This is a genomic window from Pseudoduganella guangdongensis (assembly GCF_009857475.1).
GTDB classification, from domain to species: domain Bacteria; phylum Pseudomonadota; class Gammaproteobacteria; order Burkholderiales; family Burkholderiaceae_D; genus Rugamonas; species Rugamonas guangdongensis.
The window spans coordinates 1-54,417 of sequence record NZ_WWCJ01000028.1; the positions used below are offsets into that span (position 1 = coordinate 1).

General features: G+C 60.6%; 59 protein-coding genes and 1 other RNA gene (1 of these 60 only partly in view). 25 read left to right on the forward strand and 35 right to left on the reverse strand.

Annotated elements, in window-relative coordinates; genetic code table 11:
* The 4 genes from GTP41_RS24780 to GTP41_RS24795 all read left to right on the forward strand — a co-directional run.
* A partial coding sequence (locus GTP41_RS24780) for a peptidoglycan-binding protein (RefSeq protein WP_202419875.1) occupies positions 1-701 on the forward strand: 701 nt, incomplete at its 5' end.
* 1 nt (position 702) lies between these two features.
* Positions 703-1,449 carry a general secretion pathway protein GspB gene (locus tag GTP41_RS24785; protein ID WP_161028273.1) on the forward strand — a complete coding sequence of 249 codons (747 nt, stop codon included), beginning with the start codon at positions 703-705 and terminating at the stop codon, positions 1,447-1,449.
* On the forward strand, positions 1,446-1,967 hold the full coding sequence (gene mobB, locus GTP41_RS24790) for a molybdopterin-guanine dinucleotide biosynthesis protein B (protein ID WP_161028274.1): 522 nt from the start codon (positions 1,446-1,448) through the stop codon (positions 1,965-1,967). Before GTP41_RS24785 ends, mobB begins: the two co-directional genes overlap by 4 nt.
* Positions 1,968-2,020: 53 nt before the next feature.
* Positions 2,021-2,221, forward strand: a complete 201-nt coding sequence (locus GTP41_RS24795; RefSeq protein WP_161028275.1) for a YjfB family protein — start codon at positions 2,021-2,023, stop codon at positions 2,219-2,221.
* A gap of 42 nt (positions 2,222-2,263) precedes the next feature.
* Here GTP41_RS24795 and GTP41_RS24800 read toward each other — a convergent pair whose 3' ends face one another.
* The 3 genes from GTP41_RS24800 to fumC are packed head-to-tail and all read right to left on the reverse strand — an operon-like array spanning position 2,264 to position 4,257.
* Positions 2,264-2,551: a DUF883 family protein gene (locus GTP41_RS24800; RefSeq protein WP_161028276.1), complete on the reverse strand. Its 288-nt coding sequence runs from the start codon at positions 2,549-2,551 to the stop codon at positions 2,264-2,266.
* Positions 2,552-2,576: 25 nt separating this feature from the next.
* On the reverse strand, positions 2,577-2,807 hold the full coding sequence (locus GTP41_RS24805) for an RNA-binding S4 domain-containing protein (RefSeq protein WP_161028277.1): 231 nt from the start codon (positions 2,805-2,807) through the stop codon (positions 2,577-2,579).
* A 52-nt stretch (positions 2,808-2,859) separates the two neighbouring features.
* On the reverse strand, positions 2,860-4,257 hold the full coding sequence (fumC, locus tag GTP41_RS24810; protein WP_161028278.1) for a class II fumarate hydratase: 1,398 nt from the start codon (positions 4,255-4,257) through the stop codon (positions 2,860-2,862).
* Between the two features lie 126 nt (positions 4,258-4,383).
* Here fumC and GTP41_RS24815 point away from each other — a divergent pair, with 126 nt between their 5' ends.
* Complete coding sequence (locus tag GTP41_RS24815) at positions 4,384-5,598, forward strand: type IV pilus assembly protein FimV (RefSeq protein WP_161028279.1); 1,215 nt, start codon at positions 4,384-4,386, stop codon at positions 5,596-5,598.
* Between the two features lie 408 nt (positions 5,599-6,006).
* Here GTP41_RS24815 and GTP41_RS24820 read toward each other — a convergent pair whose 3' ends face one another.
* Positions 6,007-6,273, reverse strand: a complete 267-nt coding sequence (locus GTP41_RS24820) for a flagellar protein FliT (RefSeq protein ID WP_161028280.1) — start codon at positions 6,271-6,273, stop codon at positions 6,007-6,009.
* Positions 6,274-6,436: 163 nt separating this feature from the next.
* Positions 6,437-7,252 carry an HDOD domain-containing protein gene (locus GTP41_RS24825; protein WP_161028281.1) on the reverse strand — a complete coding sequence of 272 codons (816 nt, stop codon included), beginning with the start codon at positions 7,250-7,252 and terminating at the stop codon, positions 6,437-6,439.
* Between the two features lie 234 nt (positions 7,253-7,486).
* On the opposite strand from GTP41_RS24825, the gene GTP41_RS24830 reads away from it, so the two are divergent.
* The 4 genes from GTP41_RS24830 to GTP41_RS24845 all read left to right on the forward strand — a co-directional run bounded on the left by GTP41_RS24830 (position 7,487) and on the right by GTP41_RS24845 (position 11,640).
* Positions 7,487-9,538 carry a M13 family metallopeptidase gene (locus tag GTP41_RS24830; protein ID WP_161028282.1) on the forward strand — a complete coding sequence of 684 codons (2,052 nt, stop codon included), beginning with the start codon at positions 7,487-7,489 and terminating at the stop codon, positions 9,536-9,538.
* 9 nt (positions 9,539-9,547) lie between these two features.
* Positions 9,548-10,162, forward strand: a complete 615-nt coding sequence (locus GTP41_RS24835) for a class I SAM-dependent methyltransferase (protein ID WP_161028283.1) — start codon at positions 9,548-9,550, stop codon at positions 10,160-10,162.
* A 69-nt stretch (positions 10,163-10,231) separates the two neighbouring features.
* Positions 10,232-10,438 (forward strand): CsbD family protein, encoded by a 207-nt coding sequence (locus GTP41_RS24840; protein ID WP_161028284.1) that lies wholly within the window; start codon positions 10,232-10,234, stop codon positions 10,436-10,438.
* An 80-nt stretch (positions 10,439-10,518) separates the two neighbouring features.
* Positions 10,519-11,640 carry a hypothetical protein gene (locus GTP41_RS24845; protein WP_161028285.1) on the forward strand — a complete coding sequence of 374 codons (1,122 nt, stop codon included), beginning with the start codon at positions 10,519-10,521 and terminating at the stop codon, positions 11,638-11,640.
* 1 nt (position 11,641) lies between these two features.
* Here the strand turns inward: GTP41_RS24845 and GTP41_RS24850 are convergent, their stop codons facing one another.
* The 3 genes from GTP41_RS24850 to GTP41_RS24860 all read right to left on the reverse strand — a co-directional run bounded on the left by GTP41_RS24850 (position 11,642) and on the right by GTP41_RS24860 (position 16,387).
* Entirely contained in the window at positions 11,642-12,304 is a 663-nt protein-coding gene (locus tag GTP41_RS24850) for a glutathione S-transferase family protein (RefSeq protein WP_161028286.1), read from the reverse strand.
* A 418-nt stretch (positions 12,305-12,722) separates the two neighbouring features.
* A complete protein-coding gene (locus GTP41_RS24855; RefSeq protein WP_161028287.1) occupies positions 12,723-14,939 on the reverse strand; it encodes a S9 family peptidase in 2,217 nt (738 codons plus the stop codon).
* 80 nt (positions 14,940-15,019) lie between these two features.
* Positions 15,020-16,387, reverse strand: coding sequence for an MATE family efflux transporter (locus GTP41_RS24860; RefSeq protein ID WP_161028288.1), 1,368 nt, complete (start codon positions 16,385-16,387; stop codon positions 15,020-15,022).
* 97 nt (positions 16,388-16,484) lie between these two features.
* On the opposite strand from GTP41_RS24860, the gene GTP41_RS24865 reads away from it, so the two are divergent.
* From GTP41_RS24865 to GTP41_RS24875, 3 genes are read left to right on the forward strand one after another with little or no spacing between them, the layout of a single operon-like run.
* On the forward strand, positions 16,485-17,159 hold the full coding sequence (locus GTP41_RS24865; RefSeq protein WP_161028289.1) for a beta/gamma crystallin family protein: 675 nt from the start codon (positions 16,485-16,487) through the stop codon (positions 17,157-17,159).
* Between the two features lie 41 nt (positions 17,160-17,200).
* The gene (locus tag GTP41_RS24870) at positions 17,201-18,067 is read left to right on the forward strand and encodes a DnaJ C-terminal domain-containing protein (protein ID WP_161028290.1); all 867 of its coding nucleotides are present in this window, start codon (positions 17,201-17,203) and stop codon (positions 18,065-18,067) included.
* Between the two features lie 3 nt (positions 18,068-18,070).
* The gene (locus GTP41_RS24875; protein ID WP_161028291.1) at positions 18,071-18,376 is read left to right on the forward strand and encodes a chaperone modulator CbpM; all 306 of its coding nucleotides are present in this window, start codon (positions 18,071-18,073) and stop codon (positions 18,374-18,376) included.
* 15 nt (positions 18,377-18,391) lie between these two features.
* Here the strand turns inward: GTP41_RS24875 and GTP41_RS24880 are convergent, their stop codons facing one another.
* On the reverse strand, positions 18,392-18,646 hold the full coding sequence (locus GTP41_RS24880) for a hypothetical protein (protein WP_161028292.1): 255 nt from the start codon (positions 18,644-18,646) through the stop codon (positions 18,392-18,394).
* 94 nt (positions 18,647-18,740) lie between these two features.
* A complete protein-coding gene (locus GTP41_RS24885; RefSeq protein WP_161028293.1) occupies positions 18,741-19,658 on the reverse strand; it encodes a LysR family transcriptional regulator in 918 nt (305 codons plus the stop codon).
* Positions 19,659-19,759: 101 nt separating this feature from the next.
* Here GTP41_RS24885 and GTP41_RS24890 point away from each other — a divergent pair, with 101 nt between their 5' ends.
* From GTP41_RS24890 to GTP41_RS24905, 4 genes are all read left to right on the forward strand, one after another.
* Positions 19,760-20,374 carry an FMN-dependent NADH-azoreductase gene (locus GTP41_RS24890; protein ID WP_161028294.1) on the forward strand — a complete coding sequence of 205 codons (615 nt, stop codon included), beginning with the start codon at positions 19,760-19,762 and terminating at the stop codon, positions 20,372-20,374.
* 42 nt (positions 20,375-20,416) lie between these two features.
* The gene (locus GTP41_RS24895; protein ID WP_161028295.1) at positions 20,417-21,244 is read left to right on the forward strand and encodes a cysteine hydrolase family protein; all 828 of its coding nucleotides are present in this window, start codon (positions 20,417-20,419) and stop codon (positions 21,242-21,244) included.
* A gap of 3 nt (positions 21,245-21,247) precedes the next feature.
* Positions 21,248-22,438, forward strand: a complete 1,191-nt coding sequence (pncB, locus tag GTP41_RS24900; RefSeq protein ID WP_161028296.1) for a nicotinate phosphoribosyltransferase — start codon at positions 21,248-21,250, stop codon at positions 22,436-22,438.
* Between the two features lie 81 nt (positions 22,439-22,519).
* The gene (locus tag GTP41_RS24905) at positions 22,520-22,936 is read left to right on the forward strand and encodes a hypothetical protein (protein ID WP_161028297.1); all 417 of its coding nucleotides are present in this window, start codon (positions 22,520-22,522) and stop codon (positions 22,934-22,936) included.
* A gap of 6 nt (positions 22,937-22,942) precedes the next feature.
* Here GTP41_RS24905 and GTP41_RS24910 read toward each other — a convergent pair whose 3' ends face one another.
* The 8 genes from GTP41_RS24910 to bluB all read right to left on the reverse strand — a co-directional run bounded on the left by GTP41_RS24910 (position 22,943) and on the right by bluB (position 28,512).
* The gene (locus GTP41_RS24910) at positions 22,943-23,242 is read right to left on the reverse strand and encodes a hypothetical protein (RefSeq protein ID WP_161028298.1); all 300 of its coding nucleotides are present in this window, start codon (positions 23,240-23,242) and stop codon (positions 22,943-22,945) included.
* A gap of 55 nt (positions 23,243-23,297) precedes the next feature.
* Positions 23,298-23,729 carry a YybH family protein gene (locus tag GTP41_RS24915; protein ID WP_161028299.1) on the reverse strand — a complete coding sequence of 144 codons (432 nt, stop codon included), beginning with the start codon at positions 23,727-23,729 and terminating at the stop codon, positions 23,298-23,300.
* A 5-nt stretch (positions 23,730-23,734) separates the two neighbouring features.
* Positions 23,735-24,040, reverse strand: coding sequence for an antibiotic biosynthesis monooxygenase family protein (locus tag GTP41_RS24920; RefSeq protein ID WP_161028300.1), 306 nt, complete (start codon positions 24,038-24,040; stop codon positions 23,735-23,737).
* A 48-nt stretch (positions 24,041-24,088) separates the two neighbouring features.
* On the reverse strand, positions 24,089-26,185 hold the full coding sequence (locus GTP41_RS24925) for a TonB-dependent receptor (protein ID WP_161028301.1): 2,097 nt from the start codon (positions 26,183-26,185) through the stop codon (positions 24,089-24,091).
* Positions 26,186-26,303: 118 nt separating this feature from the next.
* Positions 26,304-26,582, reverse strand: coding sequence for a hypothetical protein (locus tag GTP41_RS24930; RefSeq protein WP_161028302.1), 279 nt, complete (start codon positions 26,580-26,582; stop codon positions 26,304-26,306).
* Between the two features lie 58 nt (positions 26,583-26,640).
* A complete protein-coding gene (locus tag GTP41_RS24935; RefSeq protein ID WP_161028303.1) occupies positions 26,641-27,432 on the reverse strand; it encodes a substrate-binding periplasmic protein in 792 nt (263 codons plus the stop codon).
* 66 nt (positions 27,433-27,498) lie between these two features.
* Entirely contained in the window at positions 27,499-27,744 is a 246-nt protein-coding gene (locus GTP41_RS24940) for a hypothetical protein (protein WP_161028304.1), read from the reverse strand.
* Between the two features lie 27 nt (positions 27,745-27,771).
* Positions 27,772-28,512: a 5,6-dimethylbenzimidazole synthase gene (bluB, locus tag GTP41_RS24945; protein ID WP_161028305.1), complete on the reverse strand. Its 741-nt coding sequence runs from the start codon at positions 28,510-28,512 to the stop codon at positions 27,772-27,774.
* Between the two features lie 128 nt (positions 28,513-28,640).
* Between bluB and GTP41_RS24950 the strand changes: the two genes are divergently transcribed.
* Positions 28,641-29,087, forward strand: coding sequence for a hypothetical protein (locus GTP41_RS24950; protein ID WP_161028306.1), 447 nt, complete (start codon positions 28,641-28,643; stop codon positions 29,085-29,087).
* A 98-nt stretch (positions 29,088-29,185) separates the two neighbouring features.
* Here GTP41_RS24950 and GTP41_RS24955 read toward each other — a convergent pair whose 3' ends face one another.
* The gene (locus tag GTP41_RS24955; protein ID WP_202419876.1) at positions 29,186-29,974 is read right to left on the reverse strand and encodes an alpha/beta fold hydrolase; all 789 of its coding nucleotides are present in this window, start codon (positions 29,972-29,974) and stop codon (positions 29,186-29,188) included.
* A gap of 48 nt (positions 29,975-30,022) precedes the next feature.
* Complete coding sequence (locus GTP41_RS24960; RefSeq protein ID WP_161028307.1) at positions 30,023-30,430, reverse strand: cupin domain-containing protein; 408 nt, start codon at positions 30,428-30,430, stop codon at positions 30,023-30,025.
* A 137-nt stretch (positions 30,431-30,567) separates the two neighbouring features.
* Here GTP41_RS24960 and GTP41_RS24965 point away from each other — a divergent pair, with 137 nt between their 5' ends.
* Complete coding sequence (locus tag GTP41_RS24965) at positions 30,568-31,212, forward strand: response regulator (RefSeq protein WP_229503060.1); 645 nt, start codon at positions 30,568-30,570, stop codon at positions 31,210-31,212.
* Here the strand turns inward: GTP41_RS24965 and GTP41_RS24970 are convergent.
* The 10 genes from GTP41_RS24970 to GTP41_RS25015 all read right to left on the reverse strand — a co-directional run bounded on the left by GTP41_RS24970 (position 31,202) and on the right by GTP41_RS25015 (position 41,106).
* Positions 31,202-32,080 (reverse strand): alpha/beta fold hydrolase, encoded by an 879-nt coding sequence (locus GTP41_RS24970; RefSeq protein ID WP_229503061.1) that lies wholly within the window; start codon positions 32,078-32,080, stop codon positions 31,202-31,204. The genes GTP41_RS24965 and GTP41_RS24970 overlap by 11 nt on opposite strands.
* 130 nt (positions 32,081-32,210) lie before the next feature.
* On the reverse strand, positions 32,211-35,195 hold the full coding sequence (locus GTP41_RS24975; RefSeq protein WP_161028309.1) for a sensor histidine kinase: 2,985 nt from the start codon (positions 35,193-35,195) through the stop codon (positions 32,211-32,213).
* A 123-nt stretch (positions 35,196-35,318) separates the two neighbouring features.
* Complete coding sequence (arsH, locus tag GTP41_RS24980) at positions 35,319-36,032, reverse strand: arsenical resistance protein ArsH (RefSeq protein WP_161028310.1); 714 nt, start codon at positions 36,030-36,032, stop codon at positions 35,319-35,321.
* Positions 36,033-36,035: 3 nt separating this feature from the next.
* Positions 36,036-36,758, reverse strand: coding sequence for an MIP/aquaporin family protein (locus tag GTP41_RS24985; RefSeq protein WP_161028311.1), 723 nt, complete (start codon positions 36,756-36,758; stop codon positions 36,036-36,038).
* Complete coding sequence (locus GTP41_RS24990; protein WP_161028312.1) at positions 36,755-37,255, reverse strand: arsenate reductase ArsC; 501 nt, start codon at positions 37,253-37,255, stop codon at positions 36,755-36,757. Before GTP41_RS24990 ends, GTP41_RS24985 begins: the two co-directional genes overlap by 4 nt.
* Positions 37,256-37,266: 11 nt before the next feature.
* Positions 37,267-37,746, reverse strand: coding sequence for an arsenate reductase ArsC (locus GTP41_RS24995; protein ID WP_161028313.1), 480 nt, complete (start codon positions 37,744-37,746; stop codon positions 37,267-37,269).
* Complete coding sequence (locus tag GTP41_RS25000) at positions 37,743-38,069, reverse strand: ArsR/SmtB family transcription factor (RefSeq protein ID WP_161028314.1); 327 nt, start codon at positions 38,067-38,069, stop codon at positions 37,743-37,745. Before GTP41_RS25000 ends, GTP41_RS24995 begins: the two co-directional genes overlap by 4 nt.
* Before the next feature lie 382 nt (positions 38,070-38,451).
* The gene (locus GTP41_RS25005) at positions 38,452-39,453 is read right to left on the reverse strand and encodes a hypothetical protein (RefSeq protein ID WP_161028315.1); all 1,002 of its coding nucleotides are present in this window, start codon (positions 39,451-39,453) and stop codon (positions 38,452-38,454) included.
* A 300-nt stretch (positions 39,454-39,753) separates the two neighbouring features.
* Entirely contained in the window at positions 39,754-39,960 is a 207-nt protein-coding gene (gene xisR, locus GTP41_RS25010) for an excisionase family protein (RefSeq protein ID WP_161028316.1), read from the reverse strand.
* A 711-nt stretch (positions 39,961-40,671) separates the two neighbouring features.
* The gene (locus tag GTP41_RS25015; protein WP_161028317.1) at positions 40,672-41,106 is read right to left on the reverse strand and encodes a hypothetical protein; all 435 of its coding nucleotides are present in this window, start codon (positions 41,104-41,106) and stop codon (positions 40,672-40,674) included.
* A gap of 123 nt (positions 41,107-41,229) precedes the next feature.
* Here GTP41_RS25015 and GTP41_RS25020 point away from each other — a divergent pair, with 123 nt between their 5' ends.
* The 4 genes from GTP41_RS25020 to GTP41_RS25035 are packed head-to-tail and all read left to right on the forward strand — an operon-like array spanning position 41,230 to position 46,082.
* Entirely contained in the window at positions 41,230-41,439 is a 210-nt protein-coding gene (locus GTP41_RS25020; protein ID WP_161028318.1) for a hypothetical protein, read from the forward strand.
* A 10-nt stretch (positions 41,440-41,449) separates the two neighbouring features.
* Complete coding sequence (locus tag GTP41_RS25025; protein ID WP_161028319.1) at positions 41,450-42,781, forward strand: DNA cytosine methyltransferase; 1,332 nt, start codon at positions 41,450-41,452, stop codon at positions 42,779-42,781.
* Between the two features lie 21 nt (positions 42,782-42,802).
* On the forward strand, positions 42,803-44,803 hold the full coding sequence (locus GTP41_RS25030; protein WP_161028320.1) for an McrB family protein: 2,001 nt from the start codon (positions 42,803-42,805) through the stop codon (positions 44,801-44,803).
* Positions 44,781-46,082, forward strand: coding sequence for an McrC family protein (locus tag GTP41_RS25035; RefSeq protein ID WP_161028321.1), 1,302 nt, complete (start codon positions 44,781-44,783; stop codon positions 46,080-46,082). Before GTP41_RS25030 ends, GTP41_RS25035 begins: the two co-directional genes overlap by 23 nt.
* A 591-nt stretch (positions 46,083-46,673) precedes the next feature.
* Here GTP41_RS25035 and ssrA read toward each other — a convergent pair.
* The 5 genes from ssrA to ompA all read right to left on the reverse strand — a co-directional run bounded on the left by ssrA (position 46,674) and on the right by ompA (position 50,465).
* Positions 46,674-47,036, reverse strand: a transfer-messenger RNA (tmRNA) gene (gene ssrA / locus GTP41_RS25040).
* Between the two features lie 41 nt (positions 47,037-47,077).
* Positions 47,078-48,055 carry a hypothetical protein gene (locus tag GTP41_RS25045; RefSeq protein ID WP_161028322.1) on the reverse strand — a complete coding sequence of 326 codons (978 nt, stop codon included), beginning with the start codon at positions 48,053-48,055 and terminating at the stop codon, positions 47,078-47,080.
* Positions 48,056-48,140: 85 nt separating this feature from the next.
* Positions 48,141-48,833, reverse strand: coding sequence for an HAD family hydrolase (locus GTP41_RS25050; RefSeq protein WP_161028323.1), 693 nt, complete (start codon positions 48,831-48,833; stop codon positions 48,141-48,143).
* 45 nt (positions 48,834-48,878) lie between these two features.
* A complete protein-coding gene (gene ubiG / locus GTP41_RS25055) occupies positions 48,879-49,574 on the reverse strand; it encodes a bifunctional 2-polyprenyl-6-hydroxyphenol methylase/3-demethylubiquinol 3-O-methyltransferase UbiG (RefSeq protein WP_161028324.1) in 696 nt (231 codons plus the stop codon).
* Positions 49,575-49,736: 162 nt separating this feature from the next.
* Positions 49,737-50,465, reverse strand: a complete 729-nt coding sequence (gene ompA, locus GTP41_RS25060; protein WP_161028325.1) for an outer membrane protein OmpA — start codon at positions 50,463-50,465, stop codon at positions 49,737-49,739.
* 244 nt (positions 50,466-50,709) lie between these two features.
* Here ompA and gyrA point away from each other — a divergent pair, with 244 nt between their 5' ends.
* The 3 genes from gyrA to GTP41_RS28035 form a co-directional block, all read left to right on the forward strand.
* Positions 50,710-53,343: a DNA gyrase subunit A gene (gene gyrA / locus GTP41_RS25065; RefSeq protein ID WP_161028326.1), complete on the forward strand. Its 2,634-nt coding sequence runs from the start codon at positions 50,710-50,712 to the stop codon at positions 53,341-53,343.
* A gap of 89 nt (positions 53,344-53,432) precedes the next feature.
* Positions 53,433-53,978: a DUF2059 domain-containing protein gene (locus GTP41_RS25070; protein WP_161028327.1), complete on the forward strand. Its 546-nt coding sequence runs from the start codon at positions 53,433-53,435 to the stop codon at positions 53,976-53,978.
* Between the two features lie 10 nt (positions 53,979-53,988).
* Positions 53,989-54,417, forward strand: partial view of a DUF2059 domain-containing protein gene (locus GTP41_RS28035; protein ID WP_161028328.1) — the 5' portion only. Its footprint extends 75 nt past the window's final position; the window shows 429 of its 504 coding nt (coding positions 1-429); the start codon lies at positions 53,989-53,991; its stop codon lies off the right edge, out of view.

Genomic DNA, 54,417 nt, shown 5'->3' on the forward strand with positions numbered 1-54,417 from the left:
ACACCGTGCCGCCACCCGCCGCCGCGCCGTCGCCAGCCACCGGAGCGCCGCCCGCCGCTGTGTCGACGCCCGCCGCTGCGCAGCCATCGGCCGCCGCGACGCCGACGCCGGCCACCGCATCGTTCACAGCGGAAGCCGCCTTGCGCCAGCTGGCAGCAAAGTGGGAAGTACAGCTAGCCCCGGGAGAAGCCTGCCAGGAAGCCGCCAAACGCAATCTCCGCTGCTGGCAAACCAAAGGCGGGCTGGCCGAAATCCGCCGACTCAATCGCCCTGTCATCATCAAGCTGCGCGACGACCCCGCCCAACCGCAGACCGTCCTGCTGACCGCCATCAGCGCCGGCAAGGCGACCCTGGTCACGAGCAGCGGCACCGAGACCGTCGCCTTCGAGGCGCTGGAACAGCGCTTCGACGGCAGCTTCACCACCTTCTGGCGCGCGCCGCGCAGCTGGCGCGAAGAAGTCACGCAAGGCGACAAAGGGCCGGACGTCGACTGGCTCGCCCGCCGCCTGGCACAAATAAACGGGGTCAAGAAACCGCGCGAGAACCAGCCACTAGCCGGCGAAACCCTGCGATACTTGCGCGAATTCCAATCCGCCCAGGGCTTGAAAGCCGACGGCGTTGCCGGGCCGAAGACCTTCATCCGCCTGTCGCAGCCGGGCACACTGACCGAGCCGCGCCTGCTGGCCGCAGCGGGGAAATAATATGTCCTATATTCTCGAAGCACTCAAGAAAGCGCAGGCCGAGCGCCAGATCGGCAGCACGCCGACGATCCATGCCCCCACGCTCGCCAGCGCGCCACAAGGGCAAAGCCGAAGCAGCCACCGGACCCCGGTGATAGTGGCGATGGTGTTGATGGGTGCAGCAATCGCAGGGCTGGCGACGATGCTGGTGCGCCAGCAGCCATCTGTCGCCCAGCCACCCGCCGCAGCGCTGGACGCCAGCGTCGCCGCGCCGCCCGCGCAGGCCGGGTTAACCACCCAGGCAGCTGCGCCCCCGGCCGCGGTAGCGGTGCAAGCCGAGATTCCCGCGCCCGCGGCGGCTGTGGAACCCGAAGCCGTCGCGAAGGCGCCACCTGTCGCCGCCGCGCCATCCAGCGCCAGCGCCAGCGCGCCGGCGGTTCCTGCCAAGGATGCCGCCGCCGCAAGCGCCGCGCGCGCAATTGAAGCGCCGGCCGCAGCGCCCGCACCAGCAGCACCGCCAGCGCCAGCGCCGCTCGAAGAACACATCCAATCCTTGCAAGACCTGCCCGAACCGATCCAGCGCGCCATCCCGCAGATCGCACTGGGCGGCTATATGTATTCCAAAAACCCGGCGGACCGCCTGCTGTTGATCGACAAAGTCCTGCGCAAGGAAGGGGAGGAGGTCGCGCCCGGCCTGCTGCTCGAAAGACTCCAACCCAAGCAAGCGGTCTTCCGTTTCCGTGGTTACCGATATAAAGTTCCGTTATGAGCAATAAGCAGAATGTCCTTGGCGTTGTCGGCCCGTCCGGCAGCGGCAAAACCACCCTGGTGGAATACCTGGTCAACGAACTGGCCGCCAGCGGCTGGAAAGTCAATGTCATCAAGCATAGCCACCACGACTTTGAATTGGAGCCGCCCCGCAAGGACAGTGCCCGCTTCCGCCAGGCCGGCGCCGCCGAAGTCATGATCGCCTCGCCATACCGCTTCGCCATCATCCACGAACTGCGCGGCGCAGACGAACCCGGCTGCGACGAACAGTTGGCCAGGCTGAAACCGGCCGACCTGACCCTGGTCGAAGGATTCCACGCATGGCAAATTGATAAGCTGGAAGTGTACCGTGGCATCGCCGGCCAGCCGCCGCGTTACCTGGACGACCACAGCATCGTCGCTATCGCCTCCGACCAGCCCGCACCGGCGGCCCTGCCACCGCGCCTGCAATGGCTCGACCTGAACCGTCCGGAAACGGTGCTGGCCTGGCTGGTGAAAAAAATCCCGCGCCAAGCCTAAAGTTCCCGCCAACTCGTCCGTAATTCTAGATAAGTACACGTGGGAGGTTTGAAATGGACGCAGCAAGCATTGCCAAAGCAGCAACGACTATCGCCGAGACGAGCAATCGTGTCCAGGTAGGGTACGCCGTGATGAAAAAGGCACAAGATGTCCAAGCTTCCAGCGCCCAGGCCCTGATTGAAGCGATTCCGCCAACGCCATCCGCCAGCAACCTGCCATCGCACCTGGGCAAGAACATCAACACCACGGCCTAAGCCGGTCCCGCCGATAACCAACCGGCGGCGCCGTCGCCGCTGCTAGTCGAAAGCGCGCATCAGTTTGTCCTCCCCGCTCAGGTCGCGGTGCAGGAGGTTCGCACGGTGGGTAGCTTCAATCATGCGCAGCAGTTGCGCATCCTCACAACGCTCAAGCTCTTCATTCGCCGCCAATAGTGCCTGGGCAAGCTTGGCGCGCGCCGATTGGTACAGCACGCTTGTGTAATGGTCGGTATTCTTGAGCAGTTCCTCAGCATTCTCGATGACTTGGCGCAAGTCACCGATCAGCTGTTCCTGGCTCTGCGTTTGTTTCTCGTCGGGGCCATCCATGATGCTACCCTCCGCGCGGGTTCAATCAGGCCGCACTGCCCTCGGCATGGACGTCAATCTGCACGTCACCCAGGCGCACACGCTGGCCCGCCCGGATTTTTGCCGTCTTACGCAACTCCTGCTTGCCGTCGACTTTAACGTCGCCGTTGGCCACAATCTGCTTGCCGGCACCGCCGCTGTCGCACAGGCCAACTACTTTCAGGAGCTGGTTCAGTTCGATGTACTCGCCTGTCAATTCGAAATCTACTTTTTGCATTTTAATCCTCTTTCTGTTGGGCTGGCGCCGAGTGTTGTATTTCTATTCGGCATTAGTCCTTGCCGCCGGGGCGGGTCATTTCCAGCGGAACAATCCACTCACTGAACTGGCTTTCGTTCACAAAACCAAGAGCCAGGGCCGCCTCTTTCAATGTACTACCCTCGTGCTGCGCCTTCTTTGCTATTTGCGCGGCGCGATCATACCCGATATGGGGTGCCAGCGCGGTGACCAGCATCAGCGAGCGCTCCATCAGCTCGGCAATGCGGTCCAGGTTGGGCTCGATGCCGTGGGCGCAATGCTCATCGAAGCTGCGCATGCCATCGGCCAGCAGGCGCGCGCTTTGCAGGAAATTGTGGGCGATCAGCGGCTTGAAGACGTTGAGTTCGAAGTTGCCGGACGAGCCGCCGACGGTAATCGCCACATCATTGCCGAACACCTGGCAGCACAGCATGGTGAGCGCCTCGCTCTGGGTTGGATTCACCTTGCCCGGCATGATGGAGCTGCCCGGCTCATTCTCGGGAATCGTGATTTCGCCCAGGCCGGAGCGCGGACCGGACGCCATCCAGCGCACATCGTTGGCCAGCTTCATCAGCGCCGTCGCCAGCGTTTTCAGGGCGCCGTGGGCGGAGACCAGGGCATCGTGCCCGGCCAAAGCCGCGAACTTGTTGTCGGCGCTGCGGAAGGGGAGTTCAAGGCGCTTGGCCAGCTCGGCGGCGATGCGGCCGGCGTACTCCGGGTGCGCGTTCAGGCCGGTGCCGACTGCGGTGCCGCCGGCGGCCAGGTCCAGCACGGCGGGCAGGGTGGCTTCGATGGCCTTCTCCGCATAGTCAAGCTGCGCCACATAACCGGAAAACTCCTGGCCCAGGGTCAGGGGCGTGGCGTCCTGCAGGTGGGTGCGGCCGATCTTGACGATGCCCGCAAACGCCTGCGCCTTCGCTTGCAGCGTAGCGCGCAGCTGGCGCAGGGCGGGCAGCACATCGTTTGCCACCGCTTGCGCGGCCGCCACATGCATCGCGGTGGGAAAGATGTCGTTGGACGACTGCCCCTTGTTGACATCGTCATTCGGGTGCAGCCTGCGGCCCTCGCCGCGCTCCCCGCCCAACAATTCGGAGGCACGGTTGGCCAGTACCTCATTCATATTCATATTGGACTGCGTGCCCGAGCCGGTCTGCCAAACCGCCAGCGGGAACTCGCCGGCGTGCTGGCCTTGCAAGACCTCGTCCGCCGCCTGCATGATGGCGTGCGCCTTGGTGCTGTCGAGCACGCCAAGATCGAGGTTGACCTGGGCCGCAGCCCGCTTCACACTGGCCAAGGCGGCAATCAGTTCGGGCGCCATGCGCTCGCTGGAAATGCGGAAATGCTCCAGCGAACGCTGGGTCTGGGCTCCCCACAACTGGCTGGCGGGAACTTCAATCGGGCCGAAACTGTCGCGCTCGGTTCTGCTGTTCATATAGGGCTCCAAAGGTGGGAAGAGGTGATGTCATGATTCTAACGCCATTGCCGATTACTCTGCCGGGCTACAAAAACGGGAAATTTGGCCGTTAATGAATACATTACGGAAATAGACCTGTTCTCCATGCTAAGCAAACGACTGCCCCTGGGCGCCCTGGCGCTGCCGCTGCTCGCCGCCACCTGCTGCGGCCCGCTTCGCGCTGCCGAGCTGGGCGAGGTGAAGGTCAACTCCTTCCTGGGCCAGCAACTCTCGGCGGATATAGAACTGGTCGACCTGACCCCGGCCGACCTGGCGGAGATCCAGGCCAAGCTGGCCAATCCCGACGTCTTCAAAGGCGCCGGCCTGAGCCTGTCGCCTGTGCTCAACGGCCTGTATATATCGGTTGCCAAGCGCGACAGTCGTCGCTTCCTGCATTTGACGACGCTCCAGCCGGTGAATGCCGAAGGCCTGCACCTGTTTCTTGAACTAAGCAGCGGCGGACGGCAAATCATCCGCGCCGCCACGCTATGGTTGAGGCCCGAGCCCCCGGTGCAGCGCACCGCGGCAGCGCCTGTGGCAATGCCGGCGGCAGCACCGATGCCGGCGCTGGCCGCCACGCCTGTCGCGGCCCCCAAGGTCGAAGCGCCCGGGCAGGGCGAAGCCGGCTTGAGTGCGGCAGCCGAACGCGCCTTTGCCGCGCGCAAGTCCGCACCTGTGGCTGCGCCAGTGACCGCTGAAGTCGCATCGATCCCAAACAAGACGGTTCCCCAGCGCGCGAGCCCGGCGCCGCGCCCGGCAAAAAGCGAAGTTGCCGCATCCCGCCCAGCGCCAGCACCGATGGTGGCGCCTGCGCAGGCTTGTGCGCCAGCGCCAGCCGAAGAGCAAATCCAGCAATGCCAGGCTATGACAGGCAAGCTGCTCGACCTCGAAGGCAAGGTGCAGCGCCTGCAGCAAGCCCTCGGCGCCCCAAGCGCAGCACCACTTGCGGCAGCCGCTGCCGCCGACCCCGCCCCCGATGCCAGCGCATCGGCCGCCGCCAGCGCAGTGCAGGAAGCGAGTCCCGCCTCAGCGCCTGCCAAGCCCTCGCTCGCATCAGCCAAGCCCGAGCCAGCCCCGAGCAAGCCCGGCGCCAAGCCAAGCAAGCCCGGCGCGTCGCCCGGTCAAGAATCCAAATCCGGCAGCAACTGGGTCGCACTAGCGCTTGGCGGCCTGCTCGGGTTGGCAGCGCTCGGCGGGCTGGTGCTCTTCCTGCGCAAGCGCAAAGGGCAGGGCCCGCTGAAGATATGGCAATCCTTCCGCAAAAAAGAGCAGCCCGCAGCGGCAGAGCCTACGATGGAAGAAGTCACTGCCCAGGAGTAATTGCTGTTGCTTTTGCGCGCTAGACAAATTTTTTTGAACTGCGCTATACTGGGCTCACACAGGCGAGGTTCTGCCGCAGTCACCACCGATAGTGTGACGCGACCCGCAGAGCGACGTTGAAGAAACGACCGCGCCTGGAAGCAGTTCATAGCCGACAAAGGCGATATGAACGCCGGGTGCAACCGGCGCTGAGGCGACGCCAGGAGATACCTGGCGCTCGCCCCTCCGAACACCTTGAAGGCGCCCCAGCGGGCGCCTTTTTCATTTCACTTCCTTTCATTTGTCCACCCCGGGGTCAGGAACAACGAAAGACATTTTTCAAAATGTCTTTCGTTGTTCCTGACCCCGGGGTGGACACAAAAGAAAAAAGCGCCGGGAGGCGCTTTGTTTTCTGGGGAGGGGGCTGGATCAGCCGTTCAGGCGGTTGTGCCAGGGCTCGGTCACTTCGCGGATGGCGCGGTCGTTGGCGAGGATTTGCTTCAGCAGCTCAATCTTGCGTTTGCGGGCGTCGCCTTGCACTGGTGCGGCGCCTCCCATCAGGGCCACCGAGGCGGCGGCGCATTGGTTCTCCATGCGGTCGAGCGAGTCCCAGTCGCTGGATTGCGCGGCCATGACCATTTTATTGGTCAATCCGGCAATAGTTTCGTAGGTGGCGAGGACTTCGGTCGAGGACATTTTGAGCCTTGGGTTCAGTGCGCGGAGTACCGCATGTCTGGATTAACGTCAGGCTCGGCAGGAACTTTAGGGCTTTCTCAAAAATTTTTGAAAAATCATGAAAAAAGCCGTTGCGCCCCCATCCCAAGGGCAACAACGGCCAGGAGCTAAGCGGTTTTCTTGCTTATTTGATCAGTTCTTCCAATCCGGCGCTCAGTTCGTCCAGCGATGGCATCTGGTCAATCAGGGCGTTGTCGTCCAGCCCGAGGTTGTCGGCCACTTCGGTCGGATAGCAGGCGGCAATCTCTTCGGGAGTCAGCTTGTTTTCGTCTACCCGGGCGCGCCAGGCGGCCAGGTGGATGACCGACGCCAGCAAGTCGTCGCCCGGGTTGGGGAAGGCAGCAATGGTTTCGGAGAACGCTGGCGGGAATTTCCAGCGACGGGCCAGCTCGGCGCCGACGTCGGCAAAGTTGTAGCCCAGCGAGGATTGTTCGGCGTCCAGGCGGCGCGAGTCGAGCGGGCCGGCGACCTTGTCCAGCGCCATGGCCTGCTCGGGCATGGCGGCGTGAATCACCAGTTGGCCGATGGCGTGCATCATGCCAATGGTGAAGGCGAGGTCGGTATTTTGCTTGCACGCTTTGGCGATGAACTTGGCGCCCACGGCGGTGCGCAGGCTGTAGCGCCAGAATTGGCGCAGGTCGAGGCCGGGCACGGTCTTGAATCCGCTCACCAGGCCGGAACTGATCACCAGCGTGCGCACGGTGACAAAGCCGAGCATCAGCACGGCGTCTTCCACGGTGCCGATCGAGCGCGATACATGGTAATAGGCGGAATTGGCCAGGCGCAGCAGCTTGGCGCTCAGCACCGGGTCGGCTGACAGCTTTTTGGCGATGTCTTCGGTGGAAACGCTGGCCTTGTCGAAGCTGCTGATCAATTCGTCAACAACCTTCGGCGCAGTTGGCAACGCGGTTGGATTCTGGAACAGGGCTTCGAGCTTCATGGAAAGTCTCCTTATTGATAGGCGTTGCTGTAAGTGAACTATATAGCCATTCCCAAGGGGAGTGCAGCAAGTTTTTAACATTCGTTGGCATTGCTGCACAGCATTCCCCGATTTCTGCATCCAATCCCCGAAATTTGCAGTCTGTCGCATAGGCCCTATGTCACGCCCGCGTTGTCGCTAGAGTGCAGTCTGGCTTAATCCGCCGTCAAAAATTACTAGATATAGGGATACACAATGCAAGCAACCAATCGCATTACGCCTCTCAAGCTGGCTCTTACCCTGGCCTTCTGTGGCGCTACCCTGGGCCTGGCTCCGGCGATTGCCCAACAGGCAGCGCCGACCCAAGCGACGCCAGCGCCAAGCGCGGTGCCGCTGCCAGGCGATGACTTCTTCGGCTACGTCAACGCTAACTGGCTGGCCAAGACCGAGATCCCGGCCGACAAGGGCAGTTGGGGCGCCGGTTCGGCCCTGGGCGATGAAACCAATGGCCGCATCGTCAAGCTGATCGAGGAAACGGCGGCTAAGAATCCGACTGGCGACGCGCGCCGCGTTACGGATTTTTATCGCGCCTTTATGAACGAGGCGGCGATCGAAGCGGCCGGCACGGCCTCGCTGGTGCCGGAGTTGAAAAAGATCGATGCCATCAAGGATAAGGCCGGCCTGGTGCAGGCATTGGGGGCGAGCGTGCGTGCTGACGTGGATCCGCTCAACGCGACCAATTTCTATACCGAGAACCTCTTCGGCATCTGGATCGCGCAGGGCCTGACCGATCCGCACAACTATGTGCCGTATGTGCTGCAGGGCGGCCTGGGCATGCCGGACCGTGCCTTCTACCTGGAGGACAGCCAGCGCATGGGCCAGTTGCGCACCGCCTATCAGGCCCATATCGCCGCCATGCTGAAGCTGGCCGGCTACAGCGAGCCGGAAACCCGCGCCGCCCGCGTCTATGAGCTGGAGAAAAAGATCGCCCAGTCGCACGCGACCCGCGAGGACTCGGCCGATATCCAGAAGGCCAACAACCTGTGGACCTTGAGGGACTTCAGCGCCAAGGCGCCGGGCATGGACTGGAAGGCTTTCTTCCGCGCGGCCGGCCTGGGCAAACAGGGCAAGTTCATGGTCTACCACCCCACCGCGATCACCGGCGCTGCGACGCTGGTGAATGAAATGCCGCTGCAGGCGTGGAAAGACTTCATGGCCTTCCATACGGTGAACCACTTCGGCAGTGCGCTGCCGAAAGCGTTTGTCGACCAGCGCTTCGAGTTCTACGGCCGCACGCTGAACGGTACGCCACAATTGTCGCCACGCTGGAAGCGCGGCCTGGGCGCGGTGAACAGCGCCTTGCCGGATGCGGCGGGCAAAATGTATGTCGAGCGCTACTTCCCGGCGGAAGCCAAAGCGCGCCTGCAAACCATGGTGACCAACATCGTGGCCGCCTTCCACAAGCGCGTCGACAAGCTGGATTGGATGGCGCCTTCCACCAAGAAGGAGGCGCAGGAGAAGCTGCGCACCTTGTACGTTGGCGTGGGCTATCCGGACAAGTGGACTTCTTACGAGGGCCTGGAAATCAAACCGGACGACGCCATGGGCAACCTGCTGCGCGCGGAGAAGTTCCACTACCGCCAGGAGCTGTCGAAGCTGGGCAAGAAGGTGGATGCGACCGAATGGTGCATGCCGCCGCATATCGTGAATGCGGTCAACATGCCGATGCAGAATGCGCTGAATTTCCCGGCCGCGATCCTGCAGCCGCCGTTCTTCGACATGAACGCATCCGATGCGCATAACTACGGCGCCATCGGTTCCGTCATCGGCCACGAAATTAGCCATAGCTTCGACGATATGGGGGCCCAGTTCGATTCCCAAGGCCGCCTGCGCGACTGGTGGACCAAGGAGGACGGTGAGCACTTCAAGAAGGGCGCTGCGGCGCTGGTGGCGCAGTACGACGCTTACCAGGCTTTCCCCGACCTGAAGCTGAACGGCACCCTGACCCTGAGCGAGAACCTGGCCGACCTGGCGGGTCTGGCAGCGGCACTGGATGCGTTCAACGCGGCCTCCGGCGGCAAGGCAACTCCGGAGCAGGAGCGCGCCTTCTTCGCCGGCTTTGCGTCCAGCTGGGCCAACAAGGCGCGCGATGCGGCGCTGCGCAACCAGATCGCGACCGACGGCCACTCGCCGGCCAAGTGGCGCACCTACACCGTGCGCAACCTGGACGACTGGTACAAGGCCTACGACGTGAAGCCGGGCCAAAAGCTGTACCTGGCGCCGGAACAGCGCGTACGCGTCTGGTAAAGTAAGGCAATGAACGATATCGAGCAGATCACCCGCCGCACGCTGGAACACTACGAACGCAACGCGCAAGCCTTCCTGGAAGGCACGCGCGACCATGATGTGAGCCAGAATGTGGCGGCGCTGCTTGATGCCATTGAAGGAACGGCTCCGTTCCGTATCCTCGACCTTGGTTGCGGCCCCGGCCGCGACCTGCGCACATTCAAGTCCCTCGGGCATGAGCCGGTCGGTGTCGACGGCTCGGCCCGCTTTGTGGAGATGGCGCAGCGCTGGAGTGGCTGCCCCGTGTGGCAGCAGGACTTCGTGGCGCTCGACTTGCCGCCGGCCACGTTTGATGGCGTGTTCGCCAACGCTTCCCTGTTCCACGTTCCCAGCGCGGCCTTGCCGGATGTGCTGGCGCGTCTGCATGCGACGCTGAAGCCGGGAGGTGTGCTGTTCAGCTCCAACCCGCGCGGACAGAACGAAGAGGGCTGGAACGGTGCGCGCTATGGTTGCTACTACGATTTTGAAACGTGGTCGGAAGTGGTGACGGCTGCCGGTTTCGCGCCGGTCACGCATTATTATCGCCCGCCCGGTTTGCCGCGCGACCAGCAGCCTTGGCTGGCTTCTGTCTGGCGGAAATGTTAACGAACGTACAGTTCGGGGAGCCGGCAGTCCGTATGATTTGCTCGTCGCAATCTTTTTAAGGAGCGAATCATGAACAAGGACCAAGTGAAGGGCAAGGCCAAGGAAATCGGCGGTAAGATCCAGGAAGAAGCAGGCGAACTGGTTGGCAGTTCGAAGCAGCAGGTGAAGGGTGTCGCCAAGCAGGTGGAAGGCAAGCTGCAGAAACAGCGCGGCGACCTGCGTGAAGCCATCGACGACACCACCGACGAACTGATCGATCGCGGTAACCGCCAGTAAAGTAGTCCTTTGATCCCTTTTGGGATCAGATTCGGCGGCTTGGATGATACCATGTGGCAACTTCATCCCAAGCCGCCCAAATGCACACTCATGCCAACGCACAATCGCTGACATCCACGCCTTACCGGGGCCTCGTTAATCCTTGGGCAGACGTGCTGCTGCTTGGCGCAGGTTCATTGCTGGCGCTGCTGCTGCTCAACCTGTTCGACCTCGGTGCGGAAGGTGTTGCCCAGCTTGCCGTGCTAATGATGGTTCTAGCGAACTTCGTCAACCATCCTCACTTCGCATTTTCCTATCAGCTATTTTATGGTTCATGGCACCAGGTGAAGTCCGGCGCCTTGCCCTCCGATTTACGGCAGCGCTGGTGGCTGGCTGGTGTGTGGGTGCCGCTACTCCTTGCGTTGGTGCTGTTCGCCACGGCATTGCTTTGGCTTCAGGGCAAACCCCTGGCCTTGGGTGTCGTCTTAAGCCTTATGGGCTTGCTGGTCGGCTGGCACTATGTGAAGCAGGGCTTTGGCATGGCGATGATGGATGCCGCCCTGAAAAAGCGGTATTGGCCAGCTGCGGTGCGCAAGGCCCTGCTGTTCAATGCCTATGCCTGCTGGGCTGGCGCCTGGACCGTGGTCAATAGCATTGGCAGCCCGCAGCGATTGTGGGCTGCAGTCGGGATTCCTGTGTCCGTCCCTGGTCCCGTGGTCGTGCTGGCTTGTCTGGTGGCCGCTGCGAGTTCCACTTGGGCTGGGCTGCTGGTCTTCCGCGCCATCCGGCAGTGGAACGCCGAGGGGCTCAGCTGGAAGGAGTGGCCGCTTGCCGGGCTGTTGGCTTACGGCATCACGCTGTATGTCTGGATCGGGTTGATTTCTTTTAGCACGGCATTCCTGCTGGTGGTTCCTTTCTTTCATTCCTTGCAATACCTGACCGTGATCGGTCGATACAAGGTGAACGAAACCAAGAGCAAGCGCTTGACGCCACGCCATCTGCTGCAATTCGTCGCGACAGGGGTGATTTTGGGCGCCATCGGTTTTTGGCTGCTGCCGGGAGCGGTGGATTTCGCCCGCACCGGTGAGCTGCCACACTTCGGCGCCCCAGCGCTGGCGATCGCCTGCTTCTGGATTTTCATCAACGTCCACCACTATTTCATCGACAACGTGCTTTGGCGACAGGGTAACCCGAATGTGAAGAAGCATCTGTTCGACGCTTGAATCACTCCTCGCCGGCCGGCACGCCGAGCGGGAACATGTGGCGGTATGGCTTGGCTTCGGCCCAGCAGCGCGCAAAGGAAGGACGGGCGCGCAGACGGGCCAGGTAGGCCATCACGTGCGCGTGCTGCGCCGGAATCGGGTGCGACCAGTGCGCGTATAGCAGGAACGGCGCGGCCGCGCAGTCGGCCATGCTGAACTCTGCGCCGGCGGCCCAGGTGCGGTGCGCCATCACGCCATCCAGCCAGGCATAGGCGGTCTCCAGCTTTTGGCGCGATTCGGCGACGCCGAACGGGTCGCGTTGGTCGGCGGGGCGCAGCACGTCGGCCACCAGTTTTTGCTGTGGCGTGGCGATGTGGTTGTCGAAGAAGCGGTCCATCATGCGTACTTCCAGCGCGGCCTTGGGGTCGGCAGGCAGCAGCTGCACCTGGCCGGGGTAGTGCAGCGCCAGGTATTCGATAACGATGCTGGCTTCCACCACCATGCGTTCGCCATCGAGCAGGATGGGGAACTTCCTGATCGGCCATATCTCGGCGAACTGTGCAAAATTATCGGCATGGTCGGGCGACAGCATGCGGTACTCGAACGGCGTGCCGTTCTCATACAGCGCAATCAGCGCCTTCATGGAGTAGGACGATAGCGGGTGGTAGAACAGCTGCAGGGACATGGCGCCTCCTCGGGTTGAGGCGTATCGTACCATTGCCATTTCTGGCAAAAATAACGTCTATGCGTAAATTTCTTGGTTTTCTTCTTGTTGGTGCGGGAGTTCTTGCTTCGGTAATTCCATCGCCCGGCATTTTTGCAGGGAAGCGAGGCGATTCAGTTGCGCATGGGATTGCCAGCAGAGAAGGTGCGGTCCTTGCGTGATGGTGCGATGCGAACTACATTGGTGCACTACACGGGACGGTGTCCAGCCGATGAACAGGATGAACTTATGCCACGGCGCACGAGACCCTACCGTGCGGGCGCGCTGGCTGCGGAAGATGAGTATGAGGTTTTCGTGCTGAAAACCACGCGCTCAGAGGATAAAGAAAAAGCCCGCCGGCTTGCGCGGGCGGGCTTGGGGGCAGGGCGCTGGGCCGTGCTTAGTTCGATTCCGGCTTCAGGTTCTTGCGGAAGAAGGCGTCGATGTAGGTTTGCACGTGGCGCTTGGCGGTGCGCGAGGAGACGCCGTGCTTGGCGCCCGGGTAGGTCATCAGCTCGAACTGCACGTTGCGGTTCACCAGCGCGTCGATCATCTTGGTGGTGTTGGTGAACAGCACGTTGTCGTCCGCCATGCCGTGGATCAGCAGCAGCTTCGATTTCAGGCCGTCCACGTGGTAGAACACGTTGGACTGCTTGTAGCCTTCCACGTTGGCTTTCGGATGGTCCATGAACTGCTCGGTGTAGTGGGTGTCGTACAGGCCCCAGTCGGTTACCGGTGCGCCGGACACGCCGGCGGCGATCTTGTCGGAGGCTTGCGACAGCAGGCGCAGGGTCATGAAGCCGCCGTAGCTCCAGCCGTACACGCCGATACGCTTGGCGTCCACATACGGTTGCTGGCCCAGCCACTCAACGCCGGTCAGCTGGTCCTCCACTTCCACCTTGCCCAGGTTGCGGTAGATGGCGTCGGTGAAGGCGCGCTCGCGGCGCGAGGAGCCGCGGTTATCCAGGCGGAAGACAACGTAGCCTTGCTGCGCCATATACTGGTCGAACTGGCCGCCGTCCCAGCGGCGCGTCACGTGCTGCGAGTGCGGGCCGCCGTAGGTGGACAGGTAGACCGGGTACTTCTTGTTGGCGTCGAACTTGTACGGCTTGATGATGGAGTAGTACAGGGTCTGGCCGTCCTTCGCCTTCATGTTGCCGAATTCAACCGGCAGCAGGTCTGGCTTGTACGCGAAGTAGGGGTGCGATTCGTTGACTTCGTTCTTCTCCAGCCAGCTCACCAGCGTGCCGTCCGGGCGGCGGATCGCCACTTGCGGCGGGGTGGCCGGGTCGGACCAGGTGTCGACGAAGATCTCGCCTTGCTTGGAGAAGGAGGCTTCGTGCCAGCCGTCGGCCTGGGTGATGCGCTTAGGCTTGTCGGCGGTGGAGCCGTCCAGCTTCAGTTCATAGACTTGCTTGTCGTAGGCCGCGTCCTTGTTGGAGGAGACGTACAGCTTGCCCGCCTTCTCGTCCACCGCCAGCAGGTTGTCAAAGCCCCATTCGCCTTTGGAGATGGCGTGTTTCAGCTTGCCATCCATGCCGTACAGGTACAGGTGGTTGCGGCCGGTGCGCTCGGACGACCAGATGAAGCCCTTGCCGCTTTCCAGGAAGCGCAGGTCGTCATGGATGGTGGTCCAGGTGCTGGCGGTTTCGGTCAGCACCGGGCGCTGCGCCAGGGTGGCGGCGTCGACGGCGATCAGCTCCAGTTTCTTCTGGTCGCGCGACTGGCGCTGGAAAAACAGCGACTTGGCGTCTTTGCTCCAGTCGGCGCGCACCAGGTAGATGTCCTTGTTGGCGCCCAGGTCCACTTCGCGGATGTCGCCGCTGGTTGGCGAAACGATCTTCAGGCCGACGATGGCGTTCGGGTCGCCGGCGGCAGGGTAGCGCTGCTCGACCACGTCGGTGCGGTCGGCGTAGATTTCGAAGCGGCGCGCCACCGGCACCTGGGCTTCGTCATACCAGCGGAAGGCAATGGCGGAATCGTCCGGCGCCCAGTAGTAGCCGGTGTGCTGGCCCATTTCTTCCTGCGCCACGAATTCGGCGGAGCCGTTATGCACGGTGCCCTTGCCGTCGGTGGTCAGCTGGCGCTCTTTGCCGGTCGCCAGGTCGATCACGTACAGGTTCTGGTTGCGCACGAAGGAGACGTACTTGCCCTTGGGCGAAATCTTCGGATCGATCACGCTGCCGGAGGCGACCAGGCGCGCGCTGTCAGGCTTGGTCAGGTCGACCAGGTACAGGTTGCCGGCCAGCGGCACCAGGATCTGCTTGCCGTCCGGCGACCAGCTGTAGGAGATGATGCCTTTCAGGGCAGCGGTGCGGGCGCGCTCGCGGATCGCCTTTTCAGCGTCCGACAGGTTTTCCACCGGAACCAGCGCTTTGGAGTCGACCAGGCGGCGCGTGGTCTTGTCCTTCATATTGTATTCCCACAGGTCGAGCTGGAACTGGTCGTCCGGGCGCGCGCGCAGGAAGGTGACGCGGGCGCCGTCCGGCGATACTTTGAGGGCGCGCACGCCCGGGCCGGACAGGGATGGATCGGCGTGCAGGCGCTCCAGGGTCAGGCGTTCGGCGGAAGCGGTGCCGGCGGCCAGCAGGGCCGCCAGGGTGAGGATAAGGCGCATTGTTTGTCCCGGAATGGTTTATTTACGAATCGCAAGACAATACCAGAAGCCGCCCCCGCTGATATTCGGAATGCGCCAGCTTATGCCGTTTTTCCTTCGGCTACGCGCGCGTTCGACAGGGTGCGCAGATAAGCTGTGAGCAAAAATGCAGCAATCGTCAAACCGAGCACCAGCCCGATCCAGAAGCCGGCTGCCGCCATCCCTTGCCACAGCCCGAGCAGGCAGCCGACCGGCAGGGCGAAGACCCAGAAGGCGAACAGCTGGATCAGCATCGGCCCGCGCGTGACCTTGTAGCCGCGAATCGCGCAAGCCGCTGCCACCTGGGTGGCGTCGGACAGCTGGAACAGTGCCGCGAACAGCAGCAGGGTGACGCAGGTGGCCTGCACCGCCAGGTCGTTGGTGTAGGCGGCGGCGATCTGGTGCCGGAACAGCGCGATGAAGGCCGCCGACAACACGGCGAACGCCAGCGACATGCCCATGCCGACCCAGGACGCGGCGCGGGCGCGGCGCGCGTCGCCTTCGCCCATGGCCTGGCCGACGCGCGTCACCATGCCAATGCCCAGGCTAAGCGGCACCATGAACACCAGCGAGGCGAAGTTCAGTGCGATCTGGTGCGCCGACTGCTCCACCACGCCAAAGCGCGCCACCAGCAAGGCCACCGCGCCAAAGGCGCTCACCTCGGCGAAGTAGGTCACGCCGATCGGCAGGCCAAGCTGCAGCATGGGGCGGATTTCCGGCCAGTGCGGCCACTCCCAATGCGTGAACGGGTAGGTGCTGCGGTAGGCAGGCGCGATGCGCATCCACAGCAGCATGGCGCCCAGCATCAGCCACATGCTGATGCCGGTGGAGACAGCGCAGCCCACGCCGCCCATTTCCGGGAAACCGAACTTGCCGAAAATGAGCAGCCAGTTGACCAGCACGTTGAAGGCCAGCCCGAGCAGGGCGATCACCATCACCGGCTTGGTCTGGTTGATGCTGGTGCTGTAGCCGTACAGTGCGCGGTAGCAGGCAAACGGCGGCAGGCCAATGCTGATGAAATGCACGAACAGCGAGGCGCGCCGGTTCACTTCCGGCGCCAGCTGCAGGTGGTCGAACAACAGCGTGGCCAGGTTGGCCAGCAGCGCCGCCACCAGGCCCACGCCCAGGCCTTTCCACAAGCCCTGGCGCACCAGGTGCGGAATGCGCTCGGTGCTGCCGGCGCCCACTTCGTGCGCAACCAGGGTGTTCATGGCCATCATGGTGCCGACCACGGTCACCACCACGATGGACCAGATGGCGGCGCCGGTCGATACGGCGGCCAGTTCGGCGGCGTTGGTATGGCCGGTCATGGCCACGTCCGCCACCGCCATGCCGACGGTGGCCAGTTGCCCGATCAGTACCGGCCAGGCCAATTTCCACAATGCTGTTGCTTCAAGGCGTAAATTGGCGGGCGATAGGCTGTTCGGCATGTGTTGTGCAGTAGGAATTTGTTACAAGGTAATGTAGTCTAACGCCCTTTGCGCCGCGTTGAAGACGCAAGGCTTGTTCGATTACGGAGATATATTGATGAAGAATACCCTGACTGCCGCCTTCCTGCTGGCGTCCACCCTGTTGGGCCAGGCTGCCACGGCCGGCGAACTGCACCTGTTCTCGCGCGAAGACTTCCGCGGCCAGCGCGTGGTGATAGCCGATGGCGCGGCCAACAACTTCGTCGACTTTGGCTTCAATGACCGCGCCTCCAGCCTGGTGGTGCGCTCCGGCACCTGGGAACTGTGCGAGCATAAGAACTTCCAGGGCCATTGCGCCGTGTTCGAGCGCGGCGAGTACCCGGATCTGCGCCGCTTCAACAACAACTTCTCGTCCGCGCGCGAGATCGAGCGCCGCCACGAGCGGGGCAACGGCCACGGCTACGGCCGCGACGAGCGCGACGAGCGCTGGCGCGATGAACGACGCGAAGAGCGCCGCGAGGAACGCCGCTACGAGCGCGAACGCGGCGATGCGGTGGAACTGTTCAATGACCACAATATGCGCGGTCGTCGCGTCGGCATCAGCCGCGACATCCGCACCTTGCGCGAAGTCGGCTTCAACGACAACGCCAACTCCATGGTGATCAACTACGGCACCTGGGAAATCTGCGAGCACAATGACTTCGGCGGCCAGTGCCGCGTGTACGGCCCGGGCCGTTACCAGGACCTGCAGGACTTCACCGACCGTATCACCTCGCTGCGTCGCATCCGCTGATTTCTGCTACGCTATGCTCTCCTGTATCGGGAGGGCATAGCGTGGAATACAAGGATTACTACGCAACGCTGGGCGTCGCCAAGAGCGCCAGCGATGAGGAAATCAAAAAGGCTTACCGCAAGCTGGTGCGCAAGTACCATCCAGACGTCAGCAAGGAAGCCGACGCCGATGCGCGCACCAAGGAGCTGAATGAAGCGTACGGTGTGCTGGGCGATGCCGAAAAGCGCGCCGCCTACGATTCGCTGGGCAGCGGCCAGTACCGCGCCGGGCAGGAGTTCCGCCCGCCGCCGGACTGGGGCGGCGGCTTCCAAGGCGGCAGCGCCGACGACTTCTTCGCCGACCTGTTCGCCCATGTGGGCGGCCAGCGCGGGCGCCGCCAGGGTTTCCGCGCGCGCGGCGAAGACATTCACGCCGTGCTCGAAATCAGCCTGCAGGACGCCTACCAGGGCGCGCAGCGCGACATCACGCTGGGGCGCCAGCGCAACCTCAAAGTCAATATTCCGCGCGGCGTGACCGCCGGCCAGCAGCTGCGCCTGAGCGGCCAGGGCCAGCCCGGCATGCAGGGCGGCGAGGCGGGCGACCTGTACCTGGAGATCGCCTTCCAGGCCGATGCGCGTTACCGCGTGGACGGGCGCGACGTGGTGCAGACCGTGCCGATCCCGCCCTGGGTCGCGGCGCTGGGCGGCGATCGCGAAGTGGCCACGCCGTCCGGCCGTGTGACCGTCACGGTGCCGCCCAATTCGCAGGGCGGGCGCAAGCTGCGCCTGAAGGGACGCGGCATCCCCGCCGCCGGTGCCAACAGCGCCGCGGGCGACCTTTACCTGTTACTGGAAATTTTCGCGCCGCCGGCGGATACGCCCGCACGGCGCGCCCTTTATGAGCAGATGCAACGCGAAATGGGAGGGTGAACAATGTCCAATGAAGAAATTGTCGAGGCAGTGCCGCTCGAACACCAGGCGCTGACGCTGGACGAACTGGCGCGGGCCTGCGCCGTCGAGCCGGAATGGGTGATACGGCATGTGGAGAGCGGCATCCTGCTCGGGAGCGGCAGGGTGGAAAGCCTGCAATTCACCAGCGTGGATCTGCGGCGGGCGCGCCGCCTGGTCCAGCTGGAACGCGATTTCGATGCGGATGCCGATTTGGCGGCGCTGGTGGTCGACCTGTGCGATGAAGTGCGTCGCTTGAGGTCGCGCCTGGGCGCCGCCGGGCCAGCCTAGCGGCTGGCCGCCTGCTTAGCGCTGCTGGTCGCGGCCGCCGCGCTCACTGCCGCGGTCGCTACGTTGGCCGCCAACGTCGTCTTCCAGGTCGTCGAGACCACCCTGGCGCTCACCCTTGCCGACGTCGCTCTGCTTATTGCCACGTTCCTGGTCCGATTGCTGGTTACCCTGCTTGTCGCCTTGCTTCTGGTTGCCTTGGCCTGGCTGGCCGGTCTGGCCTGCCTGGTTGCGCCAATCGTCCGACTGTTCCGTATCCTTACGTGGTGCCATGATCGCTCTCCTTATCTGGTTGAAGCGGAGTCCATCCTAGGCCGATGCGATGGCACTGCCTGTAGGCGCACGCCGCGCCCGCCTGTAGGAATTTTTAGAAGGCATCGTGCGGCAGTGTATGGTCGAGCTGGATGAATTGCTGGCGCAGCCATTTGCCGGCTGGCCCCAGCTCATCGTCGCCGCGATGGATGACGAACAGGGGGTACTCCAGCTCATGGCCTTCCTGGGTGCGCAGGCGCAGCAGCCGACCCTCTGCCATATCGCGCCGGATGGTGTGTTCGGGCATATTGCCCCAGCCCAGGCCGCCCACCAGCAGCGCATGCTTGGAACCCAGGTCGCCCAGGCGCCAGTCGCGCAAGCCGGTCACGCCGAAATCGCGCCCCTCGGTCAGTGGGCTGCGGTCGGTCACGACCAGCTGCAGGTGCTCGCGCAGCACGGCAGTCGGAATCGGCGCCGCTTCTTGCGCCAGCGCATGCAGGGGCGAACAGACCGGCATCATCTTCACGAAGCCGGCGGCGTGGCGCTCGATATTGGCCGGCACATTGGCCGCCATGCCGGCCACGCCCAGCTGGCAACGGCGGTCCGCCACCATTTGCGCCACGGCGCCCAGCGCCTCGGTATGCAGGCGCAGCGCCACGGTCGGGAATTCGCGCTGGAACTGCTCCAGGGTGCGCACCAGCAGGCAGGTCGGGAACATCACATCGACCACGATGGACAGCTCCGCCTCCAGCCCCTGGCCCAGGGCCCGGGCGCGCGAGCGCATGCTGTCCACCTTGCTGGCCACGGCGCGCGCATCGGCCAGCAGGGCTTTGCCGGCCTCGGTCAAGCTGGGCTTGCGCGTGCTGCGGTCGAGCAGGGCGATATTCAGCTGCTCCTCCAGGTTGGCAATGGTGTAGCTGATCACCGACTGGGTACGGTGCAGGGCGCGCGCGGCGTGGGCAAAGCCGCCATGGTCGATAACGGCAATGAAAACGCGCAACTGGTCGAGGGTGGGAAGGCCGGGATCTCGCATAATCTATAAAATCGATAATTTCTATTCAGATAAAGCCTATTTCATCGATAATAAACTGGTTCTATGATGGCAGCAATCACCAACTCTTCTGGAGCACCATCATGGCAAACGTTCTCTACATCAACAGCAGTGTGCGCAACGCCGGTTCGCTGTCCCGCCAGTTGTCGGCCGAATTCATCGCCAAGTGGAAAGCCGCCAACCCGGCCGACACCGTGGTCGAACGCGACCTGGCCAGCAATCCCGTGCCGCACCTGACCGAACAGATGATGGGCGCCTTCTTCACCCCGGCCGAGCAGCGCAATGCCGAGCAAGCCCATATCGTGAAAGTGTCGGACACCCTGGTTGACGAGCTGTTTGCCGCCGACGTGATCGTGATCGGCGCGCCGATGTACAACTTCTCCGTGCCATCTTCGCTCAAGGCCTGGATCGACCACGTGGCGCGTGCCGGCCGCACCTTCCAGTATGGCGCCAACGGCCCGGAAGGCCTGCTGAAAGGGAAGAAGGTGTATGTGTTCACCGCCAGCGGTGGCGTCTACAGCGAAGGCGCAGCGGCCGCCTACGACCACCTGACCACCTTCCTGCGCACCGTGCTGGGCTTCCTGGGCCTGACCGACGTGCAGTTCATCCGCGCCGAAGGCGTGGCCATGGGCGAGCAGGCGGTGGCCGACACCGTGGCCAAGGGCCGCAAGTCGATCGACGAGCTGATCGCCGCTTGACCTGTAACTGAACAGTTGAGCAGGGGCTGGTATGATGGTGCGATGAAACGTCGCTACCACCTGCTCATCATCGATCCGCAGAATGATTTCTGCGACCTGCCACCGCCGGCCGCGCCGGCCCTGCCTGTACCGGGCGCCCACCAGGACATGCTGCGCCTGGCGCGCCTGGTCGACCAGGGCGGCGCCGGCCTGACGGATATCACTGTCACGCTGGACTCGCACCACCGTTACGACGTGGCGCACCCGACCTTCTGGCGCACTGCCGACGGTGCCGCGCCCGGCCCCTTCACCCAGATTGCCGCCGCCGATGTGCGGGCAGGGCGCTACCTGCCGCGCGACGCGAGCGCCTTGCCGCGCGTGCTGTCCTACCTCGACACGCTGGAGGCGGCCGGCCGTTACCAGCTGATGGTATGGCCGGTGCACTGCGAGATCGGCAGCTGGGGCCACAATGTGCACGACGCCGTGCGCGCCGCCTACAACGCCTGGGAAGAGCAGCGCCACGCCGTGGTGGCCAAGGTCGGCAAAGGCGCCAACCCGTGGACCGAGCATTATTCCGCCGTGATGGCCGAAGTGCCCGACCCGGCCGACCCGGCCTCGCAGCTGAACCGCGAACTGATCGCCAGCCTGGCGCAAGCCGATACCATCTACATCACCGGCGAAGCGGGCAGCCACTGCGTCAAGGCCACCACCGAGCATATCGCCGACCAGATCGACCCGCGCAAGCTGGTGCTGGTCACCGACTGCATGAGCCCTGTCACCGGTTTCGAAGCGCAATACCTGGCGTTCGCGCAAGCGATGCAGCGGCGCGGCGCGCGCCTGGCGACATCGGCTGACGTACTGCAGGAACTGCTGGCCAACGCGGAGCACTGAACCATGATCCCAGTCGTCCGCAGCCTGCTTGAAACCGACCTGTACAAGTTCACCATGTGGCAGGCGCTGTTGCACGCCAACCCGAGCGCCCATGCCGAATACGAATTCGTCTGCCGCAACCAGACCGCCTTCCCGCTGGCGGAGCTAAAGGAAGAAGTCGAGGCCCAGCTGGACCACCTGTGCAGCATGTCCTTCAGCGAGGACGAGCTGGACTACCTGCGTTCACTGCGCTACATCAAGAGCGACTTTGTCGACTTCCTCGCCTTGTTCCGCTTCCAGCGCAAGTTCATTGACGTGCGCGCGGAGGGTGAAACCCTGCAGATCCACGCCGCCGGCCCGCAAGTACACGTGATGGCGTTCGAGATTTTCGTACTCTACATCGTCAACGAATTGTATTTCCGCCGCGTCGGATCGGCCGAGGCATTGGAAGAAGGGCGCCGTCGCCTGGGCCACAAGATCGCGCAACTCAAGGAATTCGGTGCTACGCCCGCGCTGCGCCATCCCTTCGATTTCTCCGACTTCGGCCTGCGCCGCCGCTACTCGGCCGCCTGGCATGATGAAGTGGTGGAGCGCCTGGCGCGCGAGGTGCCGCAATTCTTCAAGGGCACCTCCAACGTCTATATCGCCAAGAAGTACGGCCTGATCCCGATCGGCACCATGGCGCATGAGTACATGCAGTCGTTCCAGGCCTTCGGCGTGCGGCTGCGCGACTTCCAGAAAGCCTCGCTGGAGGCGTGGGTGCAGGAGTATCGCGGCGACCTGGGTATCGCCCTGACCGACGTGGTGGGCATGGATGCCTTCCTCAACGATTTCGACCTGTATTTCGCCAAGCTGTTCGACGGCCTGCGCCACGATTCCGGCGACCCGTTCGTGTGGGGCGACAAGGCCATTGCGCATTACGCGGCGCTGCGCATTGACGCCAACACCAAGCGCCTGGTGTTTTCCGACGGGCTCGATTTCGACAAGGCCTTCGCCCTGTACCGCCACTTCGGCGGCCGCATCATGGTCGGCTTCGGCATCGGCACCTGGCTCACCAATGATGTCGGCATCAAGCCGTTGAATATCGTGATGAAACTGATCCGCTGCAACGGCCAGTCGGTGGCCAAGCTGTCGGATTCGCCCGGCAAGACCCTGTGCAAGGACGAGACTTTCCTGGCCTACCTGCGCCAGGTGTTCAACCACCAGCTATCCTGAGCAAAAACCAACACTCTCCCGGCATGTAACCAAGTTGTCATGCGACGCTGATAATTTGGTGGACCCTGTCAGGAGAGTCCCATGCGGCGCTTCGTTCCAAGGCTCCATATTGCAATCATCAGCACCTGCGAGAAGACGGCGTTCGCCCTGGCCGAGCGCATTTACGAGCACGGGCAGCTGGCGCACATATTCGCCAACGCCAAAGACCTGTGCGAACGGGCCGAATTGCAGGCACTCGACATTGTCTTCTTTGATCGCCGCAGTTCTGGCTTTGCAATGAGCCTGAGCGCCGTGCGTACGCTGATCCGGGACGCTTCCGGCTATGCCATGTTGTGCGGCTTTGGCGTCGGGTGCGGAATCACGCCGATCGGACTGGACTACTCCTACGACTCGGCCATTTCCGATGGCGATCTCAGCAGTCTGCTGGCCGATGCGATGGCCGGGCTGGAGGACGATGTTTTCAGCCCGCTGCCGGGCTATGCCAGTTATGCCTGCTGACGTAGCTTATGCTTCCTGCGCGCCGAAACGGGCCATGATGCGGTCGGCCTGCTCGCGCTGGATGTCGTCGTAGACGTCCACCGACAGCAGGGCGGCCGGGCGGTCCGGCTTATCGGTGTGATCGACATCGTCCGGCGTCAGCGAATCCATGATGTTCTGCACGGCGGAGGCGGTGGTGCTGATGGCGCGCGCCTGGTGCAGGTTCAGTTGCACGGCCGAGTTGCTGAAGCCTTCGGCCAGCAGGGCGCTGCGCGCGCCCTCGGCGTCCGCCACCTGGCGGAAATTGCGGTAAATAGTATTTGCCATAATGGTTCTCCTCTTGGAATGATTGTCGCGTAAGGCGCGGGCAGGCGGCGCGCGCTTACTTCGCTTTGACCTTGCGCGACGACCAGTGCAGGTGCACGATCAGCCAGCCGTCGCCGTGCTTTTCCAGCACGGCGGTTTCCAGCCCGATCGCATGCACGGGCGCATCCTGGTAACTACCCGTGGTTTCCGTTTCGCGCATGACGATGGCGGTGCTGCCTTCGCGTTGTTCGGCATGGCGCAGCAGGCGCGCTTGCGTCTTGCGCAGGAAGTCGATATCGCCGTCCAGGTGGTGCGCGGCGTATTCGTCGCGGCTGCGCTCAACATAGCCGGATTCAAAAATCTGGACCTTGGGGCTGAGCAGGGCCAGCGCCTGTTCGCGCTTGCCCTCGGCCAGCGCGCGCTGGAAGGCATCCATGGTTTCGGTCGGGGTGGCGGCCAAGGCGGGCAGGCCGGCAACGGCCAGCAGCAGGCAGGCGAGGGCGCGCATGGCCATCAGTTGCCGAAACCGGCGACGACGTTGTCGGTATGCTCGACCTTGGGCGTGCCGGCGAAATACTGGCCAACCAGGCTGCGCCAGGTCTGGAAGTCTTCGCTGCCACGGAAATCGACGGTATGGTTTTCCAGCGTTTCCCAGGCCACCACCAGGTGGTAAGTATTGGCGCGCTCAATGACGCGCTCCAGGCGCATGGATTTGCAGCCTTTGGCGCGCTGGAACAGCGGCACCGCTTGCTGCACCGCCGCTTCGAACGCGGCTCCTTGGCCGTCCTTGATTTCAAACTCCGCCAGCTCATGAATCATCGGGACATTCCTTTCGCAAAGTAATGCCCCGATTGTGCCTGATATGGATCAGAAGCGGTAGCGGGCGGTGACGCGCACATTGCGCGGTGCGCCCGGCATGTTCAGCAGTTTGCTCGAGCCGTGGCCGGAGACGATGTACTCGCGGTCGAACAGGTTGTTCACGTTCAGCTGTACGTCGTAAGCGGCGGTGCGGTAGGCCAGCATGGCATCGACCAGGGTGTAGCCGGCCAGGGTGGTGGTGTTGCCGGTGTTGGCAAAACGGTCGCCCTGGTAGTTCAGGCCGGCGCCGGTGAACCAGCCGCTGCCCAGCGCCTTGTTCAGCCACAGGCTGGCGCTGCGTTTCGGCGTCAGGGTAGGGCGCTTGCCCTGTACCTGCTGGCCGTCGTCGCGCGCGATGGACTTGGTGATTTCCGCATCCAGCAGCGCCAGGCCGGAAACCACTTGCCAGCCCTGGCCCAGGTCACCGTTAAAGGTCAGCTCCAGGCCGTCGGTGCGCTGGGTGCCGACCGGCACCAGCACATTGGTCACCGGGTCGCTGCTCTTGATGCCGGTGCGCTCCAGGCGGAACAGGGACGCGCCCAGGGTGGCTTTGCCGTCCAGCAGGTCGAGCTTGGCGCCCACCTCCTGGTTGGTGGTGCGTTCCGGATCGATGGCGGCGTTGTTGGCAGCCAGCGCGAAGGTCTCGCCCGACGGCTGGAACGATTTGCTGAACGACGCATAGTAGGATTGCGTGCCGCTTGGCTGGTACACTAGGCCGGCGCGCGGGCTCCAGGCGCGGTCGGTGCGGTCCAGGTTCCTCTGGCCCGCGCGGCGTTCGCGCGTCTCCTGGCTGAAATCATCGTAACGCACACCGGCCAGCATTTTCCACTGCGGCGTGAGCGTGGCCAGGTCCTGGACGTAGACGCTCTTGTTTTTCAGGATGCCCATATTATCGGTGCCCGCTGCGGCGTTGGCGGCCAGCGCCAGCACCGGCAGCACCGGCTTGAAGAGGTTCACCGTGGCGACATTGGCCTGCGAGCGGTTCACCTGATCCTTGTCCTGCTTGCCGATTTCCACGCCGTACAGCAGCTGGTGCTGCATGCCGAAGAAGTCCGCGCGCTGGGTCAACTCGGTCTGGTTGAAGTAGCCGTCTTCCTCGCGGCGTACATTACCGTGGGTAAGCGAGGCGGTTTGCGCCGCTTCGTTGACGCTGCCGACCAGGGTGTTGTTGCGGTTCAGGGAGTAGTCATAGCGGCGGAAGGCGTTGCGCAGCGACCAGTTGGCGTTCAGGCGGTGGTCCAGCGCCACGGCCAGCGCTTTCACGCGCGACTGGCTGAAGTCCACATCGCGCGCGTTGGCGGCGCCAAAGTAGGTGCCCGGCGCCACATCGACCGGCGCGCCTTTATAGGATGGGATGCCGAAGTCGGTCAGGCGGCGATCCGCCAGGTACTCCGCCTGCACCAGCAGGGAGGTATCGGCGTTCAGCTTCCACAGCAGGGAAGGCGCGAAGGCCTCGCGCTCCAGGAACTGCTGGTCGCGGTAGCCGTCCGCATCTTCCTTGGCGCCGGTGACGCGGAACGCCACGCCCTGCTCGGGCAGGTTGCGCGCCACATCGAACTCGCCGCGCTTGCGGCTCCAGCTGCCGACAGTCGCGCTGAGCTCGGTCTTGTCGATGCCTGGTTTTTTGCTGATGCGGTTGATCATGCCGCCGGATGAGCCGCGCCCGTACAGCACCGAGGCGGGGCCCTTGATCACTTCCACCTGCTCGATATTGGACAGGTCGCGGAAGTAGAGCGCATCGTCGCGCATGCCGTCAATGAACTGGTCGGCAATCGCGGTAAAGCCGCGAATGGTCACCTGGTCGCGCTGGCCGTCGCCGTGCGACAGGCCCACGCCGGGAACGCCTTTCATCACGTCTTCCATCGAGCCTGCGCCCAGGTCGCGCAGCAGTTCCTGCGGAATCACATTCACGGTCTGCGGAATATCGCGCAGCGGCGCATCAATCTTGGTGGCGCTGCTGGCGCTGGATGGGTTGTAGCCGGAGTCGCGCGCCGCGTTCACGGTCACGGCAGGCAGGGTGGTTTCATCGGCCAAAGCGGGGAGGGCGGCGAACTGCGGCAACGCCAGCGCTACCGCGAGCGCCAGCGGGGATTGGTTCAACTTCATGGTTTTTTCCTGAGGTGGTGGCTGGCTGGCGACCTCCTGGCAGGAACGGATGGCTGGCTAGATGAGAATTACTCGCATCTGCAATTATGCGCCCGCTTTATGGATTGCACAACAGAATTCACCTTTCGCTGCGTTTTACCGCGCTGCCCTGGCCTTGCTGCGCCTCGCCCTGGCGGTACTCCGGCCCGGTCTGGAAACCGTGCTCGCGCTCGCCCTCGTCGACGCCGCCGGACAGCAGGTCGTCGGTGCGCCCGGCCGACTGCTCGTTGCCGGCCGGCGTAGAGGGCGAATTGGTGTTTTTGCGCTGGCCGGTGCTGCCGGCGCCCCAGGTACCAATGCTGCTGGTGCCGTGTTGGGTTTGCTGCTCCAGGCTGCGGCCTTTGTTGATTGTGGACATGATCTCCTCCATAGCGCCAGGACTGATAGTCCATTGTAGGCACGAAAAGCGGAATGTCCTAGTTCTCAGCGTACTTGCGCAGCAGCTGGTTGAAACGCTTGTTGCCGTCGCCGCCCAGCCAGTTCCACATGGCTTCCACTTCGCTGCGGTGGGCCTCGTAGTAACGCCGGTTGGTGGCGAACCAGATGTAGGACTTCACGATCGGCTTATCGAGCCGGATGATTTCGCCCTTGAAACGGGTGGCCACAAAATTATCCAGATCCGACGCTGTCACCAGGGGCACGACGAAGGCATCGATACGGCCCAGGCGCAGCTTTTCGAAACTGCTCGGCACCGTGATCGCGCCGTGGTCGATCACCGCGCCGGCCTGCTCGAGGATGGGGCCGTAGGTCGAGCCATGCAGGATGCCGACGCGCTGGCCGCGCATCATCTGCAAAGGATCGGTGGCGCGGGTATAGCCGTCTTTAATGCGCACGAAGGCCGCGACAAATAGCGTAGCGGCACGCTTGGTATCCGGCTTGCCTTGCGCATCGCGCGGCAGCACCATGCCGGCCTGGCCGTCGGCGGAAATATCGACGGTGGTAAAGTCGGCCGAGCCGCTGCTGACGGCGCTGCGCAGGCGCATGACTGGCAAGCGCACAAAATTCACCGCGCAACCGGCGCTGGCCGCAAATTCACGCACCAGCTCCACCGTCGCACCGGGAGGATTGGCCACCTCCGCGCCGTTGCCCAGCCAATAGGGCGGGCGGTGCTGGTCTGGGTAAGCAAAACGGAATGCACCGCAGGCCGCCAGTGCGTGACTGGCCGACAGGGAAAGGCAAGCGGCGGCGAGAAGCGTTTTCCATTTCATAACCGCACTATTTTAAGCGAAGCTTGTTGAGCGCCGCCAATAGTTATCAAGAAGATACTTGAACGATTAGATAGCTCGTTGCAGGGAATCGCCGCGCCGGTCATTGGAGTGCCAGGGCAGCGATGCCACCGAGCGCACCCGAGTGGGAAAGCGCTCGGCAAAGGAGTGAATGAGCGATTGCGCCACACCGCAGATGGTGAGGTAGCTGAAGGCTGCGCCCCGGTCGAATGCCAGCGCGGTACGCACTGCCATGTCGAAACGCTCGGCCATGCTGGAATCGTGACGCCGCTCCTGGTGACTTCTCTGATCCACGCTGCCTCCCTTGAGCCAGCCTATATCTTAGGCGGTGGGAGAAGGGCCGGTCTGTGCGTCAGTCCACACGGCGCCGCGCAGGGCATCTTTCAATGCGGCGTTGTCGAGTGGATTGCCCCAGGTGTCGCCATGCACCAGGTTTTCCAGCGGCAGGCGTGCGCGCCAACCTTTTGCCTCCAGCTCCGGGCTAGGCAGGAATTCGCTGACGTAGCCGACACACAGGTAGGCGACCGGATAGACATTCTCCGGCAGCTTCAACGCCGCCGCCAGTTGCTGCTGGTCCAGGATGCTGACCCAACCGACACCGATCCCCTCCGCGCGCGCGGCCAGCCACAGGTTCTGTACCGCCAGGCACACGCTGAACAAATCCATCTCGACGATCGAATTGCGGCCCAACACGTGCGGGCCGCCGCGTGTGCGGTCGCAGGTGATGCACAGGTTCAACGGGCTTTCCAGGATGCCCTCCAGTTTCAGGCGCTTGTACAGCGTGGCCTGGTCGCCGCCATAATTTTCGGCCGCCCGTTCGTTCTCGCGGGTGAAGATGGCATGCACTTCCTGCCGCACTGCGCGGCTTTCGATGACGAGGAAGTCCCACGGCTGCATAAAGCCGACCGACGGCGCGTGGTGCGCCGCCTGCAGCAAGCGCGCCAGCACGTCGGCTGGCACCGCATCGGGCAGGAACTGGGAACGAACATCGCGCCGCTCGCGGATGGCGCGGTACAGGCCTTGTCGTTCGGCGGGGGAGAAGCTGTTGTCGGCGGCGGTCATCGTAAGCAGGCAGTGTGATTAGGGCCGACATTCTAACTCTTGTGACGATCTGAGAGTTTTGTCGCGCTTTGTCCGAAATAGAATGCGAACCAGTCGGCACGCCGTGCCGTCGCACCGTAAGGATCCGCATGCAGCGTAAATTTGCTTTCGTACTTCTGTTGGCCATTGCTGGCTCCACCGTGGCCGCGGCACCCAAACCAGCCCCCAAGTACAGCACCCGCGATGAATACCGCGCCTGTCTCGATGAGAAAGATCAAATCGATCAAGCCCGCGCCGACTTCGATACCCAACTCGCCGAGTTGGAAACGAAGCAGAAGCAGTATGAGGCGGATCGGCGGGCGCACGGGACTGCGGTCAATAGCCAGATGAAGATAAACTTTGCGGATGAGAAAAGTGAGGCGCTGCGGCTTCGTTCCATTCAGTTGAATGAGGCCAGCCAAAAGCTGAATGCCGTATCAAAAGAATTCGGCGCGAAGATTGAGGGGCATAACCTGCGCTGTGCCGGCATGGTGGTGAGTGTGCCTGATCGCGATGCAGTGCATAAGGAACGCGCGAAGCAGGGCAAGAAGTCTTAATTTGAAGGAGTCGCCGGTTCAGTTCGTGCTACTGAACCGCGACGGTAGTCATGCGATGGCCGCCTGCCAGAGTCAAAGCTGCGGCTATAAACAAGCAATTACTTCGCTTGCGCCGCTTCTTCGATCAGCTTGGCGACGGCCGCGGGGTGCGAGGTCATCACGACGTGGGAGGCGCCGGCCACCTTGATGGTTTTGCGCGACTTGGCGCGGTCGGCCATGAAGCCCAGCGCTGCGGCAGGAATGTTCTTGTCGGCCGTTCCGTAGATGAAGTAAGACGGCAGGTTCTTCCATGCTGGCGCGCCGGCAGCTTCGGTCAGGGCTGCTTCTGCGATCGGCCGCTGACCCATCGCCATGAGTTCAGCCTGCGCTTTCGGTACGTCGGCGGCAAATTGCTGGTGGAATTTGTCTTGCTGGATGTAGAAATCTTTGCCGCCGTTGGCCAGGGCAACCGGTTCGGCCAGGGCGCCGCCCAACGTGCCGCCGGGATAGCGGCCAGACAGTTCCAGCGCTGTTTCGCCCTGGTCCGGCGCGAAAGCGGCCACATACACCAGACTCTTGACGTTGGCCAGGCCGTTTGCTGCAGCGGAAATCACCGCGCCGCCGTAGGAGTGGCCGACCAGTACCACTGGCCCTTTGACGCTCTTGACGATATTGGCCACCGCGCTTGCGTCGCCTTGGACGCTACGTAGCGGATTGGCCGCGCCGATGACGTTGTAGCCGTCGCCGCGCAGCTTGGCGGCCACGCCGTTCCAACTGGCGGAGTCGGCGAAGGCGCCATGCACGAGGATGACGGTTGGCTTGATATCGGCCGCGCGCGCAATATCGAGCGGCGCCGCAGCGCTACCGATGAGCGCGAGGGTGAGGGCGAAGGTGTTGATGGTTTTCATTTCGATTAATGTAGTCGTAGAGTGACGTGCTTCAGATAAGTGCGGAGATCACTTGGCGAGAATGACGATGGGCTGGTTTTTTTCGACCACATACGTCGCCAGCTCCGAACACACCTCGGTGCCTACGTTCTTTGCGGAATGTTTGGCGCCGGCGGGGATGAACAACGATTCGCCGGCTTGCAGGCGGATGGTTTTTCCTTCCAGTTCGTACTCGATGCTGCCGCTCAGGACATAGGCGATTTCAACGCCAGGGTGCGAGTGCATGGGGAATGAAGCGCCTGGCTTGAAATCGACACGTACCTGAATTGCCTCGCGGTTAGCGTCGAAGGCGCTGCGCACGGTTTCGGTGCGGGCAATGCCCTTGGCGTCGAATTTCGGCGCCGCTGCTTGTGCCTGGACGCTGGCAGCCAGCAGCAGCGATGCCGCAGTCGCGGTGATCTTGTTAATCGAAATCATGAACTATCCTTGTTTGGGTTGAAGTGTTTACAATGCGTTTTGTGTGATGAGCCACTTGCGCTGACGCATGCGGCGCAAAGGCGTGCGACTGTTTTGTTACCCTGTCTTGACCTCTCTTTCTACCTGGAGCACGATCTTTGAGAAGTACCGCACCATCCGGCGCCATTCCTATCCGTATCCTCATCGTCGATGACCACCCGATGATGCGGGCCGGGCTGGCCGACATCATTTCCTGCCAGCCTGACATGTGCGTGGCAGGCGAGTTCGATGACGGTGCGCGCGCGCTGGAATCATTCGAAACCCTGCGGCCGGATGTCACCATCATGGACGTCGCGATGCCGGAGATGGACGGCGTGCTGGCGCTGGAGGCGATACTGCGCCTTAACAGCCGTGCCCGCGTGATCATGCTGACTGCCATGCAAGGCGACCACCAAATGCGACGGGCGCTTGAATTGGGTGCCGCCGGCTTCATGATGAAACGCAGTCTGCGCAAGGACCTGATCGATGCGATCCGGGAAGTCCACGCCGGAAGGCGCTGGATTCCTGCGGACGTGGCCTGTACGCTTGCCACACATATGGGCCAAAAGAACCTGAGCGACAGGGAAATCGAAGTGCTGCGCAGTGCCGCCGCCGGGAACTCCAATAAATGCATCGGAGGCCAACTGGGGATCGCCGAGGACACGGTGAAAGCGCACTTTCGGACCATCCTTACCAAGCTCACTGCGCGTGACCGCACCCACGCGGTTGCGATCGCAATCAAGCGCGGCATCCTTACCCTTTGATGAATGCCAGCAGGTCGTGGTTGACCTGATCCTTATGGGTATCGGTCAGCCCGTGCGGAGCGCCCGGGTAAACCAGGAGCTTGGCGTGCTTGACGATGGCCGCTGCGGCACGTGCGGACGCGCCGATCGGCACGATCTGGTCGTCATCGCCATGAATGATCAGGGTCGGCTTGTCGAACTTGCGCAGGTCGTCGCGGAAGTCGGTCTCTGAAAACGCTTTGATCGAGTCGTAAGTGTTCTTGTAGCCCGCCATCATGCCCTGCATCCACCAGGCGTCGATCAATCCTTGTGAAACCGCGGCGACCGGGCGGTTAAAGCCGAAGAACGGACCGGAGGCAATGTCTTTATAGAGTTGGGAGCGGTTGCTGCTGGAGCCGGCGCGGATGCCGTCGAATACTTCACGCGGCAGGCCATCCGGATTGTCCGGGGTCTTCAGCATCAGCGGCGGGACCGCCGACACCAGCACCAGCCCGGCGACGCGTTTGGTGCCATGGCGCCCGACGTAGCGGGCTACTTCACCGCCGCCAGTGGAAAAGCCGACCAGGACCGCATTTTCCAGATCGAGCGCCTCGATCAGTTGGGCCAGGTCATCGGCATAGTGGTCCATATCGTTGCCAAACCAGGGCTGGCTGGAACGTCCGTGGCCACGACGGTCGTGGGCAATGCAACGGTAGCCGCGATCCGCCAGGAATGCCATCTGCGACTCCCAGCTATCGGAGCTCAGCGGCCAGCCGTGGCTGAAGACGATCGGCTGACCATCCTTCGCCCCCCAATCCTTGTAGTACAACGCGACGCCATCGCGCGTGGTCAGGGTAGCGCCCTGGCGCGCTTGCGGCAGGCCTTGGGCCGGGCTGGTAGGGGTGCTCATGCTGGTCCTTTCTTCGGGTTCTTTGCGGTTGCGCATGGTTTGGCATGCAATGCAAAGCGTACCGGGAAGCAGGCTGGCTGCCATCGCCATGAAGCATGTAGGCGCGCTAGTCCTTTCGAGCTAGTGTTGACTAAGCCGCCTCTACGCTGGGCCTGCGGCGCTGGCGCAATCGTTCAAGCAGTGTTGGAGAAGGGAGGGGCTGGTACGCGCGTTCGGCCGGCACGTCCAGTGTCACCGTGGTGCCCTGGCCCGGCGTTGATACCAGTGTGTAGCGTGCGCCGATCGCCTGGGCGCGCTCATTCATGCCAACGATGCCATAGTGCCCCGAGCGCCCTTCGCGCGCGACGGTGGGCGACATGCCGCAGCCATCGTCACGGACTGTCAAATTTAGCCGGTCGCGCCGGTAGTCGATGATGAGTTCAACCCGGTGCGCCCGCGCGTGGCGTGAGGCGTTAAAGAGGGCTTCCCGGACAATCATCTGGACCTCTTCGCATAGGCCAGGCATCAGAGCCTGTGGCTGGCCGTTGATAGTGGCGGTGAAACGATGCTGTAAAAGTGCTTCGCCATAGCTGGCCAATGCCAGGCCCAGATCCTCTGGCGCGCGAGCGCCGCGCAGGCCCGTAATGCAGTCCCGCCCTTCGGCCAACAAATCGTCTGCAAGATCCAGCGTGCGCTCGATCTTTTCACGTTCCTCAGGGCCGACTGGCAAGCTGCGTGTTTGATGGTGGAAGCTCAGGATCAATCCTTGCACGCTTTGCAGCAGGGTGTCGTGCAAGCCGCGTGCGATGCGCTCACGTTCAGCCAGGCGCTCCTGCATGCGGTACTGCAAGCGCGCACTCAATTGGCGAACACGCAGCCGGTAGGCGCCGGCCAACAGTGCGGCAATCAAGACGAGGACCAGCAGGCGGAACCAGCCGGTTTCGACAAAGCGCGGCGGCAAGCTTAGTTCTACGCTGGCGCCAACCTCGTTCCATACGCCATCCTCATTGGCGGCAATCACGCGGAAGCGGTAGTCGCCCGGCGCGAGGTTCGTGTAGACCGCCTCGCGGCGGGTGCCGGCATCGCGCCAGTGCTCGTCGAAACCTTCCAGCTTATAGCGGAAGCGCACGCGCTCCGGCATCGCCAGGCCGAGCGCCGTGTAGGCAATTCGCAGGTCGCGCTGGCCAAGCGGCAGATCCACGCTTGGCTGAGCCGCATAAGTGACGTCGCCCGCGCGCAGCGACAGCACCTGCACCGGTGGCGGCCGGGGATTGCGCGCGATCGAGGCCGGGTCCAGGCTGGCGACTTCGCTGGCGGTGGCGAACCACAGCCGGCCATCCGTGCTTTGCGCCATGGAAGGTAAGGGGGCGATCTGCTCGGCGCTACCAACCAGGCCGTCCAGCGCATCAAAGCGCTCGTAGGGCAATGGCGATTCTGGCTGGGCCAGCATGCGTTGCACAGCGTCAGCGGGTATGCGGCTGATGCCATCTGATCCGTATAGCCACAGCTCGCCATTGGCCAGCCGTACTATGCCAGAAACACCGCGTATCGGCCGCCCGTCCAGCATGTTCGGGCGATGCCAGCGTCGGCCATCGTACCAGGCCCAGCCTCGTTGCCCCCCGGCCCAGACTCTTTCTCCATCGGCCAGCAAAGACTGGACGTTCCCTAACTGTAAGCCATCGGCCTCACCAAAAACTTGCACTTGCTCGCCGTCGATCATGGCGATCCGATTGTTGGGGAAGCTCGCCCATGCCCGTCCGCGCTCGTCGGTGATCAAGGCCAGGGCTGCGGTATCGGGCACTCGCAGGTTCCTGGTCCATTCTGTGCCGTTGATTTCGAACAGGCCAAGCCGTGACAGCGAGAGCCACATGCGGCCCCGGCCATCGATTGTCATGGCGAGGGCTACATGGCCGCTCCATTGATCCGGATGCGGCAAGCGCGTGAGCGTACCGGCTGCGCTTCTGCGCCAGCGCTCGCTGGGGCTGGCGAACCAGATATCGCCGTTGTTAGCTCGGTAAGCGGTGGTGATCTTCATCCGTCCCAGCGACTCGTGCGGCCCGGCGGCCGTGTAACGCCGCAAAGGATGGTGCCAGTCGCCAATAATGACGCCGGCGTTGTGATCGGCGACCACGCTTGGCCGATCGAACGGCGTGTCAAGCGCCACGGAATGCAGGCGGTTGCGCCGCAGCCGGTCGATTCCACCGGACGTGCCGATCCAAATATTGCCTTCCTTGTCCTCGAACACTGTTTGCGCCAGGGAGCCGCTCATGCCATTCTGCCGGGTAAGCTGGGCCGGCTTTGCCGAATTGCCGACATAAGGCGCAACGCGGCGTTCGAGCACGTTCCTTCTTAGAATCCAGATATTTCCTTCGCGGTCGAACAGTGCGCCGGTGCCACCGAATTCCGCCTGCGGACGGGGATTTCCCTCGGGCGCTTCGGCGCGGACGCGATAGTGTTTGTTCACCCCGTCCGAGGCCCAGAGGGTTCCATCGGGTGCTTCGGCCATCGCCATCAGTTCGATGTACGGCCAGGCGCGCCGAAATTGTGTCGCGCCGGGATCGCGGAAGTAAATCCCTCCTACCGCCGCTACCCACTGGCGGCCATTGCGGTCAAACAGCACTTGGTGCGCCCGTTTTTCCTGCAAGCCCTCGTTTTTGCCTACTTGACGAAACCTGTTCGCGCCAGGCGAGAGGTAGCTCAGACCGGCACCGGTGCAGACCCAAACGGTGCCGTCGGGGCCTTCCGTCATCGTTAGCACGCTGCTGCGCGGCAGCCCCTCAGCCTGTGCAAAGCGGCGTACGCGCCCGTCACCGAAAACACTGATACCCCCAAAGCGGCCACCAACCCACAACTTGCCATCCCGGGTAGTGAGCAGCCCCAGCGTGCTTTCGGTATGCAGCGCATGGCCTTGTACTGATGTCATCCGCTCAAAATCGACACCGTCGAAGCGGAACAGGCCATTGGGTGAGCTTACCCACAGCCAGCCATCCGGGGTTTGGGTGAACTGCATGACATCTGACGGCGCCCCGTGCCGCCCGTTCCAGGCGGTATGGGAGTAGCCGGCCAGGGAGCTGGCGTGGGCGCACAATGCCGGCAGCAGGGCGAGCACGGTGAAGAAGAGCAGGGGGCGAAACAAGGACATTGTCACGGAAAGGCTGGGTCTAACCCATGCAAGATTTGCTCTCGCATCTTATTAAGTAGGTGAGCAGGTATTATACAAATAGTACCCAGCCCATGGCCCACGTGCCGAGACTTACTCCTATAGTTTGTTGATCTGCCGGTTGATTGCGTTGACGGCGCGTTCATTGCGCTCGCTATAGCGATTGGTCAGGTAGTCGGTGCGGCCGCGCATGAGCAGTGTGATCTTTAACAGCTCCTCCATCACATCCACCACGCGGTCGTAGTAGGCCGAAGGGCGCATACGGCCGGCGTCATCGAACTCTTTGTACGCCATCGGCACCGAAGACTGGTTCGGAATCGTGAACATGCGCATCCACCGGCCCAGCAGGCGCAGCGTGTTGACCACGTTGAACGACTGCGAGCCGCCGCACACCTGCATCACCGCCAGCGTGCGCCCCTGGCTTGGGCGCACGGCGCCTTGTTCCAGCGGTATCCAGTCGATCTGGTTCTTCATCACAGCGGTGATGGCGCCGTGGCGCTCAGGACTGCACCACACCTGGCCTTCCGACCACAGGCACAGTTCGCGCAGCTCCACCACCTTGGGATGCGTCTCCGGAACGCTGCCCACCATCGGCAGCTCCATCGGATCGAAGATTTTGACTTCCGCGCCCATCTGCTCAAGGATGCGCGCCGCTTCGAAAGTCAGGAAGCGGCTGAAGGAGCGCTCGCGCAAGGAGCCATACAGCAGCAGGATGCGCGGTGGATGCGACATGTCGCCCTGCGGCGCCAGCTTGTCGAGGGTCGGTACGTCAAACAGCTCCGGCTTGATGTTGGGAAGGTCTGGGAGGTTCATGGTTCAATGCTTTTCCAAGGAATTGGCAAAGTCGCCCGGTGCGACGGTGCCGCCGACAGTCGCGTCGGCCGGCGGCGCCGGGTATAGCCAGCAAAAGAGGGCGGTGGCGGCGCCCATGCCAGCCAGCTGGGCAAGGATAAAGCCCGGCGCATCGACCGGCCGGATCCCGGCAAAGGTATTGCTTGCTGCGCGCGCCAGCGTTACGGCTGGATTGGCAAACGACGTCGAAGACGTGAACCAGTAGGCGGCGGTAATGTAGGCGGCCACCGCGAACGGCGTGAGCGCCGGACGGCTGCGCGAGCAACCAATGATGACGCCGATCAGCCCAAAAGTGGCCACGAACTCGCTCCACCATTGCGCCGGGCCGGTGCGGACGTGCTCAGACGCGAAGAATAGCGGCTCGCCGAACATGCCGTGCGCCGCCGCGACTCCGGCGAAAGCGCCCAGCACCTGGACGGCAATGTACGGCAGCACCTCCGCCGCAGGGACATTGCGCTGCCAGGCTTCCGACAGCGTCACGGCGGGATTGAAGTGCGCGCCCGAGATGGTGCCAAACATGAGAATCAGGGCGACCAGGCCGGCGCCCGTGGCGATGGTGTTGGCCAGCAGGGCGATGGCCACATTGCCGCCAGACAGGCGTTCGGCCATGATGCCGGAGCCGACCACCACCGCCAGCAGGATAGCCGTGCCGAGTGCTTCGGCCGTGAGGCGTCGCGACAAAGTCATTCTTTCACCTCGCCGATGCGTGCCAGCTCGCGCTTCAGAGCCAGCTTGTCCAGTTTCTCCATGGGGAGGCTGCAGAAAATATCCAGGCGTGTCTTGATTTCACGGCATACCGTGGCGAATACATGACGTAGTTCGTCGTCCGTACCGCTGGCAGATGCAGGGTCGGTGAAACCCCAATGCGCGGTCACAGGCTGGCCGGGCCAGACGGGACAGGCTTCACCGGCTGCACGATCGCAAACCGTGATGACGAAGTCCATGGCCGGGGCGTCTGGCTGCGAAAACTCATCCCAGGACTTGCTGCGTAAATCGGCAGCGGAGTAGCCGACGGCGGTGGCTTGTTCAACGGCAAATGGATTTACTTTGCCCGTAGGGTGGCTGCCTGCGCTGAAAGCGCGGAAGCGGCCGCCCCCAACAGCGTTCAGGATGGCCTCGGCCATGATGGAGCGCGCCGAGTTCCCGGTGCACAGGAATAACACGTTGTAGGTCTTGCTGCTCATGCCGATCTCCATCAGGGCAGCAGGGTGCCGATGCGTTCCAGCTCGGCCTTCATGCGCGCTGGATCGTTCTTCAGTTCCGCCAGCGGCAGCGCGAAGAAGGTTTCAATGCGGTGACGCAGGATGCGGTAGGCCTTCATGAACGCTGCATCGACTTCTTCGTCGGTGCCGGTGGCATGTGCCGGGTCTTCAACGCCCCAGTGCGCGCGCATGACCGGGCCAAGGTAGGCCGGGCAGGTTTCGCCGGCAGCGCTGCCGCAAACGGTGATCACGATGTCCGGCGTAACCGGCAGGTTGTCCCACGATTTGCTGTGATAACCGGCAGTCGAAATGCCTTCTCGTTCCAGCAGTGCCAGCGAGCGAGGATGGACATAACCTGCAGGCTTGCTGCCCGCGCTGATGGCGTGCCAGCCGGCAGGCGCAAGGTGGTTGAAGGTTGCTTCGCCCAGGATCGAGCGGCAGGAGTTTCCGGTGCAGAGAATCAGTACGTTCATGGTTTGCAGGATTTGATGGTGGAGGATGGAGCGCAGCTTTGGCCCGCGCAACAGTTATCGGTCAGGTAGGAAAGCACCTGGTTCATGGTGTCGAAGTTCGCGCTGTAGTAAATGAAGCGGCCTTCCTGGCGGGATTCGATCAGCCCCGCATTGGTCAGCTCTTTCAAGTGAAACGACAGCGAGGAGGGCGCCATATCCAGCTCCTCCGCGATCTTGCTTGCGGCAAGGCCTTGTGGCCCAGTTTGCACGAGCAGGCGGTAGGTGCTTAGCCGGGACTCCTGGGCAAGTGCTGCCAGCGCGGCAATGACGGATTTCGTTTCCATTGGTGTGTTCCTGTCTGATTCGTCGTTGGCTTGATTATGGCATGAAGATACGACATTTCCAATAATATCGAAATGATGTGACGATTTGATGACATGGATGTGCGTGGAGCGGACGCAGGTTCGATTCCCGCCGTCTCAACGCAGCGCTGGACAAAAAAAGGGCCTAGCGAAAGCCAGGCCCTTTTCATTTGTTCAGTGGTGGAGACGGCGGGAATCGAACCCGACACTATAGTTCGAATCTATGCGGGTTCCGAGCCTGGGACAGCGAAATGTTGTCGCATAGATGTCGCAATCAACGTGATTTTGGCAGGATGAGTGTTATCTATCAGAGCTAAGTAAGTATAGATAATTTCTCGGGCGAGACTCGACGCCGTTTTTTCTGCTATGCCCAAATGACGATGTCCTTCGGCCGATAGTCGGCGAAGCGCTGCAGCACTTCGTCCGTATGTGAGACTGCCCTCAGCCCCTTCAACACGTTCTCGGGAATTGGAAGACCATGGTTTAGAGGGAAATGCACGTTAGGGAGTGAATTCTCGTCGCCAAAATCTAGCGCGTGGTTACGCTCGTCAAGTGGTACGTCGGCGGTCGCTCTGTAAAGATAAGTCAAATGCCGAATAAGGATTACAGCATCGATGTGTGGAAACTCTATAGCGTTATCATCTGCATCCCTAAAGTAGGAATTTGGGGTTAGCAGTCCACATCTTTCGTGACCTAATGCCGTGATAGGCTCGTAGAGAAAATCGTCCCAAACAATGATGAGGACAGACTTTTCTTCGTTGCGAGCTTTGAATTGACGAAATTTCTCGTTTGCGTCGACGAGGAAGTCTTTGATTGGGTTGTCACGAGGTAATGTAACGTTTTCGTTCGCGGCGATGGCCTCAATGCGTTCCCTTTCCAACGCTCGACCAGGTATTTGAACGCCTGCTCGATTCCTATTGCGAATGTGCGCCATAAGGGACGGGGTCTTTACTTCAAATAGGAAGCGCTCGTCTGGGGTGGTTACTCTGAGTTCAGGGCGCTTCCCATTTGGAACAGCGGCAGGTTCATGCTGGAACTCTGTATCAGGAGGCCAGTCAAGACTCAGTAGCTGACGAAGTACCAGAATTTCAGAAAGCTTCTGGAGAAGTTGTTCATAGTGCGGCTCGTGCCGCTCTTGGCCATTTATGCTGATGATTTCTTCGATGAATTGTTCACCGAGACCTGGGATGACTCGTTCACAATCTGCACAAGCATCAACAATGCTTTTTGCGAGAGGATGTAGCGGCATGAAGGAAAAATGATACCGGAACCAATGCCACTCTCCCTGTGCGCCAATGGAAAAGAGTGCGTGCTCAGCTAAGCGATGCCAAATTTCTTGGTGCTCTGCATCTCGAGTAATTGTCATTTGTACCGAGTCCTAAAATTTTTAGCCAGTTCGAGTAAGGCTCGCAGAATTTATTCATTCTCGGAGCCGATAAACTGGCGAGGGGCAGAAGTGGGCCAGGGGGAACTCTACCGCATCTGGCAGCTAATGTACGGAAAGCCTGAAACAGTTCAGGCTATCGAATAGTCAGACGCGCCTCCTGATATAGAGGGCAATCAAACTTACTTCAAGTGCGAAGAAGGCGGTTCAAAGCTTCGACACATGCTTCGTCAAGCCTCCACCCCTCTCTTTCTCGTCGAGGTCGATGTTTTCGAAACGCCCTTAGGCATGGCTGCCTCCCATCCAACGGTTAATGGCGCTTAGGTCAAAAACGACACGATTGTCGGGAGCCTTCCGCCAATGAATCCCTTCGAGCCATTCACCGCGCTTCTTCTTGGCGCGAATCGCATCATCTGAGTAGCCAGTAATTTCGATTACTTTATTAATTAATGCCCAATGTGGTCCGGTAATTTCTTTGTTAATTTTCATGGATTTCCTTTCTTTTTATTATTCGCTACGATAATAATGCAAATATCTTTAATTATCAAAATGGCAACACAAAAAAGAATATCTTCTTTTTAGTGACTGGTCTAATGCAGTTATTTCAATGGGAGGCCAAAGAGTAAATGGCCATCTGGGAACGATGCAACGAGGTTCGCATCGAAAATGTGGAGGTGCAGCGAGAGAATCGCGCTGAGGACAGAAATTCAATTATCCCAAGACTTCAATGTCGTCGTTTTGAATAGCCTTTAGCTCAGCGAACGGTTCCACCATCAGGTGAGCGGGTAATCGACGCAGGACCGATTGTAGGTCGGGGTTTATCAACGGTAGCGGAGACCTTGTACATATCAGGATTCCCATGGAAAGGTCTACCCAAAACCGCATTTCATCAAGGTTACCCCATGAGCTGGATGGGATATGGCGTATGCACGACGGCGAAAAGGGGATTGATGTACTGAGTCCGCCTTGGCTGAAAGTGAAATCACCCGCACTCATCATGAAGAGCGCCATTGCAATTTGTTGTGGCCGCTCAGACGAGAAAACTAGTTCATTGTGTATCTGAATTTCGCAAGCAACTGCATTGAACGCGTTGCGGTAGAACGCTATTTTTAATTTTTTCATCAAGAATTTATTTCTATTGTCTACGTGAGGACGACTTCCTGTCGTAATCAAATGAGTGCAGAAGTCAGCAACGAGGGCTTACTTGGCGTTTAGGAACTCTTTTGCGTATCCGGCTGATTTATAAATCTTGGTAAATTTCGCAGCTAGAGATTTCGAGCTTATGGCCAGGACTTTACTGAACCTTGCATAGCATGCGGATTGTTGAGTGACCTTGGCAAGCACACTAGGGGCTGGCAAATTTAATGGGTCAGTGACGTCGATTAGCAGGTCAAGATTACGGATGCCACTATAGTTCTCTGCTGTGGCAATTGTCTGGACAATGGTGTGAGCGTCCGGAATGACGCTAGCAATCCAACGTAACTCATCAATTGAAATGCGTCCTTTCAATCGGAATGGCACATCTGGCGCCCCGTGTTCGGAAGTCATAGTCCAGGGTTCTTGAACTAGACCTGGAAGTGCGTAGATGAACAGTAAGGCGTCAAGTGGCTCATAGTCCTTTTGCTTCACCGTCATTTGAGATATACTGTATTTATATACAGTATTTCTCTATTGAAATGTGCGCAAAAGTGCTCACTTGTGGTGTTTTTTGCGCATTCTTGTGGGAGAATGCGGGATGTGAAAAATTGTGAGTTAGCTATGTCAACCAAAATTTCCGTCCTGCTCGACGACGCTGAGGCGGCTCGCTTCGATGCGTTTTGTGCAAATCGAGGCTATAAGAAATCGACACTCATAGTTCGATTGATTAAGGAGCACCTCGACAGAGAGGACTATCCCCTGCAAGGTTCTTTGCTGAGCAGCAGTGCACGCACCGACATTGACGGTGCCAAGCGCAAACCCAATTCTTAAGTTGACCAACATGACACGACAAAATAGTTCTAGCTTTTCCTGCATTGATTTGTTCGCGGGTTGTGGTGGCCTTTCTCTCGGCCTGCACGAGGCCGGGTGGAATGGAGTATTCGCGATTGAGCGTGACCCGATGGCGTTCGAAACGCTGAACAATAATCTCTTGCGTGAGGGCGCATCTCATCGTGCGTACGATGTTTGGCCAGCTTGGCTGCCGAAAACTAACCACGACATCGTAAGCCTACTCAAGGACCCTACATTCCGAAAGAACGTTGCTAGCCTACGTGGCGAAGTAGCGCTGATGGCAGGAGGGCCTCCGTGCCAAGGCTTTAGCGTAGGGGGCAAGCGCGACGGCGCAGATGAGCGCAATACTTTGGTTTTCCAAATGCTCGATATGGTAGATTTGGTTCGGCCACGAGTGGTCTTGATTGAGAATGTGGAGGGTATAGCTCGACGATTCGTAGCTAGGCCTGGTGAAGAGAAATCGTCTGTTGCCGATGCTGTAATTGAACGATTGGCCGACCTAGGTTATACGGGGACATTCCAAGTCTTGGACGCGAGCACTTTTGGCGTGCCTCAAGCACGTAAAAGGGTTGCAATCATTGGTGTAGCAGATTGCCCCGTTGACGCTCGTGAACTCAAATCGATGTTCGTTGATGCGATAGCGCGGGCGGCTGTGAACGTTCGTCAAAATTGGGGTTTGCACCCAACCAATGATGTGTCCGCTGAGGAGGCGATTCACGACCTGCATGGCGGGTTACGAGTCGTGTGCCCAGATTCCGAGAAGTTTGACTCTGCAAAGTATGTCAAAGCTGAGTCGGCCTACGCTAAAGCAATGCGGCGGGGAGCACGCACCGGCACTGTGCCAAATTCGCATCGGTTCTCAAAGCACGGCGCGAGGATTGAGGAACTGTATCAGTTGGCGCATGACACACAGCCACCCGGCCGGTTGTCAAAGCAATTCCTGCTCGCAAACGACACAAAGAAGGACAAAAAGGTACTTATCGACAGGGACAAAGTCGTTTCTACGATTACTACTCACCCCGATGAGTTCATTCATTATGCGGAACCTCGAAACATAACTGTGCGTGAGATGGCGAGGATGCAGTCGTTCCCGGACGACTTCCACTTCTTCGGACGTTATACGATTAACGGACCTCGACGAAAACTCGATGTCGCAAGATGTTCTCAGGTAGGTAACGCTGTTCCTCCGCTGCTGGCTGAAGGACTTGGTCGCGCCATTCAAGAGATTCTGTCCCGTATGGATTCTAAGGATGTTAATACCACTCCAGCTATTGCCAGGAAAAGCAACGCTTCGGTCGCAGCTACTTCATGCGCAGGTTGAACGCCAATTTCTTGAAACATAATGACAATACTTGACCTTCTACGAACCAAGTCTAAATCGGTGTGCGAATCTGGCCGTCATGAGGCTGTTGAGTCCCTTCGCACAGTTTTTCCCGAGAACGAGTGGGGTATCGAAACCGACTTCAATTACTACACCAAAGATAACGCGAAGAATCTTTGGAATAACGAGCTCCGCAAAAGGGTGAAGCATAAGCTGGAGGCTGAGGGTTGGAATAACGATAGGTACGAAGACTGGCTTGGCGAGGTGCACTTCACCAATCTCAATCCGTACCGCAAGAATCTGTTCGACCGCTATCGCAGTAATGCTGGATGGCGAGTCGTGGTCATGTCCATTCCTCGCGCAGAAGTCATTGTTTTGGGTATCGCGTCGCACTACCAGAATGCACAGAATCATAACAAGCTTGGCGAAGTATCCAATCTCATCTACGACATCGCAAGTGATGCGATGAGTGAAGCTGGATTGGAGATGTTCGGTCGGAAAATTACGAGCGCGGACTGGGACCAGAATGGACTGATGCAGTCCCCAATCACAACTATAGATTCAATCTCCATCACAGACGTTGCTTCTGATGGTTTGAATTTGAAGGATGTTCGAACGACTACCTTAAAGAAAATCCTCGCGTCATTTATTTCGCTTAAGGTCATACCATCGACAGTCACTGAGGCGAAGTTCTTTGAAGAGCTGAGCAAACTCGCACAGTTTGCGAAGTATCTTGCTGAGAACGTTTACCCATTCTCAGGCCTTGAGGAGTTCGAAACCCTTCGAGCGTTGGCTCTTCAGGATATGGCCTCTGCTGGTGCAAGACTGCAATTGCGTAAGAAGAGCTCCACTCGGTCCGTTGTTCGGGTTTACTACGGGCCACCAGGAACTGGCAAGACTTTGAGTGCTGTACGAGAGGCAGTTAGGTTGGTTGAGCCAGGTTTTGATGACAAGGGAGACGTGACCTCTTCGTTCACCAAGTTTAACGAGCATCGAGAGCAGTGCGCTTTCGTAACTTTCCATCCTTCACTTCAGTATGAAGACCTGGTTGAGTCGATTCGTCCAGTTGTGGATACGTCGGAGTCGGATGGCTCGGATGAGGCCGATGCTAAGAGTGCTGTAGGAGAAGGAGCTGTAAGTGGAGGTCTAAGTTATCGAATCCACGAAGGGGTATTGTTGCGCATGATTCGGCGTGCGTTACAGAATCCGGGCAAGGAGTTTGTACTCGTAATTGATGAGATTAATCGTGGTGATTTGAGTCGAATCCTTGGCCCCCTTATCTCCACCTTAGAGACCGATAAACGAGTAGGTGCTGAATTCCCAATCGGATTCGAGCTGCAATATCCACGCTCGGCTGAGCTAGAGTCTAGGTTGTTCATGCCCTCGAATTTGCATTTGATTGGAACGATGAATTCATCGGACAGAAATATCGCATTGGTCGACCATGCATTGCGTCGTCGTTTCGACTTTGTCGAAGTGCCCCCTGAGCCGCAGATACTCAAGGTCACCAATGACACCCTGCCCATCGACTGTGCGAAGTTGCTTGAGACAATCAATAGGCGAATTGAACACTTAATTGATGCCGACCATTGCATTGGCCACGGGTATCTTGTTGGCTGCGAAACCAATGCTCAGGTAGTAGAACGCATGGTGAAGAAGGTGATTCCTTTGCTGCGAGAATATTTCTATGGCAATGAAGGGCTGATGCTTTTGGTCCTAGGTGTTTCACCAGCGTTGCAACATCGGATTTTTGTGCTGGCTGAGCAAGAAAGTGAATTTTCGAAAGTTTTCTCGGTCGCCCTGGAAGATGCCGCAGCAATGGGTTACCGTGCTCACTCTACGCCTAGAAATTTGCGTATTGATACGAGGTTCTGGAACGCATCCAGGTTAGTGGCTGGGCCAGATGATGAGAAGTATGCGGTGTCATGCGTGCGTCAAATTTATAACGGGATAGACCCTGAGGAGGTTGCTCCTGCAAACATGTCGACTTTCTCCACTGATGAAGCCGCTGGTACAGTGTAAGGAGTGGTCAAAGCTTAGTGTTGGGAAGGACGCTAAGCTAAGGAGCACTGAAGATATCGTCTCAATTCTGCGAAGTTGGCAAGTCAAGACAGGCGGTGACCCTTCAGGCTATTTTGATGTCAGTGCAAATTCGATAACGCCTAAGTTTTGGTCTGGGACGCTTGAAACTTCTAGGCTGCGTCTAGAAGTTGCACCTATGGGCTCGGATATCCTCGCCCCAGGACAGCGAACAAAGTTGGACGCTAATCTTACGGCGATGCTAGCGTTCGCGACTTCTTCGCAATCGGTGAGCTCTGGGGCTGCGTTCTTGAGTGCAAATGGCAATCGATATGAAGCACTGGTGGCAGTGTTCTGCCACGAGCTTCAGCTAGCGCGTCGGCGCTTGGTGCTAAGACGGTATATCACAAAGCGTGAGTCGCTTAACGCGCCTAGAGGTCGCATCGCGTTTCCTGACCAGTGTTACGAGACTATTCGTAGGCCAGGTAAAGTCATGTCGGAGTGGGTTGCGCTGACTGAAGATATTGCGGAGAACAGAATTTTCAAATTTGTTCTTACTTTGTATCGGCCCCGATGCTCATCCCCATTGCGGGCGAAAATCGACGGCTGTCTCGCGGAGCTGGAGAACGTTCAACTTTCCAATGACGTTAGCGGCGAGTGGACAGGAGTCCGAACGGACCGCTTGCCAGAGTTCTATGGCGCATTGCTGGACCTTAGTAAGACGCTTCTGAATGAAGAAGGGAGTGGAGTCCTAGCGGGGGAAACTTTGGCTTTGGGGGAAATTCTTTTCACCTCTCGGTTGTTCGAGCGATACGTAATGAAGGAGGTGTCACGAATCTCTTCAAGCCAGGGGCTATCCGCAAGGCCGCAATCCAGAGGTACATTCCTTTGCCGCGATGAAAATGCGCGAGATATTTTCGAGCTGATACCGGACATGCGTCTGGTGGATTCACATGGGAAAACGAAGATGATTCTCGATGCAAAGTGGAAGGAGTTAGACCATGCCAATCGAAATCGGGGAATTAAGCGCGAGGATATTTATCAGCTTTTGGTGTATGGAGGTAAGTACGAATGTAGAGACTTGCTGCTCGTGTATCCCGATATCAGCCTGAAGACTGGCGCAATTGGACATTACGAGAAATTTTCTGTTGATTTCGGAGGGGGCGCGTACAACATCGGCGTTGTACGTGTGCCGATGTTAGCGCAAAGTCTCACCTTGACCAGCGACTTTTTGCGTCATGTCTTGGGCAGGGAGCAGCAACCGAACCTGTCTTTAACTTGAATCGTTGTTCGGCCAGGGATTGATATCCCTGGCTGTTTCGACAATGGTTCTCAGAGTTCACTCGCGTTCAATGTCGGCTTTGCTTTTCATGATTCACTTCAATAACAAGCTGTCCCCGGTGAATTACGAAAAGCAGTATTTTGAGCGGCTCGCGAGCGTCTAGTGAACTCGTGGCGATTCAGTCGCATGCGACGCGGAGCAGATAATCGTTTGTTCCATGCTTAGGGATGGCTCGAACCAAATCCAATATGTATCTGGAGGGATTGAGGACCAACACCTCAAGCGTGCGGCGGTGGACATCCTTGAGGGTACGAAGCCAGCCTTTGACAATAGACGTCGGAAGTATCAATAGCCTGCTAGCCCCATTGTCTTGGCGCGCCAAGACAGGAAGCTTTTTGGGCGGGCCTTTGTTGATTGAGGTGGGCGGAATGCATGAATGTTGTCGCAAACTTGTCGCACAGCGAGGACCTAAACAGACCTGCCCAAACCAATCTGAAGACCAATAAAAAAATCAGTCCTTTTTAAGGGACTGATTTTTAAGGGAAATCCTTGTTTTTCAAAGAAATCCGAGCATTCGCTCAATGTATTCGGTGGTGGAGACGGCGGGAATCGAACCCGCGTCCGCAAGCACTCTACAGACAGTTCTACATACTTAGCACTATCATTTAATTTAGCCTATACGACGCGGATGTGCACGCTGCGGACAGGCGATTCACCTTAATTTTAGAACTACTCGAAGTGAACCCTCGTAGTTCGATCCCTTCTAAATGACCCAACACGGCCTTGCGGCCACACCCGAAGGGCGAGGTGTTGTCGGGCAGGTCAGCGATTAAGCTGCCAGTGCGTACGAGTTATCGTTTGCAGTTAGTTTGTTTCTGGGTGTATTTACGAGGTAACCAGCCCTCGGTATGCCCTGTTCTGCTTTGCAACCCACGTCGAAACCAGGTCGTCCCCACAGAAGGAATCTCTATTCTACATGAATCTATTCGCGCGCGTCAGACTTCGATGGAAACCAGCGGTCGGTCGTTGTCGGCCAGGCGGGAGAATTTGATCTCGCCGCCGGGGCCGAAGGTGAAATCAACCAGGTGGCGGCGCGAAACGGGCACGCCGAGCGACTTCAGGTCGTGGAAGCTGTCGGCCTCCTTGAAGCCCAGGTCGATGGTCAAACCGACCAGCTGGTAGGCCTCCACCAATTGCGCTACGTGGTCGCGCCGGTTGTTTTGCTCGATCAGGCCGTAATGGGCGGGCTTTTCGCCGCCGAAGTAGCGGATCAGGGCGGCCTGCATCAGCTCCACCTGGGAGCGGGCCGACGCCTCGCCCAGCACATCCTCGGGAGCCGAGGTTTGCACTTTGACGTCCATGCGCTTGACCAGCAGGAAGGTGTCGTAAGTGTTCTCGTTCTCTTCGACGATGCGGTTGACGGCGGGGTAGCGGCCCTTGGCCAGCTTGGCCTGCGGGTCGCGCGTGATGCCGACGTACTGCACGATGCTTTCGTGCTTCAGGTCATGCGGGAAACGCTGCAGCAGGTCGTGGATGGAGAAGCACTCGGTCAGCGCACCCCAGTTCAGGGTGATGTACTTGTCATGCAGCGTGACCACCGGCTTCTTGAAGGTGGCCTCGAACGGCACCTCCAGCTCCATGGTGATCGATTCTTTGCGATTCTCGGCCCCTACGAGCAGCGGCACGTTCAGTTTCAGGCCGAAAAAGCCCCAGCTGGTGCCTTTCTTGCTGTCGAAGCGGATGCGCGGGCGCGCCACTACGAAGAACAGCAGCTGTTTTTCCATGGTCGCGTCGAGCGCGAACTGCATGCGGCGCTGGTAGCGCCCGATCGGGTCGCGGAAGTCCGGTACCAGGGGATCGTTAACGAGCAGGTCGTACCAGTAAAAACGGCTCTCGGCAACGGAGGCGTCCCAGCGCTGCGGTGCGCTGCTGCGCGGTGGTAGCGCCGCCTCGAGGTTGTCTTGCCCGCCCATAAAGTCTCCAAATACCTGTTTTTCTAGAATCTCTACTTACTATAGTATAGAAACTTATTACTACCGAGCAAGTTGCTCGCGTTTATTATGCCGCCAAGGATGCTGGCGACGTTACGGTGGCGCGGATCAGGTCCAGCAACTCGGCCGGGGAGGCCAGCAGGTGGTCGGCGCCCCAGGTGGCGGGTTCGATCGCGCCGCAGTAGCCCCACTGGCAAGCCACGGTGCGCATGCCGGCGGCGTGGCCGGCCTGGATGTCGCGCAGGTCGTCGCCCACGTACCAGCAATCTTCCGGTGCCAGGCCCAGGCGGGCGGCGGCTTCCAGCAGCGGGGCAGGGTGCGGCTTGGCGTGCGGTGTGGTGTCGCCGGAGACCACGCAACCGGCGTGGTCCAGGCCGATCTGCGGCACCAGGGGATCGGTGAAGCGGGCCGGCTTGTTGGTCACAATGCCCCAGCGCAGGCCGGCGTCGGCAATGCCGGACAGCAGCTCATGCACGCCTTCAAACAGGGTGCTGTGCACCGCCATGGCCGCTTCGTAATTGCTGAAGAAACCCTGGCGCAACTCCTCAAAGCCTTCGTCCTGCGGCGCCAGGCCGAAGGAAACCCCGATCATGCCGCGCGCGCCGTGCGACGCTTGCGGGCGCAGCACTTCATACGGGGTCGGTTCCAGGCCGCGCACGGTGCGCAGCAGGTTGATCGCGGCTGCCAGGTCGGGGGCAGTATCGGCCAGGGTGCCATCCAGGTCGAACAGGATGGCGCGCGGGGCGTGGGTCAGGCTCATAGCGGGTGGGGCTTTCGAAGCAGGCGGCGCGCTGGCCGCCGTACTTCATTCTGGGCGGGTGCAGGCCACCAGGTAATTAACACTGGTGTCGTTGTTCAGGGAATAGACCTTGGTGAGCGGATTGTAGCCCATGCCTTTCAGGGCATCTACTTGCAATCCTGCGGTGCGGATATATTGCGACAGTTCAGCAGGGGTAATGAACTTTTCGTAATCATGGGTGCCCTTGGGCAGCATGCGCAGCAGGTATTCCGCGCCGAGTACCGCGAACAGGTAGGCTTTCGGGTTGCGGTTCAGGGTCGAAAAGAAAACCTTGCCACCCGGTTTCACCAGGGCAGCGGCGGCGCGCACGATGGCGCCCGGGTCGGGCACGTGCTCCAGCATTTCCATGCAGGTCACCACCTCGAACTGGCCTGGTTCGGCGGCGGCCATGTCTTCGGCGGCGATCAGCTTGTAGCGCACTTGCACGCCGGACTCTAGGCTATGCAGGTCGGCAACTTTCAGCGCTTTTTCGGACAGGTCGATACCGGTCACCGTGGCGCCTTTTTTGGCCATCGATTCGGACAGGATGCCCCCGCCGCAGCCGATATCGATCACATTCTTCCCGGCCAGCGGGGCGCGCGCGTTGATCCATTCCAGGCGCAGCGGATTGATTTCGTGCAGGGGTTTGAATTCGGACGTGGGGTCCCACCAGTGGTGGGCCAGTTCGCTGAATTTTTGCAGTTCTAATGGGTCGGCGTTCATGGCGGGATGATAGCAGACGAGTATGAAATGTCCACCGTGGGGTCAGGAAGAAAAGTGGACATTTATTGCGTTGGCAAAAGAAATGTCCACTTTTCTTCCTGACCCCAAGACGGACAAAAAAAGCCCCGCGCGGATGCGGGGCTGGTAGGGCGCGGGTGGCGCTTATTTCTTGGTGCCGACGACTTCGATTTCCACGCGGCGGTTTTTGGCGCGGCCTTCGGCGGTGGTGTTGTCGGCTACCGGCTGCTTCTCGCCTTTGCCTTCGGTGTAGACGCGGTTGGCGTCGACGCCTTTGCTCAGCAGGTAGGCTTTCACGGCTTCGGCGCGGCGCAGCGACAGTTTTTCGTTGTAGGCGTCGGTGCCGACGGAGTCGGTGTGGCCGACGCCGATGATCACTTCCAGGTTGATCGTGCCGAGCTTGCTGACCACGTCGTCCAGCTTGGCTTTGCCTTCCGGCTTCAGCACGGCTTTGTCGAAGTCGAAGAAGGCGTCGGCGGCGAACGAGACTTTTTCAGCGGTCGGTACCGGGGCCGGGGCGGCCGGGGTCGGGGTCGGCTGCACTGGCACTGGCACTGGCGGCTGGGCTGGCGCTGGCGGCGCCGGCGGCAGCACGCACTTGCCGTCTTTCAGCTCTTCCGGCGGGGTGCACAACGGCAGGTCGCAGCCTGGCACGGCGTCGGCCGGGGTCCAGTAGCCGGTGCGCCAGCACAGGCCGAATGGGTTGCGGGCGATGATGCCGCGCGCATCCTGCACGTAGGCGCTCTTTGGTGTCGCGGCCTTGATGTCCTGGGTCACCGGCGCGAACGGCGGGGCGGTTGGCTTTTCTTGTGCCAGGGCCGAGCCAGCCAGTACGGTGGTGGCGGCGATCAGGGTGGAGAACAGTTTCTTCATATTGGTCTTGTCCTTTTCCGGGGGAAATCTGTTGGTTTCTCGACCATTTTGCCATATATCGCAAAACTGTACCCAACTCGGGGGAAAAGCGCGGTTTCGCGTATCTGACCAAAATGTTGTTTTGTTGCAACGTGCTGGCCATAATAGTTAGCAATTGTGTCAACCCAATGACTTTCGTCCGGGGCGCTTGGCGCCATGCTAAAATCGCAGGCTTGTGTGTCTGGACAATATAGATCGACCCTCCATGGATCAATTCGCAAAAGAAACAATTCCGATTTCCCTCGAAGAAGAGATGCGCAAGAGCTACCTCGATTACGCGATGAGCGTGATCGTGGGTCGAGCCCTGCCTGACGCTCGCGACGGCCTGAAGCCTGTACACCGCCGCGTCCTCTTCGGGATGCACGAGCTGAACAACGTGTGGAACCGTCCTTACGTGAAATGCGCCCGCGTTGTGGGTGAAGTCATGGGTAAGTACCACCCGCACGGTGACGCGTCGATTTATGACACGCTGGTGCGTATGGCGCAGGACTTCTCGCTGCGCTACATGCTGGTGGATGGCCAGGGTAACTTCGGTTCCATCGACGGCGACAACGCCGCGGCGATGCGTTACACCGAGTGCCGCCTGGACAAGATCGCGGCAGAGCTGCTGGCCGACATCGACAAGGAAACCGTCGATTTCGCGCCCAACTACGACGGCAAGGAGAAAGAGCCGACCGTCCTGCCAACCAAGATTCCTAACCTGCTGATCAACGGTTCGTCCGGTATTGCAGTGGGTATGGCGACCAATATCCCGCCGCACAACCTGACGGAAGTGATCAACGGCGCGCTGCACGTGCTGAATAACCCGGATTGCTCGATCGATGAACTGATCGAACTGATCCCGGCGCCGGACTTCCCGACCGGCGGCACGATCTATGGCGTGTCCGGCGTGCGCGATGGTTACCGCACCGGCCGTGGCCGCGTGGTGATGCGCGCCAAGACCCACTTCGAAGAATACGGCAAGGAAGGCGGCCGCACCGCGATCATCGTGGACGAGCTGCCATACCAGGTCAATAAGAAGTCCCTGCTGGAGCGCATCGCTGAAAACGTGCGCGACAAGAAGCTGGAAGGCATTTCCGACATCCGCGACGAGTCCGACAAGTCGGGCATGCGCGTGGTGATCGAGCTGAAACGCGGTGAAGTGCCGGAAGTGGTGCTGAACAACCTGTACAAGCAGACCCAGTTGCAGGACACCTTCGGCATGAATATGGTGGCCCTGGTGGACGGCCAGCCGAAGCTGATGAACCTGAAGGACCTGCTGGCCACCTTCCTGTCGCACCGCCGCGAAGTCGTTACCCGCCGTACCGTGTACGAACTGCGCAAGGCGCGCGAACGCGGCCACGTGCTGGAAGGCCTGGCCGTTGCGCTGGCCAATATCGACGATTTCATCGCGATCATCAAGGCAGCGCCGACGCCGCCAATCGCGAAGCAGGAACTGATGGCGCGCGGCTGGGATTCGTCCATCGTGCGCGAAATGCTGAAGCGCACCGGCGAAGAAGGCCAGGGCGGTATCGAAGCCTTCCGTCCGGAGCACCTGCCTAAGCATTACGGCCTGCAAGCCGATGGCCTGTACAAACTGTCCGACGAACAAGCGGGCGAAATCCTGCAAATGCGCCTGCAGCGCCTGACCGGCCTGGAACAGGACAAGATCGTCAACGAGTACAAGGATGTGATGTCCCTGATCGCCGACCTGCTGGACATCCTGTCCAAGCCGGCCCGCGTCACCGCCATCATCACCGACGAACTGAACGCGTCCATGCTGGAATTCGGCGACAAGGATCCGCGCCGTTCCAACATCGAGAACAACGCGACCGACCTGGAAACCGAAGACCTGATCACGCCGCAGGACATGGTGGTGACCCTGTCGCACATGGGCTATATGAAGGCCCAGCCGCTGTCCGAGTACCGCGCCCAGAAGCGCGGCGGCCGCGGCAAGCAGGCGGCAGCGACCAAGGATGAGGACTGGATCGACCAGCTGTTCATCGCCAACACGCACGATTACATCCTGTGCTTCTCCAACCGCGGCCGCATGTACTGGCTGAAGGTGTGGGAAGTGCCGCAAGGCTCGCGCAATTCGCGCGGCAAGCCGATCGTGAACATGTTCCCGCTGCAGGACAACGAGAAGATCACCGTGGTGCTGCCGCTGTCGGGCGAAAACCGCACCTTCCCGGAAGACCACTACGTCTTCATGTCGACCAGCCTGGGTACTGTGAAGAAGACCCCGCTGAAGGACTTCTCCAATCCGCGTAAGGCCGGCATCATCGCGGTCGACCTGGACGAGGGCGATTTCCTGATCGGCGCGGCGCTGACCGACGGCGAGCACGATGTGATGCTGTTCTCCGACGCCGGCAAGGCTGTGCGCTTCGACGAGAACGACGTGCGTCCAATGGGCCGTACCGCGCGCGGTGTGCGCGGCATGAACCTGGAAGAAGGCCAGACCGTGATCGCGCTGCTGGTGGCGGAAAACGAGGAGCAGTCGGTGCTGACCGCGACCGAGAACGGCTTCGGCAAGCGTACCCCGATCACCGAGTACACCCGCCACGGCCGCGGCACCAAGGGCATGATCGCCATCCAGACCTCCGAGCGTAACGGCAAGGTGGTGGCGGCGACCCTGGTCACCAAGACCGACGAGATCATGCTGATCACCACCGGTGGTGTGCTGATCCGCACCCGCGTGTCGGAGATCCGCGAGATGGGCCGTGCCACCCAGGGTGTGACCCTGATCGCGGTGGAGGACGGCACCAAGCTCTCGGGCCTGCAACGTATTGTGGAAGCCGACGCCGACGAGCCGGAGGTGGAAGCCGAGGCCGACGCGGAAGGCGGCGCGGCAGCCGAATAAGGCTGACCCGCAACGGGCCCTGTCTGAGCAATCGGGCCGGGCCCGTTAGTTTTTTAACCCCCCCCCAAAATTCGAAAAACAAATAAGCAATGAAGAAATTCGTCGTATCCCTGCTGGCCTGCTGTACTTTCGCCCATGGCGCTTTTGCAGCTGATGCCGCCCCGACCCCGGCAGCGAATGCTGCCAGCGCCGCCGCTGTGCGCGAAGTGCTGGACGCGATGAACTACCGCGTGACCTGGGCGGCGATGATGGGGCAGATGACCAAGGCCATGCCTGGCATGATCCGCCAGCAGACGGAAGCCGCGCTCAAGGCGGACAGCCGCCTGACCGACGCGCAGCGCAAGGAGCGCCTGGCCAAAATGGAGGCGGATATGCCGAAGATCGCGGAAATGATGGACAAGGTCATGAACGATCCGGGCCTGGTGGCGGAGATGGAAGCGGAAATGACCACCCTCTACACCCGCTACTTCACCACCGACGAGTTGAAGCAGATGGCGGCCTACTACCGCTCCCCGCTGGGCGCCAAGAGCCTGCAGGTGATGCCGCAATTGATGGCGGAGTCGATGGCGATCGGCCAGCGCGTCACCGCGCCGCGTATCCAGAAAGCCATGGAACAGTTCCGCAAACCGAATTAAGGAGCCTGTCGTGAAAAAAATCGTGTTCACCGCCATCCTGGCTGCCGCAGGCTGCGCCCACGCCGCACCACCCAGCGAGGCTGCCGTGCGCGAGTTGATGGAAGCGACCAATGCGCGCAGCAGCATGACTGCGTCGATGCAGAATATGTCCAAGGCCTTGCCGCAGGTGCTGCGCCTGCGCGCCGAGGCGGTGGTGCGCAACAACCCGAAACTGAACGAGGAGCAGCGCAAGGCGGAGCTGGCGAATGTGGAGCGCCGCATGCCGGCCATCACGGCGGCACTGCAAAAAGATCTGAACGACCCCAAGCTGGTCGATGAGCTGTACAACCAGGTGGTGCCGATGTATGCGCGCCACTTCAGCGCCGAGGACGTGAAGGCGCTGACCGCCTTCTACCGCAGCCCGGCCGGTAAAAAGGCGCTGCAGGTCATGCCGCAGCTG

Bases quoted from the DNA above. Each gene is read 5' to 3' on its own strand.
- ubiG (WP_161028324.1), bottom strand. From the start codon at position 49,574: ATGAACGCCGACCCATTAGAACTGCAAAAATTCAGCGAACTGGCCCAC.
- GTP41_RS25035 (WP_161028321.1), top strand. From the start codon at position 44,781: ATGAAGCCGCTGGTACAGTGTAAGGAGTGGTCAAAGCTTAGTGTTGGG.
- GTP41_RS24865 (WP_161028289.1), top strand. From the start codon at position 16,485: ATGAAGAATACCCTGACTGCCGCCTTCCTGCTGGCGTCCACCCTGTTG.
- GTP41_RS24915 (WP_161028299.1), bottom strand. From the start codon at position 23,729: ATGCGCGCCCTCGCCTGCCTGCTGCTGGCCGTTGCCGGCCTGCCCGCC.
- GTP41_RS24985 (WP_161028311.1), bottom strand. From the start codon at position 36,758: ATGACTTTGTCGCGACGCCTCACGGCCGAAGCACTCGGCACGGCTATC.
- xisR (WP_161028316.1), bottom strand. From the start codon at position 39,960: ATGAAAATTAACAAAGAAATTACCGGACCACATTGGGCATTAATTAAT.
- GTP41_RS24955 (WP_202419876.1), bottom strand. From the start codon at position 29,974: ATGAAAACCATCAACACCTTCGCCCTCACCCTCGCGCTCATCGGTAGC.
- GTP41_RS24855 (WP_161028287.1), bottom strand. From the start codon at position 14,939: ATGCGCCTTATCCTCACCCTGGCGGCCCTGCTGGCCGCCGGCACCGCT.
- mobB (WP_161028274.1), top strand. From the start codon at position 1,446: ATGAGCAATAAGCAGAATGTCCTTGGCGTTGTCGGCCCGTCCGGCAGC.
- GTP41_RS24800 (WP_161028276.1), bottom strand. From the start codon at position 2,551: ATGGATGGCCCCGACGAGAAACAAACGCAGAGCCAGGAACAGCTGATC.
- GTP41_RS25025 (WP_161028319.1), top strand. From the start codon at position 41,450: ATGACACGACAAAATAGTTCTAGCTTTTCCTGCATTGATTTGTTCGCG.
- fumC (WP_161028278.1), bottom strand. From the start codon at position 4,257: ATGAACAGCAGAACCGAGCGCGACAGTTTCGGCCCGATTGAAGTTCCC.
- gyrA (WP_161028326.1), top strand. From the start codon at position 50,710: ATGGATCAATTCGCAAAAGAAACAATTCCGATTTCCCTCGAAGAAGAG.
- GTP41_RS25020 (WP_161028318.1), top strand. From the start codon at position 41,230: ATGTCAACCAAAATTTCCGTCCTGCTCGACGACGCTGAGGCGGCTCGC.
- GTP41_RS24990 (WP_161028312.1), bottom strand. From the start codon at position 37,255: ATGAGCAGCAAGACCTACAACGTGTTATTCCTGTGCACCGGGAACTCG.
- GTP41_RS24785 (WP_161028273.1), top strand. From the start codon at position 703: ATGTCCTATATTCTCGAAGCACTCAAGAAAGCGCAGGCCGAGCGCCAG.
- GTP41_RS25000 (WP_161028314.1), bottom strand. From the start codon at position 38,069: ATGGAAACGAAATCCGTCATTGCCGCGCTGGCAGCACTTGCCCAGGAG.
- bluB (WP_161028305.1), bottom strand. From the start codon at position 28,512: ATGACCGCCGCCGACAACAGCTTCTCCCCCGCCGAACGACAAGGCCTG.
- GTP41_RS24910 (WP_161028298.1), bottom strand. From the start codon at position 23,242: ATGGCAAATACTATTTACCGCAATTTCCGCCAGGTGGCGGACGCCGAG.
- GTP41_RS25050 (WP_161028323.1), bottom strand. From the start codon at position 48,833: ATGAGCCTGACCCACGCCCCGCGCGCCATCCTGTTCGACCTGGATGGC.
- GTP41_RS24850 (WP_161028286.1), bottom strand. From the start codon at position 12,304: ATGTCCCTGCAGCTGTTCTACCACCCGCTATCGTCCTACTCCATGAAG.
- ompA (WP_161028325.1), bottom strand. From the start codon at position 50,465: ATGAAGAAACTGTTCTCCACCCTGATCGCCGCCACCACCGTACTGGCT.
- GTP41_RS24795 (WP_161028275.1), top strand. From the start codon at position 2,021: ATGGACGCAGCAAGCATTGCCAAAGCAGCAACGACTATCGCCGAGACG.
- GTP41_RS24920 (WP_161028300.1), bottom strand. From the start codon at position 24,040: ATGATTCATGAGCTGGCGGAGTTTGAAATCAAGGACGGCCAAGGAGCC.
- arsH (WP_161028310.1), bottom strand. From the start codon at position 36,032: ATGAACCTCCCAGACCTTCCCAACATCAAGCCGGAGCTGTTTGACGTA.
- pncB (WP_161028296.1), top strand. From the start codon at position 21,248: ATGATCCCAGTCGTCCGCAGCCTGCTTGAAACCGACCTGTACAAGTTC.
- GTP41_RS24905 (WP_161028297.1), top strand. From the start codon at position 22,520: ATGCGGCGCTTCGTTCCAAGGCTCCATATTGCAATCATCAGCACCTGC.
- GTP41_RS24820 (WP_161028280.1), bottom strand. From the start codon at position 6,273: ATGTCCTCGACCGAAGTCCTCGCCACCTACGAAACTATTGCCGGATTG.
- GTP41_RS24995 (WP_161028313.1), bottom strand. From the start codon at position 37,746: ATGAACGTACTGATTCTCTGCACCGGAAACTCCTGCCGCTCGATCCTG.
- GTP41_RS24895 (WP_161028295.1), top strand. From the start codon at position 20,417: ATGAAACGTCGCTACCACCTGCTCATCATCGATCCGCAGAATGATTTC.
- GTP41_RS24830 (WP_161028282.1), top strand. From the start codon at position 7,487: ATGCAAGCAACCAATCGCATTACGCCTCTCAAGCTGGCTCTTACCCTG.
- GTP41_RS24960 (WP_161028307.1), bottom strand. From the start codon at position 30,430: ATGATTTCGATTAACAAGATCACCGCGACTGCGGCATCGCTGCTGCTG.
- GTP41_RS25030 (WP_161028320.1), top strand. From the start codon at position 42,803: ATGACAATACTTGACCTTCTACGAACCAAGTCTAAATCGGTGTGCGAA.
- GTP41_RS25005 (WP_161028315.1), bottom strand. From the start codon at position 39,453: ATGACAATTACTCGAGATGCAGAGCACCAAGAAATTTGGCATCGCTTA.
- GTP41_RS24890 (WP_161028294.1), top strand. From the start codon at position 19,760: ATGGCAAACGTTCTCTACATCAACAGCAGTGTGCGCAACGCCGGTTCG.
- GTP41_RS24860 (WP_161028288.1), bottom strand. From the start codon at position 16,387: ATGCCGAACAGCCTATCGCCCGCCAATTTACGCCTTGAAGCAACAGCA.
- GTP41_RS24835 (WP_161028283.1), top strand. From the start codon at position 9,548: ATGAACGATATCGAGCAGATCACCCGCCGCACGCTGGAACACTACGAA.
- GTP41_RS25015 (WP_161028317.1), bottom strand. From the start codon at position 41,106: ATGACGGTGAAGCAAAAGGACTATGAGCCACTTGACGCCTTACTGTTC.
- GTP41_RS24930 (WP_161028302.1), bottom strand. From the start codon at position 26,582: ATGTCCACAATCAACAAAGGCCGCAGCCTGGAGCAGCAAACCCAACAC.
- GTP41_RS24925 (WP_161028301.1), bottom strand. From the start codon at position 26,185: ATGAAGTTGAACCAATCCCCGCTGGCGCTCGCGGTAGCGCTGGCGTTG.
- GTP41_RS24950 (WP_161028306.1), top strand. From the start codon at position 28,641: ATGCAGCGTAAATTTGCTTTCGTACTTCTGTTGGCCATTGCTGGCTCC.
- GTP41_RS24840 (WP_161028284.1), top strand. From the start codon at position 10,232: ATGAACAAGGACCAAGTGAAGGGCAAGGCCAAGGAAATCGGCGGTAAG.
- GTP41_RS24885 (WP_161028293.1), bottom strand. From the start codon at position 19,658: ATGCGAGATCCCGGCCTTCCCACCCTCGACCAGTTGCGCGTTTTCATT.
- GTP41_RS25070 (WP_161028327.1), top strand. From the start codon at position 53,433: ATGAAGAAATTCGTCGTATCCCTGCTGGCCTGCTGTACTTTCGCCCAT.
- GTP41_RS24935 (WP_161028303.1), bottom strand. From the start codon at position 27,432: ATGAAATGGAAAACGCTTCTCGCCGCCGCTTGCCTTTCCCTGTCGGCC.
- GTP41_RS25045 (WP_161028322.1), bottom strand. From the start codon at position 48,055: ATGGGCGGGCAAGACAACCTCGAGGCGGCGCTACCACCGCGCAGCAGC.
- GTP41_RS24825 (WP_161028281.1), bottom strand. From the start codon at position 7,252: ATGAAGCTCGAAGCCCTGTTCCAGAATCCAACCGCGTTGCCAACTGCG.
- GTP41_RS24845 (WP_161028285.1), top strand. From the start codon at position 10,519: ATGCACACTCATGCCAACGCACAATCGCTGACATCCACGCCTTACCGG.
- GTP41_RS24970 (WP_229503061.1), bottom strand. From the start codon at position 32,080: ATGAGCACCCCTACCAGCCCGGCCCAAGGCCTGCCGCAAGCGCGCCAG.
- GTP41_RS24805 (WP_161028277.1), bottom strand. From the start codon at position 2,807: ATGCAAAAAGTAGATTTCGAATTGACAGGCGAGTACATCGAACTGAAC.
- GTP41_RS24815 (WP_161028279.1), top strand. From the start codon at position 4,384: ATGCTAAGCAAACGACTGCCCCTGGGCGCCCTGGCGCTGCCGCTGCTC.
- GTP41_RS24875 (WP_161028291.1), top strand. From the start codon at position 18,071: ATGTCCAATGAAGAAATTGTCGAGGCAGTGCCGCTCGAACACCAGGCG.
- GTP41_RS24880 (WP_161028292.1), bottom strand. From the start codon at position 18,646: ATGGCACCACGTAAGGATACGGAACAGTCGGACGATTGGCGCAACCAG.